General features: G+C 61.4%; 46 protein-coding genes and 2 pseudogenes (2 of these 48 only partly in view). 17 read left to right on the top strand and 31 right to left on the bottom strand.

The features are described 5' to 3' along the window. From KGA89_RS30715 to KGA89_RS30730, 4 genes and pseudogenes are all read left to right on the top strand, one after another. A pseudogene (locus KGA89_RS30715) lies at window positions 1–239 on the top strand (methyl-accepting chemotaxis protein); its annotated part reaches 691 nt to the left of the window's first position; the annotation flags it as partial. A 198-nt stretch (window positions 240–437) separates the two neighbouring features. Continuing rightward, a complete protein-coding gene (locus KGA89_RS30720) occupies window positions 438–1,142 on the top strand; it encodes a methyl-accepting chemotaxis protein (RefSeq protein ID WP_371856174.1) in 705 nt (234 codons plus the stop codon). Window positions 1,143–1,291: 149 nt separating this feature from the next. After that, window positions 1,292–2,338, top strand: a pseudogene (locus KGA89_RS30725) (methyl-accepting chemotaxis protein); the annotation flags it as partial. Beyond that, window positions 2,333–3,196: a methyl-accepting chemotaxis protein gene (locus KGA89_RS30730; protein ID WP_373557686.1), complete on the top strand. Its 864-nt coding sequence runs from the start codon at window positions 2,333–2,335 to the stop codon at window positions 3,194–3,196. The pseudogene KGA89_RS30725 and the gene KGA89_RS30730, both read left to right, overlap by 6 nt. Before the next feature lie 1,296 nt (window positions 3,197–4,492). Here the strand turns inward: KGA89_RS30730 and KGA89_RS07315 are convergent. Next, the gene (locus KGA89_RS07315; protein ID WP_155252640.1) at window positions 4,493–4,693 is read right to left on the bottom strand and encodes a nucleoid-structuring protein H-NS; all 201 of its coding nucleotides are present in this window, start codon (window positions 4,691–4,693) and stop codon (window positions 4,493–4,495) included. A 443-nt stretch (window positions 4,694–5,136) separates the two neighbouring features. Between KGA89_RS07315 and KGA89_RS07320 the strand changes: the two genes are divergently transcribed. Then, the gene (locus tag KGA89_RS07320) at window positions 5,137–5,478 is read left to right on the top strand and encodes a DUF6124 family protein (protein WP_013692083.1); all 342 of its coding nucleotides are present in this window, start codon (window positions 5,137–5,139) and stop codon (window positions 5,476–5,478) included. A gap of 89 nt (window positions 5,479–5,567) precedes the next feature. On the opposite strand, the gene mdoH is transcribed toward KGA89_RS07320, so the two are convergent. The 17 genes from mdoH to hutC form a co-directional block, all read right to left on the bottom strand. Beyond that, a complete protein-coding gene (mdoH, locus tag KGA89_RS07325; protein WP_223471069.1) occupies window positions 5,568–8,138 on the bottom strand; it encodes a glucans biosynthesis glucosyltransferase MdoH in 2,571 nt (856 codons plus the stop codon). Beyond that, entirely contained in the window at window positions 8,131–9,870 is a 1,740-nt protein-coding gene (locus KGA89_RS07330; RefSeq protein WP_263292899.1) for a glucan biosynthesis protein G, read from the bottom strand. Before KGA89_RS07330 ends, mdoH begins: the two co-directional genes overlap by 8 nt. Before the next feature lie 350 nt (window positions 9,871–10,220). Then, complete coding sequence (gene dtd / locus KGA89_RS07335) at window positions 10,221–10,658, bottom strand: D-aminoacyl-tRNA deacylase (protein ID WP_223471073.1); 438 nt, start codon at window positions 10,656–10,658, stop codon at window positions 10,221–10,223. Beyond that, the gene (gene pip, locus KGA89_RS07340) at window positions 10,655–11,626 is read right to left on the bottom strand and encodes a prolyl aminopeptidase (RefSeq protein WP_003196909.1); all 972 of its coding nucleotides are present in this window, start codon (window positions 11,624–11,626) and stop codon (window positions 10,655–10,657) included. Before pip ends, dtd begins: the two co-directional genes overlap by 4 nt. Before the next feature lie 105 nt (window positions 11,627–11,731). Further along, window positions 11,732–12,646: an alpha/beta hydrolase gene (locus tag KGA89_RS07345; RefSeq protein WP_223471074.1), complete on the bottom strand. Its 915-nt coding sequence runs from the start codon at window positions 12,644–12,646 to the stop codon at window positions 11,732–11,734. 66 nt (window positions 12,647–12,712) lie between these two features. Beyond that, window positions 12,713–13,660: a choline ABC transporter substrate-binding protein gene (locus KGA89_RS07350; protein ID WP_223471075.1), complete on the bottom strand. Its 948-nt coding sequence runs from the start codon at window positions 13,658–13,660 to the stop codon at window positions 12,713–12,715. Window positions 13,661–13,958: 298 nt separating this feature from the next. Then, window positions 13,959–14,762: an N-formylglutamate deformylase gene (gene hutG / locus KGA89_RS07355; protein ID WP_223471076.1), complete on the bottom strand. Its 804-nt coding sequence runs from the start codon at window positions 14,760–14,762 to the stop codon at window positions 13,959–13,961. An 11-nt stretch (window positions 14,763–14,773) separates the two neighbouring features. Then, on the bottom strand, window positions 14,774–15,976 hold the full coding sequence (gene hutI, locus KGA89_RS07360; RefSeq protein ID WP_223471077.1) for an imidazolonepropionase: 1,203 nt from the start codon (window positions 15,974–15,976) through the stop codon (window positions 14,774–14,776). Window positions 15,977–16,085: 109 nt separating this feature from the next. Next, a complete protein-coding gene (hutH, locus tag KGA89_RS07365; protein ID WP_003196898.1) occupies window positions 16,086–17,618 on the bottom strand; it encodes a histidine ammonia-lyase in 1,533 nt (510 codons plus the stop codon). Window positions 17,619–17,747: 129 nt separating this feature from the next. Further along, window positions 17,748–19,271, bottom strand: a complete 1,524-nt coding sequence (gene hutH / locus KGA89_RS07370) for a histidine ammonia-lyase (protein ID WP_223471078.1) — start codon at window positions 19,269–19,271, stop codon at window positions 17,748–17,750. Window positions 19,272–19,441: 170 nt separating this feature from the next. Then, window positions 19,442–20,272: a glycine betaine/L-proline ABC transporter ATP-binding protein gene (locus KGA89_RS07375; protein ID WP_003196894.1), complete on the bottom strand. Its 831-nt coding sequence runs from the start codon at window positions 20,270–20,272 to the stop codon at window positions 19,442–19,444. After that, a complete protein-coding gene (locus KGA89_RS07380; protein WP_003196893.1) occupies window positions 20,269–21,120 on the bottom strand; it encodes an ABC transporter permease in 852 nt (283 codons plus the stop codon). The genes KGA89_RS07375 and KGA89_RS07380 overlap by 4 nt, the downstream gene beginning before the upstream one ends. A 71-nt stretch (window positions 21,121–21,191) precedes the next feature. Continuing rightward, window positions 21,192–22,160 (bottom strand): ABC transporter substrate-binding protein, encoded by a 969-nt coding sequence (locus KGA89_RS07385; RefSeq protein WP_223471079.1) that lies wholly within the window; start codon window positions 22,158–22,160, stop codon window positions 21,192–21,194. A 70-nt stretch (window positions 22,161–22,230) separates the two neighbouring features. Then, a complete protein-coding gene (locus KGA89_RS07390; RefSeq protein WP_223471080.1) occupies window positions 22,231–23,697 on the bottom strand; it encodes a purine-cytosine permease family protein in 1,467 nt (488 codons plus the stop codon). Between the two features lie 148 nt (window positions 23,698–23,845). Continuing rightward, a complete protein-coding gene (gene hutU, locus KGA89_RS07395; protein WP_003196887.1) occupies window positions 23,846–25,534 on the bottom strand; it encodes a urocanate hydratase in 1,689 nt (562 codons plus the stop codon). Between the two features lie 397 nt (window positions 25,535–25,931). Continuing rightward, entirely contained in the window at window positions 25,932–26,501 is a 570-nt protein-coding gene (locus KGA89_RS07400) for a HutD family protein (RefSeq protein ID WP_003196884.1), read from the bottom strand. Further along, window positions 26,498–27,208: a histidine utilization repressor gene (gene hutC / locus KGA89_RS07405; protein WP_170845945.1), complete on the bottom strand. Its 711-nt coding sequence runs from the start codon at window positions 27,206–27,208 to the stop codon at window positions 26,498–26,500. Before hutC ends, KGA89_RS07400 begins: the two co-directional genes overlap by 4 nt. 143 nt (window positions 27,209–27,351) lie before the next feature. Here hutC and KGA89_RS07410 point away from each other — a divergent pair, with 143 nt between their 5' ends. Continuing rightward, window positions 27,352–28,716: a formimidoylglutamate deiminase gene (locus KGA89_RS07410; RefSeq protein WP_223471082.1), complete on the top strand. Its 1,365-nt coding sequence runs from the start codon at window positions 27,352–27,354 to the stop codon at window positions 28,714–28,716. A gap of 120 nt (window positions 28,717–28,836) precedes the next feature. Here KGA89_RS07410 and KGA89_RS07415 read toward each other — a convergent pair whose 3' ends face one another. Further along, window positions 28,837–29,406: a lipocalin family protein gene (locus KGA89_RS07415; protein WP_027911769.1), complete on the bottom strand. Its 570-nt coding sequence runs from the start codon at window positions 29,404–29,406 to the stop codon at window positions 28,837–28,839. 31 nt (window positions 29,407–29,437) lie between these two features. Continuing rightward, complete coding sequence (locus KGA89_RS07420) at window positions 29,438–29,692, bottom strand: hypothetical protein (protein ID WP_003196877.1); 255 nt, start codon at window positions 29,690–29,692, stop codon at window positions 29,438–29,440. A 282-nt stretch (window positions 29,693–29,974) separates the two neighbouring features. On the opposite strand from KGA89_RS07420, the gene KGA89_RS07425 reads away from it, so the two are divergent. Further along, window positions 29,975–31,867: a methyl-accepting chemotaxis protein gene (locus tag KGA89_RS07425; protein ID WP_013692077.1), complete on the top strand. Its 1,893-nt coding sequence runs from the start codon at window positions 29,975–29,977 to the stop codon at window positions 31,865–31,867. 132 nt (window positions 31,868–31,999) lie between these two features. Here KGA89_RS07425 and KGA89_RS07430 read toward each other — a convergent pair whose 3' ends face one another. The 5 genes from KGA89_RS07430 to KGA89_RS07450 form a co-directional block, all read right to left on the bottom strand. After that, window positions 32,000–32,596, bottom strand: coding sequence for a DUF924 family protein (locus KGA89_RS07430; protein WP_003196874.1), 597 nt, complete (start codon window positions 32,594–32,596; stop codon window positions 32,000–32,002). 3 nt (window positions 32,597–32,599) lie between these two features. Then, window positions 32,600–33,610 carry a class 1 fructose-bisphosphatase gene (locus tag KGA89_RS07435; RefSeq protein ID WP_223471083.1) on the bottom strand — a complete coding sequence of 337 codons (1,011 nt, stop codon included), beginning with the start codon at window positions 33,608–33,610 and terminating at the stop codon, window positions 32,600–32,602. 234 nt (window positions 33,611–33,844) lie between these two features. Beyond that, on the bottom strand, window positions 33,845–35,221 hold the full coding sequence (locus KGA89_RS07440; RefSeq protein WP_223471084.1) for a DUF3999 domain-containing protein: 1,377 nt from the start codon (window positions 35,219–35,221) through the stop codon (window positions 33,845–33,847). Beyond that, entirely contained in the window at window positions 35,218–38,856 is a 3,639-nt protein-coding gene (locus tag KGA89_RS07445) for a DUF2339 domain-containing protein (RefSeq protein ID WP_223471085.1), read from the bottom strand. The genes KGA89_RS07440 and KGA89_RS07445 overlap by 4 nt, the downstream gene beginning before the upstream one ends. A gap of 318 nt (window positions 38,857–39,174) precedes the next feature. Further along, complete coding sequence (locus KGA89_RS07450; RefSeq protein WP_003196867.1) at window positions 39,175–41,625, bottom strand: glycogen/starch/alpha-glucan phosphorylase; 2,451 nt, start codon at window positions 41,623–41,625, stop codon at window positions 39,175–39,177. A 253-nt stretch (window positions 41,626–41,878) separates the two neighbouring features. Between KGA89_RS07450 and KGA89_RS07455 the strand changes: the two genes are divergently transcribed. Continuing rightward, window positions 41,879–42,316, top strand: coding sequence for a YkgJ family cysteine cluster protein (locus tag KGA89_RS07455; RefSeq protein ID WP_003196865.1), 438 nt, complete (start codon window positions 41,879–41,881; stop codon window positions 42,314–42,316). A gap of 206 nt (window positions 42,317–42,522) precedes the next feature. On the opposite strand, the gene typA is transcribed toward KGA89_RS07455, so the two are convergent. Together typA and thiI are read right to left on the bottom strand one after the other, a co-directional pair. Continuing rightward, window positions 42,523–44,343 (bottom strand): translational GTPase TypA, encoded by a 1,821-nt coding sequence (gene typA / locus KGA89_RS07460; RefSeq protein ID WP_003186725.1) that lies wholly within the window; start codon window positions 44,341–44,343, stop codon window positions 42,523–42,525. Window positions 44,344–44,481: 138 nt separating this feature from the next. Beyond that, on the bottom strand, window positions 44,482–45,936 hold the full coding sequence (gene thiI / locus KGA89_RS07465; RefSeq protein ID WP_223471086.1) for a tRNA uracil 4-sulfurtransferase ThiI: 1,455 nt from the start codon (window positions 45,934–45,936) through the stop codon (window positions 44,482–44,484). Between the two features lie 328 nt (window positions 45,937–46,264). Here thiI and glnA point away from each other — a divergent pair, with 328 nt between their 5' ends. From glnA to ntrC, 6 genes are all read left to right on the top strand, one after another. Then, window positions 46,265–47,671: a type I glutamate--ammonia ligase gene (gene glnA / locus KGA89_RS07470; RefSeq protein WP_003196860.1), complete on the top strand. Its 1,407-nt coding sequence runs from the start codon at window positions 46,265–46,267 to the stop codon at window positions 47,669–47,671. A gap of 120 nt (window positions 47,672–47,791) precedes the next feature. Then, window positions 47,792–48,355, top strand: coding sequence for a chorismate mutase (locus KGA89_RS07475; protein ID WP_223471087.1), 564 nt, complete (start codon window positions 47,792–47,794; stop codon window positions 48,353–48,355). A gap of 147 nt (window positions 48,356–48,502) precedes the next feature. Then, window positions 48,503–49,018, top strand: a complete 516-nt coding sequence (locus KGA89_RS07480; RefSeq protein WP_027911776.1) for a DUF4124 domain-containing protein — start codon at window positions 48,503–48,505, stop codon at window positions 49,016–49,018. Further along, window positions 49,015–49,638, top strand: coding sequence for a DUF4124 domain-containing protein (locus KGA89_RS07485; RefSeq protein WP_223471088.1), 624 nt, complete (start codon window positions 49,015–49,017; stop codon window positions 49,636–49,638). Before KGA89_RS07480 ends, KGA89_RS07485 begins: the two co-directional genes overlap by 4 nt. Window positions 49,639–49,891: 253 nt before the next feature. After that, window positions 49,892–50,977, top strand: coding sequence for a nitrogen regulation protein NR(II) (glnL, locus tag KGA89_RS07490; RefSeq protein ID WP_053117539.1), 1,086 nt, complete (start codon window positions 49,892–49,894; stop codon window positions 50,975–50,977). Then, window positions 50,974–52,410: a nitrogen regulation protein NR(I) gene (gene ntrC, locus KGA89_RS07495; RefSeq protein ID WP_013692071.1), complete on the top strand. Its 1,437-nt coding sequence runs from the start codon at window positions 50,974–50,976 to the stop codon at window positions 52,408–52,410. The genes glnL and ntrC overlap by 4 nt, the downstream gene beginning before the upstream one ends. A 541-nt stretch (window positions 52,411–52,951) precedes the next feature. On the opposite strand, the gene KGA89_RS07500 is transcribed toward ntrC, so the two are convergent. Further along, entirely contained in the window at window positions 52,952–53,392 is a 441-nt protein-coding gene (locus tag KGA89_RS07500) for a hypothetical protein (protein ID WP_013692070.1), read from the bottom strand. On the opposite strand from KGA89_RS07500, the gene trmL reads away from it, so the two are divergent. Next, window positions 53,391–53,846: a tRNA (uridine(34)/cytosine(34)/5-carboxymethylaminomethyluridine(34)-2'-O)-methyltransferase TrmL gene (gene trmL / locus KGA89_RS07505; protein WP_003196848.1), complete on the top strand. Its 456-nt coding sequence runs from the start codon at window positions 53,391–53,393 to the stop codon at window positions 53,844–53,846. The genes KGA89_RS07500 and trmL overlap by 2 nt on opposite strands. Window positions 53,847–54,023: 177 nt before the next feature. On the opposite strand, the gene secB is transcribed toward trmL, so the two are convergent. From secB to KGA89_RS07520, 3 genes are read right to left on the bottom strand one after another with little or no spacing between them, the layout of a single operon-like run. Then, a complete protein-coding gene (gene secB / locus KGA89_RS07510) occupies window positions 54,024–54,506 on the bottom strand; it encodes a protein-export chaperone SecB (RefSeq protein ID WP_057449148.1) in 483 nt (160 codons plus the stop codon). Between the two features lie 41 nt (window positions 54,507–54,547). Continuing rightward, window positions 54,548–54,802 (bottom strand): glutaredoxin 3, encoded by a 255-nt coding sequence (grxC, locus tag KGA89_RS07515; protein ID WP_003196844.1) that lies wholly within the window; start codon window positions 54,800–54,802, stop codon window positions 54,548–54,550. 1 nt (window position 54,803) lies between these two features. After that, a complete protein-coding gene (locus KGA89_RS07520) occupies window positions 54,804–55,217 on the bottom strand; it encodes a rhodanese-like domain-containing protein (RefSeq protein WP_003196840.1) in 414 nt (137 codons plus the stop codon). Window positions 55,218–55,369: 152 nt separating this feature from the next. Between KGA89_RS07520 and gpmI the strand changes: the two genes are divergently transcribed. Next, window positions 55,370–56,899: a 2,3-bisphosphoglycerate-independent phosphoglycerate mutase gene (gene gpmI / locus KGA89_RS07525; protein WP_013692069.1), complete on the top strand. Its 1,530-nt coding sequence runs from the start codon at window positions 55,370–55,372 to the stop codon at window positions 56,897–56,899. A 241-nt stretch (window positions 56,900–57,140) separates the two neighbouring features. Beyond that, window positions 57,141–57,671: the beginning of a murein hydrolase activator EnvC family protein gene (locus KGA89_RS07530; RefSeq protein WP_223471089.1), read on the top strand. It continues 762 nt past the right edge of the window; the window shows 531 of its 1,293 coding nt (coding positions 1–531); its start codon is at window positions 57,141–57,143; its stop codon lies beyond the right edge, outside the window.

Raw genomic sequence — 57,671 nt, forward strand, 5'->3', positions numbered from 1 at the left:
AAGATACCCGTTTGGACGCCCTGAATAATCAATTGACGACTTCGCAGATCGAGAAACGCGACCAGGAAACGGCTCAAGCGAAAGAAACGCTGATCATCGTCACCATCCTGGCACTGGCATTTGGCCTGCTGGCTGCCTGGATCATCACCCGGCAGATCGTCGCACCACTGCAACAGACCCTGGTGGCCCTCGAACGTGTCGCCTCCGGCGACTTGAGCCATAACCTGGTGGTCACCCGCCGCGACGACATGGGTCAACTGCAAGGCAGCCTGCAGCGAATGGTGATCAGCCTGCGGCAACTGATCGGGGGTATCAGCGACGGCGTCACGCAAATCGCCAGCGCCGCCGAACAGCTCTCGGCCGTCACCGAGCAGACCAGCGCCGGGGTCAACAGCCAGAAAGTGGAAACCGATCAGGTCGCCACTGCGATGCACGAAATGACCGCCACCGTGCAGGAAGTGGCGCGCAATGCCGAGGAAGCCTCCGAAGCGGCAGTTGCCGCTGACCAGCAGGCTCGCGAAGGCGAAAAAGTGGTCGGCGAAGCCATCGCCCAGATCGAACGCCTGTCCAAGGAAGTGGGCAACTCCACCGAAGCCATGGGCCACCTCAAGCGCGAGAGCGACAAGATCGGCAGCGTGCTGGACGTGATCAAGTCCGTGGCCCAGCAAACCAACCTGCTGGCCCTCAATGCCGCCATCGAGGCAGCCCGGGCCGGTGAAGCCGGGCGTGGGTTTGCGGTAGTCGCCGATGAAGTCCGCAGCCTGGCCCAGCGTACCCAGAAGTCCACCGAAGAAATCGAAGAGCTGATCCTGGGCCTGCAATCGGGCACCGAACAGGTCGCGACCACCCTGGACAACAGCCGCAACCTGACCGACAGCAGCGTCGAGCTGACCCGCCGTGCCGGTGGTTCTCTGGAAAACATCACCCGTACGGTCTCGGCGATCCAGTCGATGAACCAACAGATCGCCGCTGCGGCCGAGCAGCAGAGCGCCGTGGCCGAAGAGATCAACCGCAGCGTCGTGAACGTTCGCGATGTCTCCGAACAAACCGCTTCCTCCAGCGAAGAAACCGCCGCCTCCAGCGCCGAACTGGCACGGTTGGGGGTTCATTTGCAGACACTGGTAGGTCGCTTCAAGGTCTAACCAGAGGGCAGGTATAAAACCCGTGGCCAGAGATTGCTCCCGCTTGGGAGCGACGCGGCCACTACTGTGACATCTATTCTCTACAGATCCCTTCCAACCGGTCGATATAGCTCCCAGCACATAAACTCAGCGCTGCAGGGAGTAACAGCATGTTCCGATGGCTAGGTAATGTAGGCGTTAATCGCAAACTCGGTTTCGGCTTCGGCCTGGTGCTGTTCCTGACCGTGATAATCGCCTTCACGGGCTGGACCGGCCTGGGTAACGTGATCAGCCGTGGCGACAAGCTGGGGTTCATTGCCAGCCTGAACGATTTGACCAAGGACTTGCGCCTGGCACGCATGAACTACGATACCTCGCGGGGCGAGAACGGCCCCCAGCAAGTCAACGACCTGATTGGCAAACTCGACGCCGGGCTGAAGACCGCCCGTCAACTGATCGAGCAACCGGCCGATGTAGCCCTGATCGATAAACAATTGGCCGCCGTGGCCGAGTACAAAAAAGCCTTCGCCGAGATGACGCGCGCTACCGCCAGCCGAGAAGATGCCCGCAGCAAACTCGGTGCCAGTGCAGACAATGCCGTGGCTCGCGTCGCTGAAGTAGAGAAGTCGTTGCTGCAAGGCGACAGCGTCGCCCAGTTCAACAGCATCGTGACCCTGAGCAAGGCGGTCCAGCAAGCGCGCTATCAGGTTCGCGGCTACACCTACAGCGGCAAGAGCGAAGCCCAGCAACCGGCCCTTGAGGCCGTCGACAATGCCCTCAAACTTCTCGCACGTTTGCCAGAGCAATTGCCTGAAGAACATGCAGCCAACCTGCAACAGGCCAGCGACTCGATCAATGTCTATCGCTCAGCGGTCAGCCAGTTCCGCGACTCCCAGATCGACAACGCCGCGGCACTCAAGCGCATGGCAGATCAAGGCGACGTATTGATCGATGCCAGCCAAAAACTGACCGTCTCCCAGACCGCCGTGCGCGACCGTGACGCAACCGAGGCCAAGACCTTCCTGGTAGCGGCTGCCGTGCTCGCTTTGCTGTTCGGTGTCGTCGCTGCCCTGGTCATCACCCGGCAGATCGTCGGCCCTCTGGGCCAGACCCTCAAGATCGCCGAACGTGTGGCGGCAGGTGACCTGACTCACAACCTCACCTCCGAGCGCCGCGACGAACTGGGCCAGCTACAGCGCGCCATGCAGAACATGACCGTGGGTCTACGGCAATTGATCGGTGGCATCAGCGACGGCGTCACGCAGATCGCCAGCGCCGCCGAACAGCTCTCGTCCGTCACCGAGCAGACCAGCGCCGGGGTCAACAGCCAGAAAGCGGAAACCGACCAGGTCGCCACCGCCATGCACGAAATGACCGCCACGGTGCAGGAAGTGGCAAGCAACGCCGAAGAGGCTTCCGAAGCGGCCGCCGCCGCCGATGCCCAGGCACGCGAGGGCGATAAAGTCGTCGGCGAAGCGATTGCCCAGATCGAGCGCCTGGCACTCGAAGTGGGTAATTCCACCACCGCCATGGGCGAGCTGAAGCGAGAAAGCGACAAGATCGGCAGTGTGCTGGATGTGATCAAGTCCGTCGCCCAGCAAACCAACCTGCTGGCCCTCAACGCCGCCATCGAGGCAGCCCGGGCCGGTGAAGCCGGGCGTGGGTTTGCGGTAGTCGCCGATGAAGTCCGCAGCCTGGCCCAGCGTACCCAGAAGTCCACCGAAGAAATCGAAGAGCTGATCCTTGGCCTGCAATCGGGTACTGAACAGGTCGCGGCGACCCTGGACAACAGCCGCAGCCTGACTGACAGCAGCGTCGAGCTGACCCGTCGCGCCGGCGGGTCGTTGGAAAACATCACCCGTACCGTCTCGGCGATCCAGGCGATGAACCAGCAGATCGCCGCTGCGGCGGAGCAGCAGAGTGCTGTGGCGGAGGAGATCAACCGTAGCGTGCTGAATGTGCGTGATGTGTCAGAGCAAACGGCGTCGTCCAGTGAAGAGACTGCCGCTTCGAGCGCTGAATTGGCGCGGTTGGGGGTGCATTTGCAGACGTTGGTGGGGCGGTTCCGGGTTTGATTTGGGTATTGGTGTCGTGTGTATATCCGTTATTTAGGTAACGGCTGCTGACGGTTCCGCTCTTACAGCGGGTCACTTTCGAAAAGCCCGGAAGCCGGCCCAGTCGAAAGTAACCAAAGCGCTTTTGCCCCACCACGCGGTGCCTCGCCTAGGCTCGGCATGCCTGCGTTCGGCCATCGTGGTTAACGGGGCACCCGAGATCAACGTCCACCACGAGGCGGCCTAACAGCCGACCTGGCTCTCCCGGTCGTACACCCGTTAGATCTGTGGGAGCAAAGCTTGCTCGCGATAGCGGTCTGTCAGGCAACATCAATACTGACTGCCCCACCGCCTTCGCGAGCAAGCTCGCTCCCACATAGGTTTTTGGTCGTTTATAAAATCAGCGTCCACCGCCGATCCCTGTGGGGAGCAAAGCTTGCTCGCGAAAGCGGCGGGTCAGCTTGCCTGGATGTTGGATGTGCCGGCCTCTTCGCGGGCAAGCCCGCTCTCACACTGGATCTTCAGTGGGCAAGAAACTTGTGTTCGGCACAGTTCCCTCTGTGGGAGCAAAGCTTGCTCGCGATAGCGGTGGGTCAGCTTGTATTGATGTTGGATCTGCCTGCCTCTTCGCGGGCAAGCCCGCTCCCACACTGGATCTTCAGTGGGCAAGAAATTTATGTTCGGCACAGTTCCCTCTGTGGGAGCAAAGCTTGCTCGCGATAGCGGTGGGTCTGCTTGCATCAATGCTGAATGTGCCGCCGCCTTCGCGAGCAAGCCCGCTCCCACATAGGTTTTTGGTCGTTTATAAGATCAGTGTCCACCGCCGATCCCTGTGGGAGCCGAGCTTGCTCGCGATGGCGGTGGGTCTGCTTGCATCAATGCTGAATGTGCTGCCGCTTTCGCGAGCAAGCTCGCTCCCACATAGGTTTTTGGTCGTTTATAAGATCAGTGTCCACCGCCGATCCCTGTGGGAGCCGAGCTTGCTCGCGATGGCGGTGGTCTGCTTGCATCAATGCTGAATGTGCCGCCACCTTCGCGAGCAAGCTCGCTCCCACATAGGTTTTTGGTCGTTTATAAAATCAGCGTCCACCGCCGATCCCTGTGGGAGCCGAGCTTGCTCGCGATGGCGGTGGGTCTGCTTGCATCCATGCTGAATGTGCTGCCGCCTTCGCGAGCAAGCTCGCTCCAACAATGGGATCGGAGTACGACCGGAAGAAATAGGCCGGCTGCAAGGCCGCCTCGCGAGCAAGCTTTGCTCCCACAGGTCCGGCTCAAACAGATCTGATGGGTGTACGACCGGGAGAGCCAGGTCGGCTACTAGGCCGCCTCGCGGTGGACGTTGATCTCGGGTGCCCCGTTAACCACGATGGCCGAACGCAGGCATTGTGGAGTGGGCATCCCGGCATGGATGCCGGGATAGCCGCGCTGGGCCATGGATGGCCCTTCGCGGCGGGCCCACGGAGCAATGCCGGAGTGAGGGCACACCGAGCCTAGGCGAGGTGCCGAGTGGTGGGGCATGAGCGTTTTGCTTACTTTTGCGCTTCTCAAAAGTGAGCCGCTGTAAGAGCGGAACCGTAAGCAGCCGTTACCTAAATAACGGATATACATACAAAAATACCTGAGCCCCACAATCCGTCATCCCAAGGCTACGGAGCCTTGCGCCATTGCCTACAACTACGCCAGAATCCGCCGGCTTGTGCGCCTTGGCCCTGGGCTCTAACGTTTGCGGGTCGCTGTCAGTTCAGCGATCGGGTTTAGCAGCCTGGACAATCCTAGACGTACGCTCTCCACATGCGTGAGCAGGCTTCAGCACCTGCGCATCTATGTCATGGCGGTTGTGCGTGGGAGACCTTCGGGTCTGCCGGGTTCTAGGGTCCCGGTCTGCTAACCCGCGTACAGTCGCCACCCATTCTCGTTTAGCAGCGATATCTGGCGGCTCCATTACCCTAGGAGCGTCAACCATGCACAAGGTCACACCCAATCCACCAGAACCAGAAACCGACCCCAAGAAACTCCAGGAAGCCACCGACCGCGCGCTCGATTACTACCTGAAGCCCAAACAACCCAACCCCGAAGATAAACAGCCGCCGGGCCAGCTCTTCACCGTCGTCGACGGCATCGACACCGAAAGCCTGTTGGCCAACCTCAGCGAAAACCTGGCCTCAGCCAATGCCATGGTCAGCGACCTTGCATTCGACCTGAAAGGCTCGCGACGCCATATTGCCCTTGGTATTCAACAACTGATCGAGCTGAGTGGTTTGTTGGCGAATCGGGTACTGGACAACGTCAATACACAGTCCTGACCTCGCCGCGGATAGCGTTCAAATACTGAAATAGCGCCCAACAAAAAGCCCCGCTTCCTTCCAGAAGCGGGGCTTTTTGCGTATCAGTATCAGGCCACTTGAGGCTGTGCGCTCAACGGCTGAAGCGGTAACAACGGAGCATGAGGATCAGCGTTGATCGATTCGCGCCACGCCGCCAGCCACTCGGGATGACCCTCGCTCCAGACCTGCTCATGCAGGCGGGACAGGGCCACAGGGTCGCTCAGCAGAGCCAGTCGCTCGGCGTTGCTGAGACCGGCAGGGCCGGCCTTCAAGGCGTGACGAACACGTTCGACCCGCAGCCATTCGATCGGCTCGGCCTTGCCGTGACGCGAGGTTGCCAACGCATACGCCAAGGCGTTCTGTTGCGGATCGACCACCGCCCGGATGAAACCGTCTTTGAGCGCATGCCAACGGTTTTCATGGGTGTACTGATCCGTCGACAGCAGTTCCTGTGGCGGTGCGTATTCCTCAGGGATCAGGAACAGGCTTTCATCACGGGACTTCAAGCCCAGGCCCACGCGGCTGGAAATCACCGATACCGGAATCGACAGCATCAGCGAACCGACAATCGGCACCAGCCACCACAGGAAGCTCGGGTTCAGCCAGATCACCAGCAAGGCCCAGAAGAAGCCCAGCAAGGTTTGCGGACCGTGGCGCTTGACCGCTTCGCTCCACGGCGTGGAGTCGTCGTCACGTTGTGGCGAGTTCCAGGTTGCAGCCCAGCCCAGGAATGCGGCGAGCACGAAACGGGTGTGGAAAATCATCCGCACTGGCGCCAGCAGCATGGAGAACAACATCTCCAGGAGCATCGACAGCGTCACCTTGAACTTGCCACCGAACTCCTTAGCACCCTTGGCCCAGATCAGCACGATACTCAGCAGCTTGGGCAGGAACAGCAGCACGATGGTGGTGGAGAACAGGGCGATGGCCTTTTCCGGGTGCCATTGTGGCCACAACGGATAGAGCTGGCGCGGCTCGAGGAAGTACTGCGGCTCCATCAACGTGTTCACCGCCAGCAGCGCCGTGGAGAGCACCAGGAAGAAGAACCACAGTGGCGCCGACAGGTAGGACATCACGCCGGTCAGGAACACCGCACGGTGCACCGGGTGCATGCCCTTGACCAGGAACAGCCGGAAGTTCATCAGGTTACCGTGGCACCAGCGACGGTCACGCTTGAGTTCGTCCAGCAGGTTCGGCGGCAGCTCTTCGTAGCTGCCCGGCAAGTCATAGGCAATCCACACGCCCCAACCGGCACGACGCATCAGCGCAGCTTCGACGAAGTCGTGGGACAGGATGGCACCGGCGAACGCGCCTTTACCGGGCAGCGGCGCCAGGGCGCAGTGCTCGATGAACGGTTTCATGCGAATGATCGCGTTGTGGCCCCAGTAGTGGGATTCACCCAACTGCCAGAAGTGCAGGCCGGCGGTGAACAGCGGACCGTATACCCGGGTGGCGAACTGCTGCATGCGCGCATACAGCGTGTCCATGCCCGAGGCCCGTGGCGCGGTCTGGATGATGCCGGCGTCCGGCGTGGCTTCCATCAGGCGCACCAGGCTGGTCAGGCACGTACCGCTCATGACGCTGTCGGCGTCGAGCACGACCATGTACTTGTAGTCGCTGCCCCAACGACGGCAGAAGTCGTCGAGGTTGCCGCTCTTGCGCTTCACGCGACGGCGACGGCGGCGATAGAAGATCTTGCCGAAGCCACCGGCTTCACGGCAGACGTCAAGCCAGGCCTGTTGTTCGGCCACGCAGATATCGGTTTCGTTACTGTCGCTGAGCACGAAGAAGTCGAAGCGATCCAGATCACCGGTGGCGGCCACCGACTCGAAGGTTGCGCGCAAACCGGCGAATACCCGTGGCACGTCTTCGTTGCAGATCGGCATCACCAGCGCTGTGCGGGCGTCCTTGGGAATTGGCTCGTTGCCGGCGCTGGCACCGGAAATGCGGTACTTGTCGTGACCGGTGAGCAATTCGAGAAAGCCCATCAACGCTGTCCAGAAACCTGCCGAGACCCAGCAGAACAGGATCCCGAACAGAATCAGGATGCTGGTTTGCAGCGCATACGGCAGCACTTGCGTGGCGGTCTGCAACAGCGGTTGGTGCAGGACTTCTTCCAGGTCCACGAACGACCAGCCCTGGTACGGCATGATGCCTTTCATGTACCAGCCAGCGACGATGGTCTGGCCGAGCATCAATATCAGCAGGATGTAGCGACGGGTCGAGCCCACGGTACGCCAGCGTGCATGCGGCAGCACGCGCTCATCCTTGGGCGGCTTCGGCGGGTTGGTACGACCGGTCAGGCGCCGCCAGCCACGCACCAGGATATTGGTGCGCCATGGCTCCGGTACGACCTTGGTCCGACGAATCGGCGGCGTGGCTTTCAGGCACACCCGACCGCTGGTGTCGAGCCCCAGCATCTCGGCGTCTTCGAGCTCTTCGGCGGTGCTCAGGGTCAGCCGGCGGCCCACCGAGGCGTGCGCCGCCTCGGCGGGCTCGTCGAAGGTCGAAGACGACAGGCGTTCGTGCAATTCGCTGAAGGACTTGCAGCCCGCCAGTTCGGCGCGCTGCTCGTCGGTCATGGGCAAATGGGCCAGGTACTCGCTGAGCGTCTCTGGCTGTACTGAAGTATTACTCATCGGCTGGCAACTGATAGCTCCAGGTCTCGGTCAAGACTTGTTCAGTCGGTTCCGGTTCCTGCTGGGTTGGGGTCGGTTCAACAGCGGCGTCTGCCGCCTTGACGGCCTTGGCTTCGTCTTTCGCTTTTTCGTTCGCGAGCTCTTTTTCGGTCTGCTGGCGGGCGACTTTGTCGGCCTTGGCCAGGGTCGTGGTCACGGAGTGCGCGGTGGCCGGGGCTTCGACAGGCGTCAATGGACGGACCAGCGCCGCACGCATTTCGGTGGCCTGTTTCGAATCCTTGATCTTCAACCGCAGGGTCAAGCGCCAGCCCTTGGTTTCAGGGTTGTAGCGCACGCTATTCTCGACGATCTCGCCGTTTTCGCCGACGCTTACCTGGCTACGCACATCGGCGTCTTCCGGCAGGGCTTGCAGGGACGGACCTTCGAAATCCACCAGGTAGGCCACGCTGCCGTCCGGCTGACGGATCAGGTTGGACTGTTTCACGTCACCGGTGGAACGCAGGGTCTGCTGGACCCAGGCGCTGTCCGGCGAGTGCAGGCTGGCTTCGTCGAGGGTCCAGTGCAGGCGATAGCTGAAGTCCAGCGGCTGGCCTGGCTCAGGCAGTTTTTCCGGGCTCCAGAAGGCAACGATATTGTCGTTGGTTTCGTCGGCGGTCGGAATCTCTACCAGGTCCACGGAGCCCTTGCCCCAATCGCCTTTCGGTTCGATCCAGGCACTTGGACGCTTGTCGTAGCGGTCGTCCAGGTCTTCGTAATGGCTGAAGTCGCGCCCACGTTGCAACAGGCCGAAACCACGCGGGTTTTCTACCGAGAAGTTGCTCACGGCCAGGTGTTTCGGGTTGTTCAGCGGACGCCAGATCCACTCGCCGTTACCGGCATGGATCGACAGGCCACTGGAGTCGTGCAGTTCGCGACGGTAGTTCAGCACTTTGGACGGTTGGTTGGCGCCGAACAGGTACATGCTGGTCAATGGAGCCACACCCAGCTTGGTCACGCGGTCACGCAGGAACATGCGCGACTTCACGTCGACCACGGTGTCGGTGCCCGGACGCAAGGTCAGGCGATAAGCGCCAGTGGCGCGTGGCGAATCCAGCAGGGCGAAGATCACCAGGTGCTTGTCGGTCGGCTTCGGACGTTGGATCCAGAACTCGCGAAAACGCGGGAATTCTTCACCCGATGGCAACGCGGTGTCGATGGCCATGCCGCGGGCGGACAGACCATAGGTCTGGCCCTTGCCGATGACGCGGAAATAACTCGCGCCCAGCATGGTCATGATCTCGTCCTGCTTGTCAGCCTTGTTGATCGGGTACAACACGCGAAAACCCGCGTAACCCAGCTGTTCAGTGGCCTTGGGATCGAATTTCACATCGTCGAAATCAAAGCGCGACGGGTCGTACTTGATCTCTTCGACGGTGGTCGCGGTGATTTCGTTGATCTTCACCGGTGTGTCGAAATGCATACCCTGGTGATAGAAGGACAGCCTGAACGGTGTCTTCTGGTCGGCCCATTCGGCTTTTTCGGTGCGGAAACGGATTTTTTGATAGTCAGCGAATTTCATTTCGCGGAATTCGTTCGGCAGATTACTGCGCGGGGCTTCGTATTTTTGCCCGGCCAGTTCTTGAGCCTTCGCCGATACATCATCCAGGCTGAATGCCCACAGTTGGCCCGCGCCGAACAGGCACAGCAGGGCCGAGCCCGCTACCAGAGCGTTTCTAAACCGTTTGGCAGTCATTTTTGGTGCATTACAGGGACTAACAATCACGAGCAACCCTCGCCGAAAACTGATCAAAAAACCAACGGCCAGATAAAGTATCTGCACGGTAACGGCACTGAAAAACCGTTCCTGCGGACCACTCTTGCCAAGTTGGCGAGCATTGTTCCGACTCCGATGGGACAAAATGATTCCCCAAACGGTCCAGGACAAGTCTCTACCTAAGTCAAATGGACCAGCGAACGCTGATCCCCCGTAGCGCGCGATTATCTAGTAGCCCGCGTGACAACGCATCAGGGGTAGCAAAGTATTTATCGAGAAAACTCCCAGTTTTGCCTCGAAACAGGCCCGAAAAGATGTTTCAAACGCTTTCAGACCTGTAACAGGAAGGTTACCGGACCATCATTGACCAAATGCACCTGCATGTCGGCGCCGAATCTACCTGATGCCACAGTGCCATGCACCTGTTTTGCCTGGGTGAGCAAATAGTTGAACAACTCTTCTCCCAGGGCCGGGGGTGCGGCTGTCGAAAAACTCGGGCGCAAACCACTTTTGGTGTCGGCAGCCAAGGTGAACTGGGACACCAGCAACAACCCACCACCGACATCCGCCAGGGACAGGTTCATCTTGTCGTCGGCGTCGCTGAATACTCGATAGTTAAGCAGCTTATGCAGGAGTTTGTCGGCGCTGGCCCGGGTATCCCCGGGCTCGACGGCCACCAACACCAGCAAGCCCTGATCCACGGCGCCAACGATCTCGCCTGATACTTCGACCCGCGCGCAGCGAACTCGTTGCAACAGCCCCTTCATGCTTCTTCAGGCGGCAGGTCGAGCAGGCGCCGGGCCATTTGCGCAGCGGCGCGCACCAGTGCGTCGGTGATCCCCGGCTCCGAAGCGGCGTGACCCGCGTCGCGAATCACCTGCAGTTCGCTGTTGGGCCAGTTCTGATGCAGCTCCCAGGCATTGTCCAGCGGGCAGATGACGTCGTAGCGGCCATGCACGATGACGCCCGGCAAATGGGCGATCTTGCCCATGTCGCGAATCAACTGGTTGGGTTCGAGGAAAGCGTTGTTGGTGAAGTAGTGGCATTCGATCCGGGCGATCGACAGCGCCCGCTGCGGCTCGGAGAAGCGATCGACCACCAGTGGGTTCGGACGCAGGGTCGCGGTGCGACCTTCCCAGGTGGACCAGGCCTTGGCCGCGTGCATCTGGGCGATCTGATCGTTGCCGGTCAGGCGCTTGTGGAAGGCGCTGAGCAGGTCGTCGCGCTCGTCCAACGGGATCGGTGCGATGTAGTCCTGCCAATAGTCGGGGAACAGGCGACTGGCGCCGGCCTGGTAGAACCATTCGATTTCCTGCGGCCGGCAGAGAAAGATCCCACGCAGGATCAAGCCGTGTACCCGCTCTGGATGAGTCTGGGCGTAGGCCAGGGCCAGGGTCGAGCCCCAGGAACCGCCAAACAGCACCCACTTCTCGATACCCAGGTGCTTGCGGATGCGCTCCAGGTCTTCGACCAGATCCCAGGTGGTGTTGTTCTCAAGGCTCGCATGGGGGGTGGACCGACCGCAGCCGCGCTGGTCGAAAGTGACGATGCGGTACAGGTTCGGATCGAAGTAGCGGCGGCTCTGTGCATCGCAGCCAGCACCCGGGCCGCCGTGAATGAACACCACCGGCAGGCCTTCCGGGGAACCGCTTTCATCGACATAGAGCGTGTGGGTGTCATCGACAGCCAGATCGTGCCGGGCATGGGGTTTGATCTGCGGGTACAAAGTCTGCATTGCGCGCTCCGTAAGGGGTCGAGTCATCCCTGTAGGGACGTCTATTTAGTCTGCCGTCCGGCATCATAAACCCGAATTACCTTAATGAGCATGTCCCCTGCGCAGTCAAAGCATGTCAGCCAGGTACGCCAGCAGCGTGCGATACAGCCGATCGACCTCCGGCACCTGCCCCCGACCGCGCAGGCAGCCGTGGACCAACCCTTCGCCCATGTACAACACAGAGGCTACCCCTGCGGCGTTCAGCCGCTCGCTATAAAGGACACCGTCGTCGCGCAGCGGGTCCCATTGCGCCACGACAATCAGCGCTGGTGGAAGACCGTCCAGATGATCGGCGAGCAACGGCATGGCGAGGAGGGACGGTTGGGCGCCGTTCAGGTAGAGGGTGTGATAACTGTCCAGATCGCTGCTGCTCAACAGCGGCGCGTCGGCACATTCGCGGCGCGAGGGTAGCGTTGCCAGGCCACCGAGCGCCGGATAGATCAGCACCTGGGCCCGGGGCAGCGCTTGCCCGGCATCACGCAAGGCCAGGCATAACGCAGCGGCGAGATTGCCGCCGGCACTGTCTCCGACCACCAGCCGGCGACGCGGGTCGATGGCAAAGGGCGCGGCTGCCAGATGACGCCACACGGCGAGGCAATCGTCCAACCCGGCTGGAAACGGATGCTCTGGGGCCAGCCGATAATCCACCGCCACCACCAGCGCACCAAGGGCAGCCGCCAGCTCCATGCAGATGAAGTCATGGGAGTCCAGGTCCCCCACCACCCAACCACCGCCGTGCAGATAAAGGATGCACGGCCAGCCGGTGGGTGGCGCGGCGCCCCGTGGGTGATAGGCGCGCGCAGCCACACCGGCCAACTCGAAATCCTCGATGGCCAGTGTTGGCGGGCGTGTCGGGGTGAACGCCCGGCACATTTGGCTGTAGCCCTGGCGCGAACTGGCGAGGCTGTCGTCCGGGCTGGTGAAGCTCAGGGTTCTGTCGATGAAGGCTGACATCTGTTCTGAGAGTGGATATGAGGCCATGAAGAACACCACCTATTGAAATGTGGGAGCCACCACAGATAAATCACCCCGCCACAGCCAGGCAGGTCAATTCTTGAGACTGGCCTGCACCGCCGCCACGCCATCCTTGCCGTCGAAGCTGGTGACTCCGGCCAGCCACTTCTGCACATCCTCGGGATGATCGCGCAACCATTGCCGGGCGACGTCCTGGGGCGTCTTGCGCTCCATGATCGGCACCATCAACTGGCTTTCCTGGGCGGCGGTGAAAGTGAGGTTTTCCAGCAAGCGGTTCACGTTCGGGCAGCGCTGGGCATAGTCCGGCGCGGTGACGGTGGAGACGGTCGCGGCGCCTTCGTTCGGGCCATAGACATCCTCGCTGCCGGTCAGGTAGGTGATGTTCATGTTGATGTTCATCGGGTGTGGGGTCCAGCCGACGAAGACCACGAACTCCTTGCGATTCACCGCCCGTTGCACCGCGGCCAGCATGCCCGCCTCGCCGGATTCGATCAGCTTGAAGTCCTTGAGGCCGAAGTGGTTGGTTTCAATCAGGGTCTTGATGGTGGTGTTGGCACCGCTGCCCGGCTCGATCCCGTAGATCTTGCCGCCCAGTTGATCCTTGAACCGGGCAATGTCGGCGAAGGTCTTGAGCCCCGCCGCCGCCACGTAATCTGGAACAGCCAGGGTGGCCTGGGCGTCGGCCAGGCTCGGCTTGTCCAATACCTTCACTTGGTTGGCCGCCAGAAACGGCGCGATGTTCTTGTCCATCGCCGGCTTCCAGTAGCCCAGGAAAATATCGAGACGCTTATCGCGGATGCCGGCGAAGATGATCTGCTGCACGGCGCTGGTCTGCTTGCTGTCGTAGCCCAGCCCGGTGAGTAACACGTCGGCCATGCCGCTGGTGGCGATCACGTCGGTCCAGTTGACCACGCCCATGCGCACGGTCTGGCACGACGCCGGCTCGGCGGCCATCGCCCCGACGCTCAAGAGGGTGGTACCGCAGAGGATCGACAGACAGCGTTTGAACAGTCTTTTCATCGGGAAGGTCTCGTGCGGCAGCGGATTATTGTAGGTCGGTGTCTTGCTGCACCGTGCCCAAAACATTACGCAGCGCCGAGGGGCTGAAGATGAACTGTGGCGACTCGGTTTTGCACGGTGGCGACAGTTCCCATTCCAAGGAACCAGAGTACATAAACTTGTGGCGAGGGAGACTGTGGGAGCAAGGCTTGCCCGCGATGAAAACAACGCGGTCTCTCTGAAACAGCGCCACCTGTATCGCGAGCAAGCTTTGCTCCCACAGATAAGTCCCCTCGCCACAGGAGTCATGGCTAGATCTTTATTTCTTGTAAGCCTGCTGTCCCCACGCCAGGAAGCCTTCCAGCAGCTCCCTGAGCACCACCTGGGTCGGCGCCGCCAAATCCGCGCGGTAGTTGAACGGTTCGAACTCTTCCATGTAGGTGCTCTGGCACAGTTCCAGTTGCACCGCGTGGATGTCTTCGGCCGGGTTGCCGTAGTGCCGGGTGATGTGTCCGCCCTTGAACCGCCCGTTGAGCACATGAGTGAACTGACCGTGACGGGCGCAGATGGCTTCGAGCTGGCTGGCAGGGGTCGGGTCGCAACTGGCACCGTTGAACGTGCCGAGGTTGAAGTCCGGCAGCTTGCCGTCGAACAGGTGCGGGATCACCGAACGGATCGAATGGGCATCGAACAGCAAGGCATAGCCGAACTCGGCCTTGAGCCGCGCCAGTTCCTGCTGCAGCGCCTGGTGGTAAGGCATCCAGACCTGTTGCAGATACGTCGCCCGCTCCTCGGCCGACGGTTCCAGCCCTTCGCGAAACAGCGGCACGCCATCGAACAGCGTCGCCGGGTACAAACCGGTGGTGGCGCCGACGTACATCGGCTTGTCATCGGAGGGGCGGTTCAGGTCGACGACAAACCGTGAGTACTCGGCGGCCAGGGTGCTGGCGCCCAGCTCGGCGGCGAACTCGTAGAGCCTCGGGATGTGCCAGTCGGTGTCTGGCAGGCTCTGGGCCTCGGGGATCAACCCGGCCTGTACCGCCGGGGTCAGGCGCAGGCCGGCGTGAGGCATGCTGATCAACAGCGGCACGCGTCCTTGCTTGAAATTCAGGACCTTCTCCACAACCATTCTCCTCAATCGATTTCCACGCCGTGATGCACGACGCGTTTTTCCAGATCGCCACCGAGCCAGTACGCCAGGTCGGCCGGGCGGTCGATGTGCCAGGCGACAAAATCCGCGACCTTGCCGGCTTCCAGCGAACCGTGGGTGTCAGCCATGCCCAAGGCCTGGGCCGCATGAATCGTCGCCCCCGCCAGGGCTTCTTCCGGGGTCATCCGGAAACAGGTGCAGGCCATGTTCAACATCAGGCGCAACGACAACGCCGGCGAGGTGCCGGGGTTGAGGTCGCTGGCCACGGCGATTTTCACACCGTGCTTGCGCAGGGCTTCCATGGGCGGCAATTGGGTTTCGCGCAGGAAATAAAACGCGCCCGGCAACAGCACTGCCACGGTGCCGGATTCGGCCATGGCTTTGGCATCGTCCTCGGTCATGAATTCCAGGTGATCGGCCGACAGCGCCTGGTAACGCGCCGCCAGGCTTGAACCGTGCAGCGACGACAACTGCTCGGCGTGCAGCTTCACTGGCAGCCCCAGTTGTTGCGCGGTGATAAACACCCGCTCGACCTGCGCCGGGGAAAACGCCAGGTATTCGCAAAAGGCATCCACCGCATCCACCAGTCCTTCGGCCGCCAGGGCCGGAAGCATCTCGGTGCAGATGTGCTCGATGTAGTCGTCGGCGCGATCCTTGTATTCCGGTGGCAAGGCGTGGGCCGCCAGGCAGGTGCTGCGCACGCTGACCGGCAACTCGGCGCCGAGGCGGCGGATGACCCGCAGGATCTTGCGCTCGCTGGCCAGATCCAGGCCGTAGCCGGATTTGATTTCCACCGTGGTCACGCCGTCGCGCATCAGGTTTCCCAGGCGTTTGGCGGCGCTGGCGAACAGTTCGTCTTCACTGGCGGCGCGGGTGGCGCGCACCGTGCTGGCGATGCCGCCACCGGCTGCGGCGATCTGCGCATAGCTGACGCCTTGCAGGCGCTGCTCGAACTCACCGCTACGGTTGCCGCCAAATACCGTGTGGGTGTGACAGTCGATCAGCCCCGGGGTGACCCAGGCGCCCTTGAGGTCGTTGACCGCCGGGTAGTCACCCGTCGGCAATTCGGCACGCGGGCCGATCCATTGGATGTGCTCGCCCAGGGTAACGATGGCGGCGTCTTCGATGATCGAGTAGACGCCCTGGGCCATGGTGGCGGCGTGGCAGTTTTGCCAGAGGGTTTTCATCCCGGTTTCCTCGTCGCATTCAAAATCGAATCGCGAGCAAGCTCGCTCCCACAAGGGTCAGGGTGTACCCCAAATAAGTGTGGGAGCGAGCTCGCTCGCGATGAGGCCCTTACAGGCTCGGCAACAACTGCGCCGTGACCAATTCGTTCAGGCACCGACTCGCCAGCAATTCACTGGCCGCATTGATGTCCGGCGCAAAGAAGCGATCCTTCTCATAAAACGGCACTTGCGCACGCAGCAGACCCCGGGCCCGCTCCAGCTTCGCGGAGGTCTTCAAACCGCCGCGCAGGTCCAGCCCCTGGCAAGCCGCGAGCCATTCCACCGCGAGGATCCCACGGGTGTTCTCGGCCATTTCCCACAGACGCTTGCCGGCAGCCGGGGCCATGGAAACGTGGTCTTCCTGGTTCGCCGACGTCGGCAGGCTGTCCACCGAATGGGGATGGGACAGCGCCTTGTTTTCACTGGCCAGGGCCGCAGCGGTGACCTGGGCGATCATGAAGCCGGAGTTCACTCCGCCATTGGCGACGAGGAACGGCGGCAGTTGCGACATGTGCTTGTCCATCATCAACGAAATGCGTCGCTCGCTCAGGGAGCCAATCTCGGCAATCGCCAAGGCCATGTTGTCGGCCGCCATCGCCACCGGTTCGGCGTGGAAGTTGCCGCCGGAAATCACGTCGCCCTCGGCGGCGAACACCAGCGGGTTATCCGACACCGCGTTGGCCTCGATCACCAGCACCTCGGCGGCCTGGCGGAACTGGGTCAGGCAGGCGCCCATCACCTGCGGTTGGCAGCGCAGGGAGTACGGGTCCTGGACCTTGTCGCAGTTCTGGTGCGAATCGGAAACTTCGCTGCGCTCGCCCAGCAGATCGCGGTAGGCAGCGGCGGCGTCGATCTGGCCTTTCTGGCCACGGGCGGCATGGATGCGTGCATCGAATGGCGAACGCGAGCCGAGCACCGCTTCCACCGTGAGGCCGCCCAGGGCCAGGGCACCGGCAAACAGGTCTTCGCCTTCGAACAGGCCACGCAGGGCAAACGCGGTGGAGACCTGGGTGCCGTTGAGCAGCGCCAGGCCTTCCTTGGCGGCCAGGGTCAGCGGCGCGAGGCCAGCCACTTTCAGCGCCTCGACGGCCGGCAGCCATTCGCCCTTGTAGCGGGCCTTGCCTTCGCCCAGCAGCACCAGGGACATGTGGGCCAGTGGCGCCAGGTCACCGGACGCACCGACCGAACCCTTGAGCGGAATGTGCGGGTAGACCTCGGCATTGATCAGCGCAATCAGCGCATCGATCACCTGCCGACGGATGCCGGAAAAACCCCGGCTCAGGCTGTTGACCTTGAGCACCATGACCAGCCGCACCAGCGCATCGCTGATCGGCTCGCCCACCCCGGCGGCATGGGACAGCACCAGGGAGCGCTGCAGGTTTTCCAGGTCTTCGCTGGCGATACGGGTCGAGGCCAGCAGGCCGAAACCGGTGTTGATGCCGTAGGCGGTGCGGTTCTCGGCAAGGATCTGCTCAACGCAGGCAACACTGGCTTCGATCTGCGCCGACGCGCTGGCGTCGAGACTCAAGGTCACGGGTTGCTGATAGATGTCACGCAATTGAGCCAGGCTCAATTGGCCGGGAATCAGGTTTAAGGCAGTCATGTATTGCTCCTTTTGAGAGTTTTGTTTTCACCCGCCAGTCGCTCCGGAATGTTCCGTTATCCGTCACCTTCGCTTTTTGGGCGATGCCTTGTGGGCAAGAGGTGCCTTGGCACGCTGGCGCTTTTTTGATCAATTCAAATTCGGTAATACGCGGTGCAACACGTTCGGGTCTTTGAGCAGGCCGGCGGCACTGGCGATGTCCGGCGCCAGCCAGCGGTCCTGGTCATAGGCCGGGACGCGTTCGCGCAGCAGTTTCCAGGCGATATCGGTGCCGGCGCCGAAACGCTGGGCCTTGAGAAACTCAAAGGCCTGGGCGGCCAGCAGGTATTCGATGGCGAGGATCTGCGTGCAGTTTTCCAGCGCCCGGTGCAGCTTCAGGGCCGCGTTGGTGCCCATGCTCAGATGGTCTTCCTGCAACCCGGAGGTGACGAAATTGTCGAGCACCGCCGGTTGCGCCAGTTGCTTGTTTTCCGCGCACAGCGACGCGGCGACGTATTGCACGATCATCATCCCCGAGTTCACCCCGGGGTTGGCCACCAGGAAGGCCGGCAGGCCGCTGACGTGGGGATTGATCAAGCGGTCGAGGCGACGCTCGGCGATGGAGCCGATCTCAGCCATGGCAATCGCCAGCAGATCTGCCGCCAGCGCCACCGACTGGCCGTGGGGATTGGCCTGGGACATGACCCGGAAGTTCTCCGGTGTACCCAGCAGCAGCGGATTATCGGTCACCGCGTTGAGTTCGGTTTCGATCTGTTGCCGGGCGTGGGCCAACTGGTCGCGAGCCGCACCGTGCACCTGGGGAATCGAGCGGATACTCAAGGCGTCCTGGGTGCGAATACCCAGGCTCGCGGCGATGACTTCGCTGCCATCCAGCAGTGCCCGCAAGTTGACGCCGACCTGCTGCATGCCCGGGTGCGGCTTGAGGGCAATGACGTCGGCATCGAACGCGGCAATCTGCCCGCGCTGGGCCTCGAAACTCATGGCGCCGATCACATCGGCCCATTGCACCAACCGCGTCGCATCGGCCAGGGCCAGGCAGCTCAGACCGGTCATGCACGGCGTGCCGTTGACCAGGCACAGACCGTCCTTGGCCCCCAGTTGCACCGGTTGCAAACTCTCTGCGGCCAGGGCCTGTTGCGCCGGGATTATCTGCCCGCGATAGCTGACCTGGCCGACGCCCAGCAGCGCGATGCCGATGTGGGCCATGTGGGTCAGGTAACCCACCGAACCTTGGGACGGCACTTGCGGTGTGATGCCGCGATTGAGCAGGGCCAGCAGCGCTTCGACCACCCGGCGATGGATGCCGGACTTGCCTTGGCTGTAGTTGAGGATAGCGGCGCAGATAATCGCCCGGGTCTGCTCATCGGAAAGCGGCGCACCGACGCCACAGGCATGGCTGAGCAGGGTGTTGCGCGACAGTTGGCTGAGTTGTTCGTCCTTGAGCGAAACATTGCACAAGGCCCCCAGGCCGGTGTTGACGCCATAGGCGCGCTCGCCGCTTGCGACGATGCGCTGGACGATGGCCTGGGCATTGTCGATCCGCGCCCAGGTCTGGGTCGACAGCTCGAGCACAGCGCCGAAGCGCGCGACGGCGACGACCTCCTGCCAGCGCAGCGGGGCGCCGGTGATTACGATTTTTTCAGCCTGGGACATCTTCAACCTCATGCTTGCAACTTGAACATTGATGCAGCTTTGCCGGCCCTATCGCGAGCAAGCTCGCTCCCACAGGGATTTCCTTTGGACACAAAATGTGTGAACAAAGGAGGCCCCCTTGTGGGAGCGAGCTTGCTCGCGATGACGCCAGCCCAGCCACCACAAATCCCTCAAACCACCGCCGCCCGCCGTTGCACAAACCGATCGACATACTCATCCGCCGGCGAGTGCAGGATCTCCCGAGGCGTGCCGACCTGGATCAGCTTGCCGTCCTTGAGGATCGCAATGCGGTTGCCGATGCGCACGGCCTCGTCGAGGTCGTGGGTGATGAACACGATGGTCTTGTGCAGGGTCTTTTGCAGTTCCAGCAACTGGTCCTGCATCTCCGCGCGGATCAGTGGGTCGAGGGCGCTGAAGGCTTCGTCCATGAGGATGATGTCGGTGTCCGCCGCCAAGGCCCGGGCCAGGCCGACACGCTGGCGCATGCCACCGGAGAGCTGGTGCGGGTATTTGTTCTCGTAGCCCTTCAGGCCCACGGTATCGATCCAGTGCAATGCCCGCTCGGCGCACACCTGCTTGCTCTCGCCGCGCACTTTCAAGCCATAGGCGACGTTGTCCAGCACGCTCTTGTGGGGCAGCAGGCCGAAGCTCTGGAACACCATGCTGATCTTGTGCCGGCGAAATTCGCGCAAGGCGTCCATGTCCAGTTGCAGGATGTCTTCGCCGTCCACCAGGATCGCGCCGCTGGTAGGGTCGATCAGCCGGTTGAAATGGCGCACCAACGTGGACTTGCCGGAACCGGACAGGCCCATGATCACGAAAATCTCACCGGTGCCGATGCTCAGCGACAAGTCGTTAACGCCGACCACGCAGCCGGTTTCGGCCAGCACCTGGTCCTTGGTCTTGTTCTGGCGGATCAGCTCCAGGGCCTCCTTGGAGCGATTGCCGAAAATCTTGAAGACATTCTTGACTTCGATCTTGCTGATGGCTGCGTTGCTCATTTGCTCACCTCGTGCCGAGGACGACCATAGGCCTGGGTAATGCGGTCGATGACCACGGCGAGAATCACGATCGCCAGCCCGGCTTCCAGGCCGCGTCCGACGTTGAGGGTCTGGATGCCCACCAGCACGTCTTCACCCAGGCCACGGGCGCCGATCATCGAGGCGATGACCACCATCGACAGGGCCATCATGGTGGTCTGGTTGATCCCGGCCATGATGCTCGGCAGGGCCAGGGGCAGTTGCACGCCGAACAGCTGTTGCCAGCGGTTGGCGCCGAAGGCGTTGATGGCTTCCATCACTTCGCCGTCCACCTGGCGGATGCCAAGGTCAGTCAGGCGAATCAGTGGCGGCGCGGCGTAGATCACCGTGGCGAAAATCGCCGGGACCTTGCCCAGGCCGAACAGCATCAACACCGGAATCAGGTACACGAAGCTCGGCATGGTCTGCATGATGTCCAGCAACGGCATCAGCACCGAACGCAGGCGATTGCTGCGTGCCGAGAGAATGCCCAGCGGAATGCCGATCAACACCGAGATCAGCGTCGCCACCAGCATCAGCGCGAGGGTCTGCATCAGCTTGTCCCACAGGCCCACCGCGCCCACCAGAAACAGCAGGCCGACGATCACCGCCGTGGCGACGACCTTGCGGGTGGCGTGCCAGGCGATGCCACCGACGATAGCCAGCATCAGCCACCAGGGCGCCATGCGCAGCAGGCCTTCGAGATTGACGATGGCCCACAGCAGGGTGTCGGAGATGTGCCGGAACACATCGCCATAGTTGGTCACCAGGGAGTCGACCCAACCGTTGACCCAATCGGCAATGGAGAAGGTAAAGCTTTCGGGAAACATAAGAGACTCTCGATCAAGTGGATGCGGTGAACGTCCCGGCCAGCCCTACGGTTGGCCGGGAAGTATTCGACCTACAGAGCCGCGTCGATTTTCTTGGCAGCGTCTTCGCTTACCCAGGCGTGCCAGACTTCAGGATGTTCCTTCAGGAAGATCTTCGCCAGTTTCGGCGACTCGATTCGTTCCTTGGCCATGCGCCCGAGGTTCTGGTTCAGGATATCGATCGGCAGGTTGACCTTTTCCAGCACCGTCACCAATTCAGGTGCCTCGTCGTGGAAGGTCTTGGACAGGCCGACCTTGATGCTCACGCTTTTATCCACGCCCGGTTTTTCTTCCAGTTTCACCAGGTCCACCTGGCCCATCAGCGGCGTTGGCGACCAGTAGTAGAACAGGATCGGCTCGCCGCGCTTGTAGCTCGACAGCACTGCCGCATCCAGCGCTGGGCCGGTACCTGGACGGAAGTTGGTGTAGGTTTTTTCCAAGCCATAGTTTTTCAGCATTTCGCTGTTGTCCAGCTCGCAGGTCCAGCCGGCCGGGCAGTTATAGAAGCGGCCCTTGGACGGTTCTTCCGGGTCCTTGAACACGGCGGCGTACTGGCCCAGGTCAGCGATGTTCTTCAGGCCTGGTGCCTTGGCTTCGAGCTTGCGCTTGGCGTCGCCTTCCACCACGTAGCGCGGCACGTACCAGCCTTCGATGGCACCCACGACCGGGGCACCGACGCCGACTACCTTGCCGGCCTTCTCGGCCTTGTTCCAGACTTCACTGCGGCCGACCCACTCTTCGGCAAATACCTGGATGTCGTTGCTGCTCAGGGCGTTCTCCATGGTGATGGAATTGCCTGGCAGGCTGTCGGTCTTGCAGTCGTAGCCTTTTTCAAGCACCACTTGCAGGACGTCGGTCAGCAGCATGGCGCTTTCCCAGTTCAGGCCGGCGAACTTCACCGGTTTACCCGACTCGCACCAACCCGCCGCTTGTGTGGCGCCAGCGCTGGCCAGCAGGCCCATGGAAAGCAATGTGGTCAGCAGGGTCTTGTTCGACTTCATTATGTGACGCTCCTAATCAGTTGGATTGGCTTACGGCAGTCAATAGGCATCCAGCCCTGTCAACGTCCCATCAGACCGCTTGAATGCGGCCCGCCCTGCTCGGTTGTGCGTCAACCGTGTCCTGCTCGATTGGCAGGATCAATTGATCGGGTACAGCGCTGTGCCACTTCTTGGCGACGACGTAATACAGCGCCGCCGGAACCACCAGACCGATGATCCAGGAAATATCCACACCGCCCATGGCTGCCACCAGCGGACCGGTATAGAACTTGGTGGCGATAAATGGCAGTTGAACCAGTACGCCGAAGACATAGACGCTGATGCCGAGGGCGTTCCAACGACCGTAGCGACCGTTCGGGTCGGCCAGTGCCGGCACGTCATAGCGCTCGCGGGTGATGCAGTAGTAGTCCACCAGGTTGATCGCGCTCCAAGGCGTAAAGAACGCCAGCAAGAACAGGATGAAGGACTTGAACGCGCCGAGGAACGAGTGCTGGCCGAGCAGCGCGATCAGCGTCGCAGCGCCGACGATGACCAGCACGAAGACCAGACGTTGCAAGCGCGTTACGTTCAGGTGACCACGAAAACCGCTGATGATGGTCGCGATGCACATGAAGCTGCCGTAGGAGTTCAGCGTGGAGATGGTGACCTTGCCGAATGCGATGCTGAAATACAGCAGCGCGGCGGTGGCACCGGTGCCCCCCAGGCCCACGATGTAGGCCACTTCGTGACCGGCGAATTGCCCATTGGCCGAGGCCGCGGCAAACACGCCGAGGATCATCGCCACCTGTGCGCCGATGACTGAACCGGCGCCCGCGGCAAAAAAGGTTTTCACCGAAGAAGTCTTGCTCGGCAGGTAACGCGAATAGTCCGCCACGTAGGGGCCGAAGGCGATCTGCCAGGATGCCGCGAGCGACACCGCAAGCAGGAAACTGCTCCAGCTGAAATGGCGGATTTGCAAGAGTGCGCCAACGTCCGTCTGGCTCATCAGACGAGCGAACAGGTAAACGAAGGCGATCACACCAATGATGCTGGCGACACGGCCAATGAAGTGAATCACCCGATAACCGAGCACCGTGACCAGCACGATGACGCTGGCGAAAATGAGGATGCCGACACTGTCGCTGACGCCAAACAACTGGCCCAGCGCCTGGCCGGAAAGCACGGTTCCCGTTGCGGTGAAACCCAAGTACATCAGGCACACCAGCACGATCGGGATGGCCGCGCCATACACACCAAACTGCACCCGGCTGGAGATCATCTGCGGCAGGCCAAGCTTGGGCCCTTGCGCGGCATGCAACGCCATGACGCCACCGCCGAGCAGTTGGCCGATCAGCAAACCGATCAACGACCAGAACACATCACCGCCAAGCACCACCGCCAATGCGCCGGTGACAATTGCCGTGATTTGCAGGTTGGCCCCCATCCAGAGGGTGAACTGGCTCAACAATCGGCCGTGTCTCTCCGTTTCCGGGATGTAGTCGATCGAACGTTTCTCGATCAACGGCTTGCTGCTTGCACGTGTGCTGGTGACAGCCATGGTTCAACCTCTGTGGATTGTTCTGCAATTCAATTGCGCCGCACTCCTGTGGGAGCGAGCTTGCTCGCGATGAGGGCGTGTCAGTAGACGGAACCGGTACTGATCCACCGCTATCGCGAGCAAGCTCGCTCCCACAGGGGGGCCCGGTTTATTTGCCGGTAATCATCGGCAGGTTCAGCCCCTGTTCCTTGGCGCAATCGATGGCGATCTGGTAACCGGCATCGGCATGACGCATCACGCCCGTGGCCGGATCGTTGTGCAGCACGCGGGCAATGCGCTCGGCCGCTTCGTCGGTACCGTCGCAGACGATCACCATGCCCGAGTGCTGGGAGAAGCCCATGCCGACGCCGCCACCGTGGTGCAGCGAAACCCAGGTCGCGCCACTGGCGGTGTTGAGCAAGGCGTTGAGCAACGGCCAGTCGGAAACCGCATCGGAACCGTCCTGCATGGATTCGGTTTCACGGTTGGGGCTGGCCACGGAACCGGAGTCCAGATGGTCGCGGCCGATCACGATCGGGGCCGACAATTCGCCGCTGCGCACCATCTCGTTGAATGCCAGGCCCAGCTTGGCGCGTTGGCCCAGGCCAACCCAGCAGATACGTGCCGGCAAGCCCTGGAAGCTGATGCGCTCGCGGGCCATGTCCAGCCAGTTGTGCAGGTGGGCGTCGTCAGGGATCAGTTCCTTGACCTTGGCGTCGGTCTTGTAGATGTCCTGCGGATCACCGGACAGCGCAGCCCAGCGGAACGGGCCGATACCGCGGCAGAACAGCGGACGGATATAAGCCGGGACGAAACCAGGGAAGTCGAAGGCATTTTCGACGCCCTCTTCCTGGGCCATCTGGCGGATGTTGTTGCCGTAGTCGAAGGTCGGCACGCCCATTTTCTGGAAGGCCAGCATGGCTTTGACGTGGACGGCCATCGATTGCTTGGCGGCCTTCACCACGGCGGCGGGTTCGGTCTTGGCGCGGGCACGATATTCGTCCCAGGTCCAACCGGCCGGCAGGTAGCCGTTGAGTGGGTCGTGGGCGCTGGTCTGGTCGGTGACCATGTCTGGGCGCACACCACGACGGACCATTTCCGGCAGGATCTCGGCAGCGTTCCCACACAGCGCGATGGAAATCGCCTTGCCTTCGGCAGTGTATTTCTCGATGCGCGCCAGGGCGTCGTCGAGGTCCTTGGCTTGCTCGTCGACGTAGCGGGTTTTCAGGCGGAAATCGATGCTCACCTGTTGGCATTCGATGTTCAGCGAGCACGCACCGGCCAGGGTAGCGGCCAAGGGCTGCGCACCGCCCATGCCGCCCAGGCCGGCGGTCAGGACCCAGCGACCCTTGAGGTTGGAGTCGTAGTGCTGGCGACCGGCCTCGACGAAGGTTTCATAAGTGCCTTGCACGATGCCCTGGCTGCCAATGTAGATCCAGCTGCCGGCGGTCATCTGGCCGTACATGGCCAGGCCCTTGGCGTCGAGTTCGTTGAAGTGCTCCCAACTGGCCCAGTGCGGCACCAGGTTGGAGTTGGCGATCAGCACGCGAGGGGCGTTGCTGTGGGTCTTGAACACGCCCACCGGCTTGCCGGATTGCACCAGCAGGGTTTCGTCGTCGTTCAGGTTGGTCAGGCTTTCGACGATCTTGTCGTAGCACTCCCAGTTGCGCGCCGCGCGGCCAATGCCACCGTAGACCACCAGTTCCTTGGGGTTCTCGGCCACTTCCGGGTCGAGGTTGTTCATCAACATGCGCAGCGGCGCTTCAGTCAGCCAGCTCTTGGCGGTCAGCGTGTTACCGCGAGGGGCACGGATTTCAACGTCACGGTATTTTTCGGGTTTGCGGGTAGCGTCGGTCACAGCAAAAACTCCTCAGCGATCAATCCAGACCAGCCCGGGCAGTGGGCAGCGATTTAGCGAACGTTGCGTTGAATATCGGAGACTCATACGCATACGTCTTTACTTGTATGTACAAGCATATGCAATCAAGCGGCCAACTTGTTGGAGACGATATTCAGAAACCGCTGGCGAATTGGCTGAAAGCCTTGTGATTTAAGGGCTGCTGAGCGGCATGAAATTTTTCAAGAGGGTTTTCGAGGGGGGAAATCGGAGGGTCACAGAAGCGTGGTGTTGCGCCACGCTGGGGCATTCGGTAACAAGTTGGTGCGCAGAAGAAACAGCAGGCAGGCACCTTGTGGCGAGGGTGTTTATCTGTGGGAGCAAGGCTTTCTCCCACAGGGTACTCAAGAAGCTGAAATTAGCGGGCCGTCAGCTCAATCACGCAGCATTGACCGTGAGTGGAGACATCCACCAACCCGGTGTTACTGCTCAGTTGCAAACAGTCGTAGAGGCCCAAATCAACGGCGGACTCACCGACCTTGATAGCCAGTCCCGGGGCGGCACTGAACACCAGTACCGTTTGCGCGTCACTGAAAAACCGCTGCTGGCCGCCCAACCACTGCAACCGCGCGCGGTAACGCTGCGGCGCGTAGATCAGGTTGAAGTCACGAATCGGTCCGCCCAGCAGTGTGCAAAACACATGGCTCTCGCCGCTGAACGTAAAAGGGTCCAGCGGATGCAAAGCCCGCGTGACTTGGCCATCGACGTTCAGTGTCATGCCGCTCCCCTGCAAGACACTGATGACCCGCTCGTAACCGGCGAAGGTGGAGAAGCCGCCCGACTCACCAATGTCGGCAATCGACAGGCGCCAGCCGAAACCTTCCAGGCCGGTGCCGGCATCGCGAGTGATTTCTTCGGTGCTGCCGCCACCGTTTTTCCACGGCATGCGTGGGTAGTCTGCCGCGCGTAAAACCTTCAAATGGCTCATTTATGAAAGCGCCCTTCCAGACTGTGGCGGGACCCCGGATGAATCAAACGGGCGGCGGTCACCGGCTGGCGCCCGGACCAGGTGCGGCGGCGGATCAACAGGCACGGCTCGCCCCTTTCGATCTGCAACAACTTGCATTCACTCGGCTCGGCCAGGATCGCCTCGACCACATGCTCGCCCTCGGTCAGCGGCGCGACCTGGTTCAGATAGGCGTAGGGCGTTTGCACGGTGAAGTCCTGCTTGAGGTAGTCCGGCGCCACCAGCGCGTTGACGAAACGGTCCTCGATTTGCACGGGGATGTCATTCTCGAAATGCACGATCAGCGAATGGAACACTTTCTGGCCTTCGCGCATATCCAGGGCCAGGGCCCGCTCGGAACCGGCCGCCTCTTCTTCCAGGGTAATGACCTTGCAAGTGTGGCGATGGCCACGGGAGGCGATTTCGTCGGCGATGTTATGCACTTCGAACAACGCGGACTGGCTCTTGGGCTCGGCCACGAAGGTACCGACACCCTGCATGCGCACCAACAGGCCGTCGGCGGTCATTTCCCGCAGCGCACGGTTGATGGTCATGCGACTGAAGCCCAGTTGGCTGACCAGTTCGCTTTCCGACGGCACGCGGTAATGCGGCGGCCAGTTTCCACTGTCGATCTGCTGGGTGATCATCTGTTTGACGCGGGCGTACAGGGGTGCCGGACTGTCACCCATGTTTGCGGCCAGCGGCTGTTTGGCAGGCGGAGTCGGCACGGCGGTTCCCTGTTCTGCGGATAAGGTTGCTAGCTTGCCGGAGTTTACCGGCCAGGCAAACGTCTGTATATGTATATACAAATTACGCACGATGAGGTTGAACCATGTCCGCCTTCTTTGCCGAACGCGCGCTGCTGCCTAGTGGATGGGCCCATGATGTACGTCTTGAGGTCGATGCCGAAGGCGTCCTGACCCATATCCAGGCCGGTTCCCACGCAGACGGCGCCGAACGGCTGGGCGGTCCGCTGTTGCCGGGTATGCCGAACCTGCACTCCCATGCCTTCCAACGGGCCATGGCCGGGCTGGCGGAAGTGGCAGGCAATCCCAACGACAGTTTCTGGACCTGGCGCGACTTGATGTACCGCCTCGTCGGAAAAATCAGTCCCGACCAACTCGGCATCATTGCCCGCCAGCTGTACATCGAAATGCTCAAGGCCGGCTACACCTCGGTCGCCGAATTCCACTATGTGCACCACGACATCGATGGCACGCCCTACGCCGACCCGGCGGAGCTGGCCCTGCGCATCAGCCACGCCGCCAGCGCCGCTGGCATCGGCCTGACGCTGCTGCCGGTGCTCTACAGCCACTCCGGTTTTGGCGGCCAGGCGCCCAATGACGGGCAGCGCCGGTTCATCAACAGCACCGAAAACTACTTGAAGCTTCAGTCGCGCTTGCAGCCGATCCTGGCCGGGCAGCCGTCCCAGGCGCTGGGTCTGTGCTTCCACTCGCTGCGTGCCGTGACGCCCGGGCAGATCCAGGATGTGCTGGCCGCCAGTGACCGCGAGTGCCCGGTGCACATTCACATTGCCGAACAGCAGAAGGAAGTCGACGATTGCCTGAGCTGGAGCGGCGCCCGTCCGCTGCAATGGCTGTACGAAAACACCGAAGTCGACCAGCGCTGGTGCCTGGTCCACGCCACCCACGCCAACGCCCAGGAAGTCAGCCTCATGGCCAGGAGCCGGGCGATTGCCGGCCTGTGCCTGACCACCGAAGCCAACCTGGGGGACGGGATTTTCCCGGCCGTGGATTTCCTCGCCCAGGGCGGGCGCCTGGGGATCGGCTCTGACAGCCATGTATCGCTGAGCGTGGTCGAAGAATTGCGCTGGCTGGAATATGGCCAGCGCCTGCGGGATCAACGGCGCAACCGCTTGTATCGGGCGGATCAGCCGATGGTCGGCCGCACCTTGTTCGATGCGGCGCTGGAAGGCGGAGCCCAGGCCCTGGGACAACCGATCGGTACCCTCGAAATCGGCAAGCGCGCCGACTGGCTGGTGCTCGATGGCAGCGACCCGTACCTGGCCACGGCCCAGGGCGACGGCATCCTCAATCGCTGGCTGTTTGCCGGCGGCGATCGCCAGGTGCGCGATGTGATGGTCGGCGGTCGGTGGGTGGTGCGCGATGGGCGGCATGCCGGCGAAGAGCAAAGCGCCCGGGCGTTTACCCAGGTACTGCGCGAACTTTTAGGCTGACCCAATCAACCCTGTGGGAGCGAGCTTGCTCGCGATAGGGCCTTTACCTTCAACATACATGTTGACTGAAAGTCCGCTATCGCGAGCAAGCTCGCTCCCACTTCGGTTTTCGGGTGACAGTCAGTTCGAGGTCTTGGCCATCTGTCGATCCGACGCGCGCCAGATCAGGCGCGTGGTGTCGTAGCCCTGCTGGCGTGCCTTGCTCAGCAGCTCCTCGCGCACGACGCTATTGACGGTCGGTGTACGGGACAGCAGCCACATGTAGCGACGGCTTGGGTCGCCGACGATGGCGGTCTTGTAGTCATCGCTGACGTACAACACCCAGTATTGCCCTTTCGCCACGCCCGGCACGATCCGCGAAAACCAGTTGTCGAACTCGACCCAGAGCTTGTCGGTCTTGCCCGGCACCTGTGGCGTGGCGGTGCCCCTGGCTTCTTCCCACTGCCAGTCCGAGGTCAGGCAGCGATTGAGCACTCCCACGTTGCCGTCTGGCTTGAGGGTGTAGTGAGCTTCCGATTGCGCGCAATTGCGCTGGAAATACATGGGCAGGCGGGCCAACTCATACCAGGTCCCTTGGTAGCGCTTGAGATTGACGCTGTTGACCGTCTTGGGTGCCAGCGGATCTTCGCCAGAAGTGGCACAGCCAGCCAAAATCAGGCCAGCCAAAAGCACAAAAACTAACCGCATCATTATTTTTCTCCCGCAGGCCTCTGGCCTCGGTTTACTTCAGGCCTTGGCCGGAAAACATCAACACTTTGTCACCGGCGTACTGCACGCTGATAAAGCTTTTCTGGTCGCCCCAGGTGCAGCTGGACATGCCGAGCGCGCCTGAACAATCGGTCGGTTTCCCCAGTAACGTTTCGACTTCGGACTTGGGCATGCCAGCCGACAGCTTCGAGTAGTTTTCCTGGTTGACCTTGCTGCATGCAGTCAATACGACACACACAAACAACAAGGCGATAGATCGCAGCGACATGGTGTAACTCCTGGAACGGAAGGGGGGTGGCAGGTGCCAACCAGAAGCTTAGAAGAGAAAACCCCTATCTGGTTCCCCTACACCCCCGGTATTTATTGGGTCTGGGCAGGTGTTTCATCGGTGAAACACTCACTTTGTGACAGCGTCGTGCATTTCGTCGGAATTGAACCGCTACCGCTGATGGGGCGGTCTGGCACGCCGATAAAAAGAAACAGCGCAAACCAATGCGTTATGGCAAATTGACAGCCCGTCCTGACCCGTCCCTCCGCGGTAGTGTTATTAATGACCAGAAACATGAAATTCAGCCATAAAATCCTGCTGGCTGCCGCCCTCGTGGTGGCCGTTGCATTCGCCTGTTTCATCCTGTTCAACGACTATCGTCAACGCCAGAGCTTGAATGCCAGCACCGAAACCTCCATGCAGGAACTCGGCAGCCTGACCAGCCGCAACATCCAGACGTGGGTCGACGGCCGCATCCAGTTGCTGCAATCGCTGGCCCAGCAGATTGCCGTGGACGGCAGCAGTGCCGACAGCCTCAAGCGCGCCGTGGGCCTGCCGGCCTACACCAGCAATTTCCAGCTCAGTTATTTTGGTGGCACCGACGGCGTGATGTTCTCGGTACCGGCCGGCAATCGCGCCGCCGATTACGACCCGCGCGCCCGTGGCTGGTACAAGGCCGCCAACAGCGCACAGCAAACCATCGTCACCGAACCCTACATCGCCGCCTCGTCGGGCAAGCTGGTGATTACCGTCGCCACCCCGGTGCAGCACCAGAACCAGATGATCGGCGTGGCCGGTGCGGACATCGACCTGTCCAGCGTCAGCGCCATCATCAACTCGCTGAACTTCGGCGGCCACGGCCACGCGTTCATCGTCAGTGCCGACGGCAAGATCCTGATCCACCCCGACAGCAAGCGCGTGCTCAAGACCCTGGCCGAGGCCTACCCTAACGGCGCGCCTCAAATCAGCCCGGGCGTGAAAGAAGTCGACCTCGACGGCAAGACCCAATTCATCTCCTTCACCCACGTCAACGGCGTGCCGGGAGCCGACTGGTACGTGGCGCTGGTGCTCGACAAGGACACCGCGCTGGCGATGCTCAGTGAGTTCCGTACGTCGGCGCTGATCGCCATGGTCATCGCCGTGGTATTCATCATCGCCCTGCTCGGCATGTTGATCCGTGTGCTGATGCAACCACTGCTGACCATGGGCCGCGCCATGCACGACATCGCCGAAGGCGAAGGCGACCTGACCCGGCGCCTGGTCATCCACGGCCACGACGAATTCGGCGCGCTGGGGACTTCGTTCAACCGCTTTGTCGAACGCATTCATACCTCGATCCGTGAAGTGGCCTCGGCCACCGGCCAGGTCAACGAAGTCGCCCTGCGCGTGGTCAGCGCGTCCAACTCGTCGATGTTCAATTCCGACCAGCAGGCTTCGCGCACCAGCAGCGTGGCCGCGGCCATCAATCAGCTCGGTGCCGCCGCCCAGGAAATCGCCCAGAACGCAGCCCTCGCCTCGCAACATTCCAGCGATGCGCGCAGCCTGGCTGAAGATGGCCAACAAGTGGTGGATAAAACCATCGCGGCCATGCAGCAGTTGTCGGCCAAGATCAGCGATTCGTGCGGCAACATCGAAACCTTGAACAGCAACACGGTGAACATCGGCCAGATTCTTGAGGTGATTACCAGCATTTCCCAGCAGACCAACCTGCTCGCCCTCAACGCCGCCATCGAAGCGGCCCGCGCCGGTGAAGCCGGGCGCGGCTTCGCGGTGGTGGCCGATGAAGTGCGCAACCTGGCCCACCGCACCCAGGATTCGGCGCAGCAGGTGCAGAAAATGATCGAAGAACTGCAAGTCGGCGCCCGGGAAGCGGTGCTGACCATGACCGACAGCCAGCGCCAGAGCGAAAGCAGCGTCGGCATCGCCAACCAGGCCGGCGAACGCCTGGGCAGCGTGACCCAGCGTATTGGTGAAATCGACGGCATGAACCAGTCCGTGGCCACCGCCACCGAAGAACAGACCGCCGTGGTGGAGTCGATCAACGTCGACATCACCGAGATCAACACCCTGAACCAGGAAGGCGTGGAAAACCTGCAAGCCACCTTGCGGGCCTGTGCCGACCTGGAGCAGCAGGCGGCGCGGTTGAAGCAGTTGGTGGGTAGTTTCCGGATCTAGTGCTTTTGCGGCCTCTTCGCGAGCAGGCTCGCTCCCACATTAGAACTTCAGCGGACGCACATTTTGCGCTCAACGAAAATCCAGTGTGGGAGCGAGCCTGCTCGCGAAGACGGTATCAGCCTCACAGCAAAATCAGAACCTGGACCCAGGCCTGTTCAAGAATTCCACTTCCTCAGCCGTAGACTCGCGCCCCAACACCGCATTGCGATGGGGAAAGCGCCCAAACCGGGCAATGATCTTCTGATGCCGTTCGGCATAATCCAGGTTGTCTTCGAACACCGCCCGTTGCGCCTCCGGTTGTTCTCGCACCAGGTCGATAAACCGCGACACGGCCTCGTTCTGCACCGCGAGGTTTTCGCAGTGTTCGAGCACGAGGTAGATGAATACGCGTTGGATCGGTTTGAGTTGCCGGTCGAAACCCGCAGCCATGCCCTGGGCTACCAGCGCTTGGGCACGCAGGTCGCCGGAGAAGGCTTTGGGGGTGTCGCGAAAGATCATTCGCGGGAGTTGGTCGAGTAGCAGCACCAGGGCCAGCCAACCTTCCGGGCGTTGCGCCCAGTCGGTCAATCCGCCGGCCAGTGCCAGCTCGACCTGATCGCCAAAGCGCTCGTTGGCCTGGCGATCATGGCGTTTGCCGAACCACAGCTTGCCTCTGTCAGCCGATATCTCGTCCGGTGTCTTGGCTGAACCAAACCACCAATCGAGCAACGGCTGCCAGGGCTCGGCCATGATTTACTCCTTGTGGTAGACCGTGGCGCGCGCCACTTCTTCCTTCGAGCCGAGGAACACCGCCACGCGCTGGTGCAGGCCGTCGGGCTTGATATCGAGGATACGCTGATGGCCGTCGGTGGAAGCGCCGCCCGCCTGTTCCACCAGGAACGACATCGGGTTGGCTTCGTACATCAGACGCAGTTTGCCCGGCTTGGACGGCTCACGGCTGTCGCGCGGGTACATGAACAGACCGCCACGGGTCAGGATACGGTGCACATCGGCAACCATCGCGGCGACCCAGCGCATGTTGTAGTTCTTCTTCAGAGGACCTTCTTCGCCCGCCAGCAACTCTTCGACGTAGCGTTTTACCGGAGCTTCCCAGTGACGCTGGTTAGACATGTTGATGGCGAATTCCTGGGTGGTTTCAGGAATGGTGATGTCTTCGTGGGTCAATACGAAGCTGCCCATCTCGCGGTCCAGGGTAAAGCCCTTGACGCCGTCGCCCAGGGTCAGCACCAGCATGGTCTGAGGGCCGTAGATGGCATAACCGGCTGCGACCTGCTCGGTGCCTGGCTGCAGGAAGGCCTTTTCATTCAAGGCTTCGTTCTGGCTCAGGTATTCGTTCGGGCAACGCAGTACCGAGAAGATGGTGCCAACCGGTGCGTTGATGTCGATGTTCGACGAACCGTCCAGTGGGTCGAATACCAGCAGGTAGGCACCCTTGGGGTATTTGCCCGGGATCTGGTAGGCATTGTCCATTTCCTCGGACGCCATGCCGGCTAGGTGACCGCCCCATTCGTTGGCTTCGAGCAGGATTTCGTTGGACAGCACGTCGAGCTTCTTCTGCACTTCGCCCTGCACGTTTTCGGTGCCCATGCTGCCCAGGACACCACCCAGCGCGCCTTTGGAGACGGCGTGGCTGATCTCCTTGCATGCACGCGCCACCACTTCGATCAAAAAGCGCAGATCGGCAGGGGTGTTGTTGCTGCGGGTCTGCTCAATCAAATAGCGACTCAAGGTAACGCGGGACATGGACGGCTCCGAAGAATAGGGGGCGGAAAAACCAGCGCAGTTTAGCGCGAGTCGGGACTTAATTCCTCCTATGAGACGGGGAATGGAGGATTGAGTTCACGGGGTAGCGGTTCGCTTGGGTATTTCTGTTGGTTGAGAGAACGCTATCGCGAGCAAGCTCGCTCCCACAGTTGACCGAGTTGCTGCGACGAACGTGGCCTATTGTGGGAGCGAGCTTGCTCGCGATGAATCACCTCAACTCTTGACCGGCGGCTTGCGCAGCAGGCTGAACGCCATCGCCGCGAGGAACAGCACGCTGAGCAGCAGCACCGCCCACAAGCCGATCTTCTTCCAGTTGGTCTCGACCGTCGCAGGCGTGATTGCCGTGGTCGCAGCCGGGGTCGACGTGGCCGCGCCGTTCACGGTCGCCGTACCCAGCGTTGCCAGGCGCGACGGTTTGTAATCGGGCACCAGCGTGGTCAAGGGCAAGCTGGCCGCTTTCACTGTCGCGCTGCCCAGGGCCAGGCTGTAAGGTCCTTCGCCGCGCGCCAGGAACACCACCTGGGTCGGACGCACGGCAAAGCGCAGGGCCGGGGCTTCGCTGCCCAGACCGCCGCCACGCTCGTCCACGGTCAATTTCAATTGCTGTACGGTCTGGCCGGACAGTTGCAATTGGTTTTGCAACACATCCTGGCCGTTCTGGGTCAGGCGATAGAGCAAGCCACTGCCCAGCGGCTGCCACGGATGGCTGCTTTCACGGCGACCGGCCAAGGTCACCGGCGCCAGGCTGTTGGCCTGGCTCAGCTCGACCTGCACCTGCTCGATGTTCAGCCCCATGGGCAACTGCCAGGTGTATTCACCAGCCTTCACGGTGCTGCCGGCCAATGGCTGCGACCAGGCCAGTGGCAACGGCAAGCTTTCGCGGCTGGCGCTTTGCAACTGGGCCGAGGTCAGGATCGGCGCGGAGGACGGCGAATCCCACAACAACCGCAAGTAACGCGCCGATTGCCCCGGCAAGCTCACTTCATGCTGCTCGACTCGCTCATCGGCAAAGGTCAAGCGCGCCACCTGGCCTTCGCCCCACGACTGCCAGTGTTGCAAGTCGTCACTGGCTTCGATGGTAAACCGCTGGAAACCGTCGCGCTCACTGGTCCAGTCGAGCACCAACTGCTGCAACGGTGCCTTGATCGCGCTGGCATCCAGCAGCCAGCCACGCAGCTCCTCCTCCCCAGCTTCGAGCCGGCTGGAGGGTTGGACTTCCACCAAGGTGCCGTTGGCATTCGATTGCACCCGCACACTGGGCGCGCGCTCATTGTCATCGGCGGCGTTGTACAGCGGGAACCACTTCACGTCGGTGAGGGTGCGGTTTTCCCGGCTCTGGGCCGACTCGCGCACCAGGGCGTAGGCCTGGGCCTGGCCGGCCGCGTTGAAGACCCGCAGATCGCTCAGGTCGGTCTGTCGCGCCTGCAACTGCACGTCCAGCGGCAACGGGAGGCGATACCACGGCCCCTCGCCGCTCAAGGCCATTGGCACCTGATGGGCGAAATCCGTCGGTTGCTCCTGGGCCACGGCCGACAATGCCGCCCATAACCCCACCACGCCCAGCCCGATCCGACTCAACTTGCGACTCAAGACGACACTCCCTCACTGACAGGCATAGGCGGCTCATCCTGCACGACCGTCTCCGGGCGCTTGGGCGGCAGCGGCGCAAAATAGCCCACTACCAACAGCAACACGCCTACACCGATAAACGAAACAATCCGCGCCAGACCGCCACGGTTACTCAATTCGACAAAGAACAGCTTGGCCACGACCACCGCGATCAACGCCGCGCCGATCAGCCACACTTCACGACGGTGGCGCAAATGCCCACCGATCATCAGCCCCAGGGCGATCAGGGTCCAGACAATGGACAACCCGGCCTGCACGAACATCGACTCGAGCAGCGCGTCCAGCTCGTATGGCACCCCCATCCACTGGTGGGCACTGCGCATCACCAGGGCGGTGAAGAACGAGAACAGCGACACACCGGCGATCAACTGAGCGATGTGCCCGACACGATTCCAACGATTCGTCGATTGCTCCACGGCATTGCGGGCCCACACATAGATACCGAACAAGGCGAACAGCAGGCCCAGCTCCAAGGGATTGAGCAACGGCACATAAGGCAGCGGCTCTGAGTTGCCATCGCTGAAGGTGTTGGTCAGCCAGAACCAACCGAGCATCAACAACGCCATCGGCGCCGCCGCGTAGACACGGTACTCGCGCGGTTGGGCCGATACCGGCCACGGCAAGGCACGCGGCGTGGCCATCAGCACCAGGTAAAGGCCTGGCAGGATCGCCCAGGCCAGCCAGCGCCAGGCGTTGTACTGCTCGGAAAGCAACAGCAGGCCGTAACGCAACTCCAGCATCAACACCGCCATCAGCAACCAGCAACCGAGCACATGGGCCGTACTGCGCGCCGGGGCCGGCAGCATCGGCGCCAGGCGCTTGAGAGAAAGGAAATGCACGGCAAATACCGCCAGCCAGGCCAGCCAGCCGAAATTCGCGGCCGGGTGATAGTGGCTGTGTCCTGTTGCCACCAGCACGCAGCCCGCCGCCGGAATCAACAAAGTACACAGCAGCCCCAGCGCCGGCCATTTCAAGCGCTGCGCCAAGACTGTCCACACCGCCACGCTGATCACCGCAACCAGCAGCAGCCAACTGCCCTGCAGGTTTGCCGGGGCAAAGCGCAATACTTCGCTGACCCACGCCAGCGCCCACCAACCGGCGCCCCAGATCAGCAGCAGCTCGGACAGGCGCTGCAAGCTCAAGACCTCGAGTTCCCGCGCCGCGTGCGCCCGTTGCAGGCGCCATGCGCCCACCAGGGCTGCGAGCCCCAGCACCAGCGGCGTCCAGAAGCCGCTGTGGGCCAGCGGTCGCAGATCCTCGGCGTTGAGCGGCCCCAACAGCGCCGGCCCCGCCGTCAGGAACGCCGCACCGCCCAGCAGTTGCAGCAGCAGGCCGAAGACAAAGCTCACGCGCTGTTTCAGGTACAGGCTCAGCCAGATGATCAACAAGCCGCTGGCCGCCCACACACCGCTCGCCGTTTGCCACGGCAGGACGAACAGCACCGCAAGGTTGATCAGCACCAGCCCCGCCAGCAACACCACCGACAAGCCGCGCAGCAACCGGACATCGTTGCGCACCATGTCATCACGTGCCGCCAGCAACATGCCGCCAATCAACGCCAGGCCGATCAGCGAGGCGCTGAGCAAGCCGCTCCAGCCCGCGCTGAACACCGCCGCCGAATCCCCCTCGGCGCCTTGCAAGCGCAGCAGGAACAGCGCGCCGCCAAGCAATTGCACCCCAAATGCGCTGAACAGGAAGCTGCGCGACTGCAGGCGCAGGCCAACATACAGCGTTGCCAATCCAGCCAGGGCCCAGGCAATGGCGGTGCCGTGGGTGAAGAAGAACAGCGGTGCCAGCAGATAGAGGAAACTCAACCCCAGCACAGCCAGCACCGGCAGGCCTCGGCGCTCCCAATTGGCGCTGTGTTCAGGTTCAGCCTTGTGCAGTTGGTAGAAGGTGAACAGCAAGGCGCCGCCGAGCATCAACGCGCCCAGCGCTGAACCATCGAGCAGGCTGCCGTCGCCGATACGCAATTCGCTGACGAACGCCAGTGCCGAGCCCAATTGCAGCAACAAGGCAAAAGCCCGGGCGAATGGGCGCTGCTGGCGCAGGCCCAGCCAGAAGATCCCCGCGCCTTCCACGGCCCACGCCGCTGCGGTCCAGCGGGCGTCGAGCCCCAAGGGGATCGCCAGGCTGGCAAAAATCACCCCCAGGGCAAGGCAGGTCTCCGCCAGCAACAGGGCGCGACCGCCCATCAATACCCGCGCCAGGCCCATGTAGATCATGCCCAGGGCCAGGGCGCTGAACGCAGCGGCGAACTCGAAATGCTGCACCAACGCGAACTGCAAGCCGAAGCCCACCAGCGGCGGGCCGAACAGCATGGTGCCATCCACGTAATCGCCCTTGCGCGCCGACCAGTGCAACAGCGCATCGCGGCTGGCGTCTTCGGGAGCATCGCTCATTTCCAGCAACTTGCGCCTGGTGAACAGCAAGCCAATCGTCAGGTAGATAAGGAAGAACAGGATCAGGAAAGGCTCGGTGCTCCAGAGCAATTCCGGTGTGTAGGAACGCATGCCCCAGGCGAAACCGATGCCGAAGGTGCCGACAAAACCGATCAGGTTGAGCAGGCGCCAGGCCTTGAACCAGGCAATCGCGAGGATGCCGGCGTTGAGCAGGATGAAATAGCTGAACAGCGCGACGTGATTGCCACTGCCGGTGGAGGTCAGGATCGGCGCGGCAAACCCGCCCAACGCCGCAGCCGCGGCCAAGCCCAAGGCGTTCTGGGTAATCGCCAGGATTGCCGAGAACACCGTCACCGCGACCAGCAAGCCCAGGGCCGCCTTGGAGTCGAGCAACGGATGCAGGCGCATGGCCGCGAACACTGTCAGGTACAGCACCGCGATCCCGGTGCCCTGGAGCATAAGCGCATAGTTGCTGTTGCGTTGGCGCAACCACCAGCCCAGGCCCAACAGGCCCAACGCGCTGGCCGCAACGCCGGCGTAACGCAACTCGATCGGCACCACCATGCCTTCGGTGGCATAGCGCAGCAAAAACGCCAGGCCGAGGAACAACAGCACCACGCCGACCCGCAGCACCGTGTTGCCGCCGAACAGCCAGTTGCGCGCACCAATCACGGCGCGGTCGAACAGATTCGGGTCACGGGAGGCCGCGGGTTTCGAAACCCTCGGTTCCAAGGGCATCGGCTCCAGGGGCAGCGGTGCGAAGTCGCGCTCGGCACGCCGACTGGAAGTGGTTGGCGCGGGTTTCCAAACGTCATCGGGCAACGGTTGGCTGGCCTGGGTGGCCATCGCGGGAACGGGTTCGAGGTCTGGCGGCAATTCCCAGACAAGCTCTGGCTCGGTGCGCGTCTCGGGCTTCGCAGCCTGGGGCACGACAACCTCGGGCGCTGGCGCCGAATCACTCGATTCGGCCACCTTGCCGCGCTCGAGAACCGTCAGACGGGCTTCCAACGTGAGCAAGCTCTGCTGGGCCTCTTGCAACAAGATCTGTTGCTTGGCCGCCTGGATACCCAGGCGCCCCAATCGAAACGCCTGGGCGATGCCAAGCCCCACCAGCGCGCCTATCAGCGCATCGGCAAACGACTCGTCCACCACCCAGCCGAGTGCCAGGCCCAACAGCGTCAAGATCCATTGCATGGTCGATATCCCTAAGCGGCCCGTTGCGGGCGTAACCGGGGTGATGCGATGCTTGACTCAGTCTAGTGGAAACCCCCAAACCCTGTGGGAGCGAGCTGTGTGGGAGCAAAGCTTGCTCGCGATCCAGGCGCTGCGGTCCTCAAGAGACCGCGGCGTTTTCATCGCGGGCAAGCCTTGCTCCCACACAGCTCGCTCCCACATTGGATTGTTGGCACTTCCAGTGCTGAGCCCGGCCACACAGCCCGGCGAAACTGGCGCCTAGTATATCGACGAAGCCCAACCGCCGTTGGGCTTCGCTCACATTTCTTACAGCAAATGCTACTCCAGGGCTTTCCAGATGTCGGTCGCGTATTCGCGGATGGTCCGGTCCGAAGAGAACCAGCCCATGCGCGCGGTGTTGAGCACCGCCGAACGCCACCATTGCTTGGAGTCGTGCCAACGCTCTTCGACCTTGGCCTGGGCGTTCCAGTACGAGTCGAAGTCGGCGCAGACCAGGAAGCGGTCGTAGTCCACCAACGAGTCCACGAGCCCGGCGTAGCGCATCGGATCATCCGGCGAGAACACCCCGCCACGAATCGCCTGCAGCACATCATTGAGCCGATGGGACGCGGCGATGTCCGGCGCGGCGCTGAACTCACCGTTTTGCTTGCGGGCCTCCACCTGCTCGGCGGTCAGGCCGAAGATGAACATGTGCTCACCGCCGACGCGCTCATGCATCTCCACGTTGGCGCCGTCCATGGTGCCGATGGTCAGCGCGCCGTTGAGGCCGAACTTCATGTTGCTGGTGCCCGACGCCTCGAAACCGGCCGTGGAGATCTGCTCCGACAGGTCCGCCGCCGGAATGATGCTTTCGGCCAGGCTGACGTTGTAGTTGGGCAGGAACACCACTTTGAGCAAGCCACGTACGGTCGGGTCGTTGTTCACCACCCGGGCGATGTCGTTGGTCAGCTTGATGATGAGCTTGGCCTGGTGATAACTGGCGGCGGCCTTGCCGGCGAAGATCTTCACCCGCGGCACCCAGTCCACTTCCGGCTCGGCGCGGATCGCCTGGTACAGCGCCACGGTGTGCATCAGGTTGAGCAACTGACGCTTGTACTCGTGGATTCGCTTGACCTGCACGTCGAACATCGCCGCCGGGTTCACGGCGATCCCCAGCCGCTCGTGGATCAAGTAAGCAAGGGCCTTCTTGCTGTGCAGGCGCTGCTCGGCGAACTGCTTGCGAAACGCCGGCTTGTCGGCAAACGGTTCCAGTTCGATCAAGCGCTCCTCGGGGTTGTCGAGCACGCTTGGACCGAGGGCATCGACCATCATCGAGGTCAATTCGGAGTTGGCCTGGAACAACCAGCGGCGGAAGGTGATGCCGTTGGTCTTGTTGTTGATCCGATCCGGATAGAGCTTGTGCAGCTCGGAAAACACCGTGCTGCGCATCAGTTGGGTATGCAACCCGGACACGCCGTTGACGCTATGGGAACCGAGGAACGCCAGGTTACCCATGCGCACCCGGCGGCCGTTGTCCTCTTCGATCAGCGAAACCGAGCGCAGCACATCGAAATCGTGCACGCCCTTGGCCCGTAGCGAATCGATGTGCTGGGCATTGATCAGATAAATGATCTGCATGTGCCGGGGCAACATGCGCTCCATCAGCCCCACCGGCCAGGTTTCCAGGGCTTCGGGCAGCAGCGTGTGGTTGGTGTAGGACAGCGTGTCCTGGGTGATCTGCCAGGCCGCGTCCCAAGCCACGTCGTAAACGTCCACCAGTTGCCGCATCAGCTCGGCCACGGCAATGGACGGGTGAGTGTCGTTGAGCTGGATCGCCGCATGGTCGCCCAGGGTCAGCACCGAGGTGTGCATGTTGCGATGACGGCGCAGCAGGTCTTGGAGCGAGGCGGCCACGAAGAAGTATTCCTGGCGCAGGCGCAGTTCCTGGCCAGCCTCGGTGCTGTCGGCCGGGTACAGCACGCGGGAAATACTTTCGGCCCGGGCCACTTCCGCTACCGCACCCAAGTGGTCGCCGGCATTGAAGCGTTCCAGGTGAAGGTCTTCCACGGCTCGGGCGCGCCACAGGCGCAGGGTATTGACGCTGGCACCGCGCCAGCCTACCACCGGCGTGTCATAGGCAATCGCCCGCACGGTTTCGGCCGGGGACCAGACTTGCCGGGTTTTACCCGCCTCATCGGTGACGGTCTCGACGCTGCCGCCAAAGCCGATCGGGTAGACCACTTCCGGCCGCTCGAACTCCCACGGATTGCCGAAGTCCAGCCAGTGCTCGGTCTGCTCCTGCTGCCAGCCATCGACAATCGCCTGGCGGAACAGGCCGTGTTCATAACGGATGCCATAGCCATGGCCGGCGATGCCCAGGGTCGACATGCTTTCCATGAAACACGCGGCCAAGCGGCCAAGACCGCCGTTGCCCAATGCTGCATCCGGCTCGAGCAGACGAATGCGCTCCAGGTCCACGCCCAGCTCGGTCAGGGCCTCGCGCGCCGTGTCCAGCAGGCCGAGGTTGCTCAGGCTGTCGTAGAGCAAGCGACCGATGAGGAATTCCAGGGAGAGGTAATAGACGCGCTTCTGGCCCTTGCGGTAGATCTGTCGCGTGTGGTCCATCCAGTGATCGACCATGTGGTCGCGGGCGGCGAGGGCGATAGCTTCGAACCAGTCGTGATCAAACGCATGATCCGGGTCCTTGCCAACGGCATAAGTGAGTTTGGTCAACACGGCGTCGCGAAATGCGGCAACTTCAGCTTCGCGAACAAGTGGTTCTTGAGTCATTGATAAGACCTCGAACGAGCATGGAATTGTCTGAGCCTAGACGGTCTGACAGACGGTACAGGCTCTTGGTTCGGTGGATTTCCCCGAGTGTCGGAGAATCGTCGCCATGGAATTGCCGGATGCCCGAATGAATGCAGGGGCCGTGCCGATCCGGGCGGGTTTGGCCGGGTTGAAAAAAAACTGGCGGATGGTCGTTCAAAATTTCACCAGTCCCGGTATGATCGCGCGCCCTGATGCATGCTGGTAAACCGTGATGATGAAGCCCAACCTGATCGCCGCCGCGGAGATCGATCGACTCGATACCTGGGCCAAGTACTCCGCCCCGATGTGCGGTTCCTGTGTGTCGAGCTGCTGCACGCTACCGGTGGAGGTCAAGATCAAGGACCTGATCCGCATTGGCATCGTCGATGAGTTCGAACTGGGCGACCCGCCGAAGAACATCGCCAAGCGCCTGCAAAAGGAAGGGATCGTCGAGCGCTACAACCAGAAGTCCGAGATCTTCACGCTCCAGCGCATGAGCAACAACGATTGCCTCTATCTGGACCGCAAGAGCCGGTTGTGCACCATTTACGAGAAACGCCCGGACACCTGCCGCAACCATCCGCGGGTTGGACCACGGCCAGGCTATTGCGCCTACAAGCCCAAGGAAGTGGAGCGCGAGCGTAATCCGCGGACGCTGGACAAATTTTGATCGACTGATGGTTCAGCTGTGTCTGAACCACCGTTATCGCGAGCAAGCTCGCTCCCACACGAGGTCTGTATCCACTGAAGATCCACTGTGGGAGCGAGCCTGCTCGCGATAGGGCCCTGACAAGCGACACATAAACCCCAGGCATAAAAAAACGCCCCCGATCTCACGACCGGGGGCGTTTTTTTAGCTGCTAACTAAGTCGAAACTCAGTTGCCGCTTTTCTTGGCAGCGCGGGTACGCTCGCTTTCACCAAGGATTTTCTTACGCAGGCGAATCGACTTAGGCGTCACTTCACACAGTTCGTCTTCCTGCACGAACTCCAGCGCTTGCTCCAGGGTGAACTTGACCGGCGGAACCAGGGCGATGGTTTCGTCCTTGCCCGAAGCACGCATGTTGTCGAGCTTCTTGCCTTTGGTTGGGTTCACGCCCAGGTCGTTGTCGCGGCTGTTCAAGCCAACGATTTGACCTTCGTAGATATCCTGGCCGTGCTCGACGAACAGCTTGCCGCGCGCTTGCAGGGTTTCCAGCGAGTAGGTCAGTGCCTTGCCGGTCGCAACCGATACCAGGACACCGTTCTGACGGCCGGACATGTCGCCGGACTTCATCACGTCGTAACGATCGAAGATCGAAGTCAGGATGCCGCCACCGGAGGTCAGGGTCAGGAACTCGTTACGGAAACCGATCAGGCCACGAGCCGGGATGTTGTACTCAAGGCGCACACGGCCCTTGCCATCCGGAACCATGTTGGTCAGGTCGCCTTTACGCAGGCCCATTTGCTCCATGATCGCGCCCTGGGATTCTTCCGGCAGGTCGATGGTCACGTTTTCGTACGGTTCGTGCTTGACGCCATCAACCATGCGGATGATCACTTCAGGACGGCCCACGCCCATTTCGAAGCCTTCGCGACGCATGGTTTCGATCAGTACCGAGAGGTGCAGCTCACCACGGCCGGAGACCTTGAACTTGTCGGCCGAGTCGCCTTCTTCAACGCGCAGGGCAACGTTGTAGAGCAGCTCTTTGTCCAGGCGTTCCTTGATGTTACGGCTGGTCACGAACTTGCCTTCTTTACCGCAGAATGGCGAGTCGTTGACCTGGAAGGTCATGGAAACGGTAGGCTCGTCGACGGTCAACGGCTTCATCGCTTCGACGTTCAGTGGGTCGCACAGGGTGTCGGAGATGAACAGTTGCTCGAAGCCGCTGATGCAGACGATGTCGCCGGCAGCTGCTTCTTCAACGTCGATACGGTGCAGGCCGTGGTGACCCATCAGCTTGAGGATACGACCGTTGCGCTTCTTGCCGTCGGCGTCGATGGCAACCACCGGGGTGTTCGGCTTGATGCGACCACGGGCGATACGGCCAACACCGATAACACCCAGGAAGCTGTTGTAGTCCAGTGCCGAGATCTGCATCTGGAACGGACCGTCACGGTCGACTTTCGGCGCCGGTACGTCGTCGACGATCGACTGGTACAGCGGGGTCATGTCTTCAGCCATGGCGGTGTGGTCCAGACCGGCAATGCCGTTCAGGGCCGAGGCGTAGACGACTTTGAAGTCCAGCTGTTCTTCGGTGGCACCCAGGTTGTCGAACAGGTCGAAGATCTGGTCCAGAACCCAGTCCGGACGCGCGCCTGGACGGTCAACCTTGTTGATGACCACGATCGGACGCAGGCCGGCTTCGAAAGCCTTCTTGGTCACGAAGCGGGTTTGCGGCATAGGGCCGTCCTGGGCATCAACCAGCAGCAGCACGGAGTCAACCATCGACATCACGCGCTCTACTTCACCACCGAAGTCGGCGTGGCCCGGGGTGTCCACGATGTTGATGTGGTAGCCATTCCAGTTGATGGCGGTGTTTTTCGCCAGGATGGTAATACCGCGCTCTTTTTCCTGGTCGTTGGAGTCCATCACGCGCTCGTCGTTGAGCTCGTTGCGCTCCAGGGTGCCGGATTGACGCAAGAGTTTGTCTACCAGGGTGGTCTTACCATGGTCAACGTGAGCAATGATGGCGATGTTGCGTAGATTTTCGATCACTTGTGTATCTCGATCAGAGGATTCGGTGTGCTGACAGGTCGTGGCAGCGATTTACGTTGAGTCCGACAAGGCCGTTACAGCCTGTCGGCGGCGTCGGGGGGCCGGTGACGCAGGCCACAGGCAAACAGCCCCGGGCACTTAGCTCGGTCGATAAACGCGCACATTGGCATGCCCCTCACTGAGCAAATGGTGGGCATGCAGGCGACTCATCACGCCTTTGTCGCAATACAGCAGGTACTGGCGAGTAGGGTCCAGTTCCTTGAAACGCGCGTTCACTGCATAGAACGGCATCGTTTTTACCTCGATGCCGACGATACTCAGCGGGTCGTCTTCAGCGTCGTCCGGGTGACGGATGTCGATGATGATCTGACCGGCCAGCGCTTCGCCGACTTCTTCAATCTGAATGTCCTGGCCCAACTCATCGATGACTCGATCGATTGGCACCAGCCTGGCGTTTTCGAGCGCACGCTCGAGCACCGCCATGTCGAATTCTTTCTCTTCGTGTTCCACCCGCCCGCGCTTGGCCGCCGTCTTCGGATTGACCGAGATGACGCCGCAGTATTCCGGCATGTGCCGGGCAAACTCGGCGGTGCCGATTTCATTGGCCTGGTCGATGATGTCCTGCTTGTGGCTGGCAATCAGCGGCCGCAAGACCAGTTTCTCGGTCACGCAGTCGATCACCGACAGGTTCGGCAGCGTCTGGCTCGACACCTGGGAGATCGCCTCGCCGGTCACCAGCGCATCGATTTGCAGGCGGTCGGCAATTCGTGAAGCGGCGCGCAACATCATACGCTTCAAAATGACGCCCATATGACTGTTATCGACTTTGCCGAGAATCTCGCCCAGGACTTCTTCGAACGGCACACTCACAAATAACACGCGTTGGGAGCTGCCGTACTTCTTCCAGATGAAGTGCGCCACTTCCATCACGCCAAGTTCATGGGCACGCCCACCGAGGTTGAAGAAGCAGAAATGGCTCATCAAGCCGCGACGCATGATCTGGTAGGCGGCCACCGTGGAGTCGAAACCGCCGGACATCAGCACCAGAGTCTGCTCCAGCGAACCCAGCGGGTAACCGCCGATGCTGTTGTGCTGGCTGTGGATCACGAACAACCGCTGGTCGCGAATTTCGATGCGCACTTCGATCTGCGGGTCTTTCAGCGAAATACCGGCCGCGCCGCACTGTCGACGCAACTGGCTGCCGACATACTTCTCCACATCCATCGAACTGAACGGGTGCTTGCCGGCACGCTTGCAGCGCACCGAAAAAATCTTGCCGGCCAGGGCATCACCATAATGGAGCATGCACTTGGCGAGGATGTCATCGAAATCCCCCAGCGGGTATTCATCGACTTGCAGGAAATGCGCGATGCCCGGCATGCAGCTCAGGCGCTCGGTCATTTCCTTCAGGACCTTGGGTTCGCTGACACGGGTTTCCAGCTCGAGGTTGTCCCACACGCCGTTCACCACCACGGCCGGGTCCAGGTCTCGGAGCACGGCACGGATGTTCTTGGCCAACTGGCGGATGAAACGCATCCGTACCGGGCGGCTCTTGATGGTGATCTCGGGGAAGACTTTTACGATTAGTTTCATGAAAACAGCGCGCGAACGGCCAGCCGAAAAAGGGGGGCGCGGATTATAGCGGAAATTGCTCAAGGTTTAACCAGTTTATGTGCAGATGGTTTTGCATGCACCAAAACAGGTCATTATCGATTGACGACGCCACATTGCAGTGCGTTATTGTCTGACAATCTTTGATTTACACCTTTAAAAGCGTGGATTTGGTGCAAAAAACCCATGCTGGGGCACTGGCATGCAATTTGCTCCCTTGTGAGGCAGGTTGCCATGGCAGAGTATTCGCGCCGGCATCACCCATATCTAAGGGCACTCCACTACCCGCCCGAAGCCACCCGGAGGACATATGTCGAAGTCGGTTCAACTCATCAAAGATCATGACGTCAAGTGGATTGATCTGCGCTTCACTGACACCAAAGGTACTCAACATCACGTGACCATGCCGGCCCGTGATGCGCTGGACGACGAATTCTTTGAAATCGGGAAAATGTTCGACGGTTCCTCCATCTCCGGCTGGAAAGGCATCGAAGCCTCCGACATGATCCTGATGCCGGACGACGAAACTGCCGTCCTGGACCCGTTCACCGAAGAGCCGACCCTGATCCTGGTCTGCGACATCATCGAACCTTCGACCATGCAAGGCTATGACCGCGACCCGCGCGCCATCGCCCACCGCGCCGAGGAATACCTGAAGTCCACCGGTATCGGCGACACCGCTTTCTTCGGTCCTGAGCCTGAGTTCTTCATCTTCGACTCGGTCAAATTCAAGTCCGATATCTCCGGCTCCATGTTCAAGATCTTCTCCGAACAAGGTTCGTGGATGTCCGACCAGGACGTGGAAGGCGGCAACAAAGGCCACCGTCCAGGCATCAAGGGCGGCTACTTCCCGGTTCCACCGTTCGACCACGACCACGAGATCCGTACCTCCATGTGCAACGCACTGGAAGAGATGGGCCAGACCGTCGAAGTTCACCACCACGAAGTGGCAACTGCCGGCCAGAACGAAATCGGCGTGAAGTTCAACACGCTGGTCAAGAAGGCTGACGAAGTCCAGACCCTGAAGTACTGCGTACACAACGTTGCCGACGCCTACGGTCGCACCGCGACCTTCATGCCGAAGCCACTGTACGGCGACAACGGTTCGGGCATGCACGTTCACATGTCGATCTCCAAAGACGGCAAGAACACCTTCGCAGGCGAAGGCTATGCCGGCCTGTCGGACACCGCCCTGTACTTCATCGGCGGTATCATCAAGCACGGTAAGGCCCTGAACGGCTTCACCAACCCGTCGACCAACTCCTACAAGCGTCTGGTACCAGGCTTCGAAGCCCCGGTCATGCTGGCCTACTCGGCTCGCAACCGTTCCGCCTCGATCCGTATTCCTTACGTGAACAGCCCTAAAGCCCGCCGTATCGAAGCACGCTTCCCGGATCCGGCTGCCAACCCGTACCTGGCCTTCGCTGCACTGATGATGGCCGGTCTGGACGGTATCCAGAACAAGATCCACCCTGGCGATGCCGCTGACAAAAACCTGTATGACCTGCCGCCTGAAGAGGCCAAGGAAATTCCACAGGTGTGTGGCAGCCTGAAAGAAGCCCTGGAAGAGCTGGACAAGGGCCGTGCCTTCCTGACCAAGGGCGGCGTATTCAGCGATGACTTCATCGACGCTTACATCGCACTGAAAAGCGAAGAAGAAATCAAGGTTCGCACCTTCGTACACCCACTGGAATACGAGCTGTACTACAGCTGCTGATCCAGTAAACGCCGCCACGCACGGCGTGAATAAAGAGAGGCCTCCTTCGGGAGGCCTTTTTTATGGGCGCAGGTTACGTGCATGATGCCTCGTCGCCCCCCATAGAAGACGAGACTGCCCATGACTTTGCGCTTCAAGCTCTGCCTTGCCCTGTCTGCCGCACTGCTGGCCTCCACCGCCGAAGCCGCCTCGGCTCCCGCCCCTGAGGCCCTTACCCCGCTGCTTAACGCCATTGGCGAACGCCTGGCCCTTGGCGATCAAGTGGCGTTGAGCAAATGGGACAGCCATAAACCGGTAGAAGACCGTCAGCGCGAGCGTGAAGTCATTGCCGCCGCCGTTGCCCAGGCACCGGCCTACAAGCTGAGTGGCGAAACCGTGGAGGCGTTTTTCGCCGCCCAGATAGAAGCCAACAAAATGGTGCAGTACATCAACCTGTCCGACTGGGCCCTGGAAGGCAAGGCCCCGGACCTCCCACGTCCGGACCTGGCGGGACAGATCCGCCCGCAACTCGATCGACTGCAAAAACGCCTGCTGCAACAACTGGCCGATTTCGCCCCCTACCGCACCGACCCGCAGTGCCCGCAATGGCTGGCCCGAGCCACCCACCACAACAAGCAGCACCCGGTGCACCGCCTCGCCCTGATCCGAGCGACCGGAGAGCTGTGTATCTCCACAAAATCCTGAGGCACCCCACCTCCCCTTGTGGGAGCGAGCCTGCTCGCTATGAGGCCGCGAGCCCGCTCCCACAGGGGTTATGTGCAACAACTTGGGTCAATCACCCTCCCTGACCTATGCTGCAACCCATCACTTTTAGTTTTCGGTCGATTTTCCATGGGTCGTGGTTTTCCAATCATCCTGTTGTTGTTGGCACTGCCCGCCGCCGCGCAGATCTACAAGTACACCGACGCCGACGGCAACACCGCCTACAGCAACCAGCCGCCCCAAGGCGTACCAGCCCAGACGGTGGAGTTGCCGCCGCTCAACAGTATCGAACGCCAATCCCCAGCCAGCCCAAACACACCACCAGCCCCCGCCAACAGCGACGAGCCGCGCAATGCCTACGAAACATTGGAACTGACGGACATCCCCACCGACGAGGCCCTGCGCGCCAACAATGGCACCTTCACCGTTGGCGTCCGAGCGCAACCGCGCCTGCAGAGCCCGCATCTGTTCCAGCTATTGCTGGACGGCCAACCCTACGGCCAGCCGTCCAACGTGCCACGCCTGCAATTGGTGAACATAGATCGGGGCGAGCACAGCCTGGCGGTTCAAGTCATCGACGGGGACACCCTCGTGCAACAAAGCAAGACCGTCACGTTCACCGTGCAGCGGGTGCACCAGCCATGATCCGCTGGCTGCTCGCGCTTAACCTGGCGCTGGCGGCGCTGCCTGGGGTGGCGCAGGTCTACACCTACATCGATGCCCAGGGTAATCGCGTCTTCACCGATCAGCCGCGCCCCGGCAATGCGAAGAAAGTCCAACTGCCACCCGGCAACCGGATGCCGACGCCGCCCCCGGGCACAACCTCGGCGCCCATGCCCGAAGCCCGGCCCGAGCCCCTGTTTCATTACGAAATGCTCCGGCTGTTGATACCTGAGCCGGACGCGACGATACGCAGCACCGCAGGCGAACTGATCGTCAGCGTCACCAGCGAACCCGGCCTGAAAAAAGGCCACCGCTATCGCCTGTTGCTCGACGGCCAGCCAACAGGCGCGCCGGGGCCGAGCCCGGTGTTTGCCTTGAGCAACATCGATCGAGGCACCCATCAACTGGCGGTAGAAATCCTCGATGAGCAGGACCGCATCGTCGAACGCACCGCCAACCAGCCCTTCCATATGCAACGCATGTCCCTGGCGCAAAAGCGCCGCATCAAACCCTGCGCCGCGACCGATTACGGTCAACGCCCCGAGTGCCCCCTCGCCGAAAAGCCTGAAGAAGAAAAAAGCAGCATCCTGCCGTTCTTCTGATGCCGCTCAGGTTGGCGCACTATATTGGTGCAAACCATTGCACGCTACTCAGTTTCCAAACCCATTTTGGTTCGAAAGTACCCGAAAAAGCTGGCAGAACGCCACGCAACTGGGCGAAAAACACCCTTTTGAGGCTCTAAACGCTTCTTTTCGGAGCCTTGGTTTGGTTTTTGCATTTTCCTTGTAACAGCGCATTAATCGCGCGCGCAATTTGGGACCGGTCCCGAGTTGCTACGCTCCAAAAGAGGTCCTGATGACCATTAGCGACGCACTACACCGCTTGCTGCTCGACAACCTCACCACCGCGACCATCCTGCTCGACGCCGAACTGCGCCTCGAGTACATGAACCCGGCGGCCGAGATGCTCCTGGCCGTCAGTGGCCAGCGCAGCCACGGGCAGTTCATCAGCGAGTTGTTCACCGAGTCCGCCGAAGCACTCAACTCCTTGCGCCAGGCGGTGGAACAGGCCCATCCGTTCACCAAGCGCGAAGCGATGCTGACCGCGCTGACCGGCCAGACCCTGACCGTGGACTACGCGGTTACGCCGATCCTGAACAACGGCGCCACCCTGCTGTTGCTGGAAGTCCACCCGCGTGATCGCTTGCTGCGTATCACCAAGGAAGAAGCGCAATTGTCCAAGCAGGAAACCAGCAAGATGCTGGTGCGCGGCCTGGCCCACGAGATCAAGAACCCCCTCGGCGGGATTCGTGGCGCGGCGCAGTTGCTCGCCCGCGAACTGCCGGAAGAAAGCCTCAAGGACTATACCAACGTCATCATTGAAGAAGCCGACCGCCTGCGGAACCTGGTGGACCGCATGCTCGGCTCGAACAAGCTGCCGTCGCTGGCGATGTGCAACGTCCATGAGGTGCTGGAGCGCGTCAGCAGCCTGGTGGAAGCCGAAAGCCAAGGCTGCATCACGTTGGTGCGCGACTATGACCCGAGCATTCCCGATGTCTTGATCGACCGCGAGCAGATGATCCAGGCCGTGCTGAACATTGTGCGCAACGCGATGCAAGCCATCAGCAGCCAGAACGAGCTACGCCTGGGGCGCATCAGCCTGCGTACCCGCGCCATGCGCCAGTTCACCATCGGCCATGTGCGCCATCGCCTGGTGACCAAGATCGAAATCATCGACAACGGCCCGGGCATCCCTGCCGAGCTGCAGGAAACCATCTTTTTTCCCATGGTCAGCGGCCGTCCGGACGGTACCGGGCTGGGCCTGGCCATTACCCAGAACATCATCAGTCAGCATCAGGGCTTGATCGAGTGTGAAAGCCACCCCGGCCACACCACCTTCTCGATCTTCCTGCCACTGGAACAAGGAGCCACATCGACATGAGCCGTAGTGAAACCGTGTGGATCGTCGATGACGACCGTTCTATCCGTTGGGTCCTGGAAAAAGCCTTGCAACAGGAAGGCATGACCACCCAGAGCTTCGACAGCGCCGATGGAGTAATGAGTCGCCTGGCGCGTCAGCAACCGGACGTCATCATCTCCGACATCCGCATGCCTGGCGCCAGCGGCCTGGACCTGCTGGCGCGGATTCGCGAACAGCATCCACGGCTGCCGGTGATCATCATGACCGCCCATTCCGACCTGGACAGCGCCGTGGCGTCCTACCAGGGCGGCGCTTTCGAATACCTGCCCAAGCCATTCGACGTCGATGAAGCAGTGTCGCTGGTCAAGCGCGCCAATCAACATGCCCAGGAACAACAGGGCATGGAGGAGGTGCCAGCCCTGGCCCGCACCCCGGAAATCATCGGTGAAGCGCCGGCGATGCAGGAAGTGTTTCGCGCCATCGGGCGCCTGAGCCACTCCAACATCACCGTGCTGATCAACGGCGAGTCGGGCACCGGTAAAGAATTGGTGGCCCACGCCCTGCACCGTCACAGTCCACGGGCGGCATCGCCGTTCATCGCGCTGAACATGGCCGCGATTCCCAAGGACCTGATGGAGTCCGAGCTGTTCGGCCACGAAAAAGGTGCGTTCACCGGCGCGGCCAACCTGCGGCGCGGGCGCTTCGAGCAAGCCGACGGCGGCACGTTGTTCCTCGATGAAATCGGCGACATGCCGGCGGACACCCAGACGCGCTTGCTGCGCGTACTGGCCGACGGCGAGTTCTATCGGGTGGGCGGGCATACGCCGGTCAAGGTGGACGTGCGCATCATCGCCGCGACCCACCAGAACCTGGAAACCCTGGTTCACGCCGGCAAATTCCGTGAGGACTTGTTCCACCGCCTGAACGTGATCCGCATTCATATCCCGCGCCTGGCGGACCGTCGCGAAGACATCCCGACCCTGGCCAGGCACTTCCTCAGCCGCGCGGCCCAGGAACTGGCGGTCGAGCCCAAGCTGCTCAAGAGCGAAACCGAGGAATACCTCAAGAACCTGCCGTGGCCGGGCAACGTGCGTCAGCTGGAGAACACCTGCCGCTGGATCACGGTAATGGCTTCAGGTCGCGAAGTGCACATCAGCGACCTGCCACCAGAGCTGTTGAGCCTGCCGCAGGATTCGGCCCCGGTGACCAACTGGGAGCAAGCCCTGCGCCAGTGGGCCGACCAGGCCCTGTCCCGTGGCCAGTCGAGCCTGCTGGACAGCGCCGTGCCGAGTTTCGAGCGAATCATGATCGAAACCGCCCTCAAGCACACCGCCGGCCGCCGCCGCGACGCCGCGGTGCTGCTGGGTTGGGGCCGCAATACCTTGACCCGCAAGATCAAGGAATTGGGGATGAAGGTCGACGGTGGGGATGATGATGACGGGGATGAGGGCTGATCGGGCTTTAACCCTTCGCTGATCTTGAAGGCCAATCGCGAGCAAGCTCGCTCCCACAATGGTTCTGCATCAGGCACAAAATTTGTGTTCACCGCAGATCCCCTGTGGGAGCGAGCTTGCTCCGGGCGGCGATCCGACGATGCTGTTTAAAGGACTGTGTGCACCGCATCAATGCACTGCGAACCGCAATTGCGCATGCACAACGAGCCAAAACCAATCGATCCAGTTCGAAAAAAACCGCACAAACAAAAACAAAAGCCCCGGAATACGGGGCTTTCAGCATCGCCAGCAGTGTTTTTGTGACAAGCCATTCAAAACTGGCACGCCCCCTGCAATAACTCAATCACTACCCAGTTTCGGGGACCTTGGTACAGGCAGGCCGGGGATTCCCCTCTTTTATACCGGGCTCATCGAGCCCACTGTTTTGGGGGCCTTGATACAGGCAGGTCAAGGTTTCCCTTCTTTACACCAGGGCTGGACCTTCGCGGTAAGCCCTCCCGTTTTGGGGACCTTGGTACAGGCAGGCCGGGGATTCCCTCTTTTATTGCTCCTGGAGACGGACCTCCAGCCGCCAGCGGTCATCGACCTCGCTGGAGGTCCACGCCCCGCGCAACGGACGCGCCGCCACCAGCGTCAGCAACAACCCCTTGTCACTCAACCGCACCCGCCAGTTCACGTCCTTGCCGTTGAGCTTTAACTGGCCGTTCTGCGATCGCCCTTGCGCTTCGAACAACAGCGCCACCGAGCCGTCGATGACTTCCCCGTGCAGCTTGGGTTCGGTGTTGAACCAGGCCACCACCCCACCGTCAATCACCTCGACCTGCTGAAGCACGCTCGGTTCGGGCGTGGTCAGGCGTCCGATCATCAATCCGACCATCATGCCGAAGATCGCCAACGAGCCCATCACCCGAGGCATTAGCTTCGAACGTCGGTCGGTTTGCAGCGTAGAATGCCGCTCATCTTCATCTGCGGAGCCGTGCATGTTTCACGTCATCCTTTTTCAACCGGAAATTCCGCCGAATACCGGCAATGTCATCAGGTTGTGCGCCAACAGCGGCTGCCACCTGCATTTGATCGAACCGCTGGGCTTCGACATGGACGACAAGCGCCTGCGCCGTGCCGGTCTCGACTATCACGAGTATGCCACCTTGCAGCGTCACGCCGACCTTGCCAGCTGTCTGGAAAGCCTCGGGCATCCGCGCCTGTTCGCCTTTACCACCAAGGGTTCGCGGCCGTTCCATGACGCCAGCTTCGTCGCCGGTGATGCGTTCCTGTTCGGCCCGGAAAGCCGTGGCCTGCCGGCCGAGGTGCTGGACGCCCTGCCCGCCGACCAGCGCCTGCGCCTGCCGATGCGCGAAGGCTGCCGCAGCCTGAACCTGTCCAATACCGTGGCGGTGGCGGTTTATGAGGCGTGGCGGCAGAACGGCTTCGCCTGAGCCCTGCCTGTCAGCCAGAAACACCTGTGGGAGCGAGCCTGTGGGAGCCGAGCTTGCTCGCGATGAGGTCGACACGGTTCAACTGCAAAACCGCGTCATCGTTCATCGCGAGCAAGCTCGGCTCCCACAGGGCTCGCTCCCACAAGTTTTGTGCCTTGCGAACAGAAGCGACGCCGCTTACTGAACGGTCGCGCCGCCTTCTTGCTGCATGCGCTGCAGTTCTTGCGCATACAGGGCATCGAAGTTCACCGGGGCCAGCATCAGGGCCGGGAACGAACCGCGGGTCACCAGGCTGTCCAGGGTTTCGCGGGCGTAAGGGAACAGGATATTCGGGCAGAACGCACCGAGGGTGTGGCTCATCGAAGCGGCATCCAGGTTCCTGATCAGGAAGATCCCGGCCTGTTGCACTTCGGCGATGAACGCCACTTCGTCACCGTTTTTCACGGTAACCGACAGGGTCAGCACCACTTCGTGGAAGTCGTCTTCCAGGGCTTTCTGGCGAGTGTTCAGGTCCAGGCCTACGCTCGGCTCCCACTGCTGGCGAAAGATCGCCGGGCTTTTCGGGGCCTCGAAGGACAGGTCACGTACATAAATGCGCTGCAAGGAGAATTGCGGTGCGGTTTCTTCTTCGCTGGCAGCTGTGTTCTGTTGGTCAGTCATCGCAGATCCTTCTTACTTTCAGGTTCTTGTCAGTGGGAAATTCAGGCCTTGAGCAGTGCGTCGAGCTTGCCGGCGCGCTCCAGGGCGAACAGATCATCGCAACCGCCCACGTGGGTGCTGCCGATCCAGATCTGCGGCACGGACGTGCGCCCGGCCTTCTGGGCCATTTGGGCGCGCAGTTGCGGCTTGCCGTCGACCTTGATCTCTTCGAAGGCCACGCCTTTGTTCTGGAGCAGGAACTTGGCTCGGGAACAATAGGGGCAGTAATCGCTGGAATAGACAACGACGTGGGACATTTCACTTCACCAGGGGCAGATTGTCGGCTTTCCAGCTCGCAACACCGCCGGACAGCTTGGCGGCGGTGAAACCGGATTTCATCAGCTCGCGGGCGTGGGTGCCGGCGTGCTGGCCTTGGGCATCTACCAGGATCAGTGTCTTGGCCTTGTGTTTTTCCAGCTCGCCGATGCGGGCGATCAGTTTGTCCTGGGGAATATTCACCGCCCCGACAATGTGGCCGGCGGCGTAATCCTTGCTCGGGCGGATGTCCACCACCACGCCGGCATCCTTGTTGACCAGCGCCGTCAGCTCGGCGGTACTGAGGCTGCGACCGCCACCCTGCATCGTATGGGCTACCAGCAACGCCAGCAGTACGACGAAGATACCGACGAGAATGTAGTGGTTAGTGGCAAATTCAATCAGGTGAGCAACCATCGAAGGAGGTTCCAGGGCGTTAAAATGTCGGCCAGTATACACAGCACACAAGGCCGGCCAAACCCCGCCCGGCGGTGACGCCGTCGGAACTTACCTTTAAACTGCCCGTCCCTTTTCCATCGTCTTCTTTTAACCCGCCACGAGTGGATTCCATGACTACCACGCCTAAACCTTTGGTCCTGATGATTCTCGACGGCTTCGGTCACAGTGAAAGCCACGAATCCAACGCCGTGTATTCGGCCAACAAGCCTGTGCTGGACCGTTTGTGGGCCACCGTGCCCAACGGCCTGATCTCCGGCAGCGGCATGGACGTCGGCCTGCCGGACGGGCAGATGGGCAACTCCGAAGTCGGCCACATGAACCTCGGCGCAGGCCGCGTGGTGTATCAGGACTTCACCCGCGTGACCAAATCGATCCGCGACGGTGAGTTCTTCGAAAACCCGACCATCTGCGCCGCCGTGGATAAAGCCGTGGCCGCCGGCAAGGCCGTGCACTTCATGGGCCTGCTGTCCGACGGTGGCGTGCACAGCCACCAGGACCACCTGATCGCCATGGCCGAACTGGCCTTCAAGCGCGGCGCCGAGCAGATCTACCTGCACGCGTTCCTCGATGGCCGCGACACGCCACCGAAAAGTGCCACGTCGTCGATCGAACTCCTGGACGCAGCATTCCAGGCACTCGGCAAGGGGCGCATCGCCAGCCTCATCGGCCGCTATTACGCCATGGACCGTGACAACCGCTGGGACCGCGTGTCCCAGGCCTACAACCTGATCGTCGACGGCAGCGCCGAATTCAATGCCGCCACCGCCCAGGAAGGCCTGCAAGCCGCCTACGAGCGTGGTGAAAGCGACGAATTCGTCAAGGCCACCACCATCGGCGAACCGGTCAAGGTCGAGGACGGCGATGCCGTGGTGTTCATGAACTTCCGCGCCGACCGCGCTCGCGAACTGACCCGCGTGTTTGTCGAAGACGACTTCAAGGAATTCGAACGCGCTCGCCAGCCGAAACTGGCCGGCTTCGTGATGCTGACCCAATACGCCGCCAGCATCCCCGCGCCATCGGCCTTCGCCGCCGGCAGCCTGGAAAACGTGCTGGGCGACTACCTGGCGAAGAATGGCAAGACCCAACTGCGCATCGCCGAGACCGAAAAGTACGCCCACGTGACGTTCTTTTTCTCCGGCGGCCGTGAAGAACCCTTCCCGGGCGAAGAACGCATCCTGATCCCCTCGCCCAAAGTCGCCACCTACGACCTGCAACCGGAGATGAGCGCGCCGGAAGTGACCGACCGCATCGTCGAGGCCATTGAAAACCAGCGTTACGACGTGATCGTGGTCAACTACGCCAACGGTGACATGGTGGGCCACAGCGGCGTGTTCGAGGCGGCGGTCAAGGCCGTGGAGTGCCTGGACACCTGCGTTGGCCGCATCGTCGAGGCCCTGGAAAAGGTCGGCGGCGAAGCACTGATCACGGCCGACCACGGCAACGTCGAGCAGATGTCCGACGAATCCACCGGCCAGGCCCACACCGCCCACACTACCGAGCCGGTGCCGTTCATCTATGTCGGCAAGCGCAACTTCAAGGTCCGTGACGGTGGCGTGCTGGCTGACGTGGCACCGACCATGCTGATGTTGCTGGGCATGGAGAAGCCGGCGGAGATGACCGGGACGTCGATCCTGGTCTGATTGATCCATCAATCACCGCAAACCCTGTGGGAGCAAAGCTTGCTCGCGATAGCAATCTGACAATCTACATTTTCGCTGGATGTGCTGACGTCATCGCGAGCAGGCTTTGCTCACACAGGGGTTTGGCGGGAAATAAGTGCCCTGCACCGCTCCAGTTATCACACAGCCCCAAATGGGCGTTTTTTTTGCAGCGTGGGGCGGGCATACTAGGCCGTCCCTTTCCCTGGTGTCGCCCGCCTCTATGCTTCGCGTCCTGATAGCCCTCGCTCTGACTTGCCTGCTCCAACCGGCCTTTGCCGACGAGCGCGCGCAAACCCAACAACAGTTGGAAGCCACGCGCCAGGACATTGCCGAGCTGAAAAAACTGCTGGGCAAGTTGCAGGAAGAGAAATCCAGCGTGCAGAAAGACCTGCGCGGCACCGAGACCGAGATGGGCAATCTGGAGAAACAGGTCGACGCCCTGCAAAAAGAGCTGAAGAAAAGCGAATCCGAGCTGCAACGACTCGATGGAGAGAAAAAAAAACTCCAGAGCGCGCGCACTGAACAGCAAAAGCTGATCGCCATCCAGGCCCGGGCCGCCTACCAGAACGGTCGCCAGGAATACCTCAAGCTGCTGCTCAACCAGCAGAATCCCGAGAAATTCGCCCGCACCCTGACTTATTACGATTACCTGAGCCAGGCCCGCCTGGAACAGCTCAAGAACTTCAACGAAACCCTGCGCCAACTGGCCAATGTCGAAAAAGACATCGAACTGCAGCAAGCCCAGTTGCTG

It is taken from the genome of Pseudomonas sp. A-RE-22, assembly GCF_019956035.1.
In the GTDB taxonomy this organism is placed as follows: domain Bacteria; phylum Pseudomonadota; class Gammaproteobacteria; order Pseudomonadales; family Pseudomonadaceae; genus Aquipseudomonas; species Aquipseudomonas brassicacearum.

Coding starts and splice junctions, on each gene's coding strand:
- KGA89_RS30720 (WP_371856174.1), top strand. CDS start 438: ATGACCGCCACCGTGCAGGAAGTGGCGCGCAATGCCGAGGAAGCCTCC.
- KGA89_RS30730 (WP_373557686.1), top strand. CDS start 2,333: ATGACCGTGGGTCTACGGCAATTGATCGGTGGCATCAGCGACGGCGTC.
- KGA89_RS07315 (WP_155252640.1), bottom strand. CDS start 4,693: ATGCCCCACCACTCGGCACCTCGCCTAGGCTCGGTGTGCCCTCACTCC.
- KGA89_RS07320 (WP_013692083.1), top strand. CDS start 5,137: ATGCACAAGGTCACACCCAATCCACCAGAACCAGAAACCGACCCCAAG.
- mdoH (WP_223471069.1), bottom strand. CDS start 8,138: ATGAGTAATACTTCAGTACAGCCAGAGACGCTCAGCGAGTACCTGGCC.
- KGA89_RS07330 (WP_263292899.1), bottom strand. CDS start 9,870: ATGACTGCCAAACGGTTTAGAAACGCTCTGGTAGCGGGCTCGGCCCTG.
- dtd (WP_223471073.1), bottom strand. CDS start 10,658: ATGAAGGGGCTGTTGCAACGAGTTCGCTGCGCGCGGGTCGAAGTATCA.
- pip (WP_003196909.1), bottom strand. CDS start 11,626: ATGCAGACTTTGTACCCGCAGATCAAACCCCATGCCCGGCACGATCTG.
- KGA89_RS07345 (WP_223471074.1), bottom strand. CDS start 12,646: ATGGCCTCATATCCACTCTCAGAACAGATGTCAGCCTTCATCGACAGA.
- KGA89_RS07350 (WP_223471075.1), bottom strand. CDS start 13,660: ATGAAAAGACTGTTCAAACGCTGTCTGTCGATCCTCTGCGGTACCACC.
- hutI (WP_223471077.1), bottom strand. CDS start 15,976: ATGAAAACCCTCTGGCAAAACTGCCACGCCGCCACCATGGCCCAGGGC.
- hutH (WP_003196898.1), bottom strand. CDS start 17,618: ATGACTGCCTTAAACCTGATTCCCGGCCAATTGAGCCTGGCTCAATTG.
- hutH (WP_223471078.1), bottom strand. CDS start 19,271: ATGTCCCAGGCTGAAAAAATCGTAATCACCGGCGCCCCGCTGCGCTGG.
- KGA89_RS07375 (WP_003196894.1), bottom strand. CDS start 20,272: ATGAGCAACGCAGCCATCAGCAAGATCGAAGTCAAGAATGTCTTCAAG.
- KGA89_RS07380 (WP_003196893.1), bottom strand. CDS start 21,120: ATGTTTCCCGAAAGCTTTACCTTCTCCATTGCCGATTGGGTCAACGGT.
- KGA89_RS07385 (WP_223471079.1), bottom strand. CDS start 22,160: ATGAAGTCGAACAAGACCCTGCTGACCACATTGCTTTCCATGGGCCTG.
- KGA89_RS07390 (WP_223471080.1), bottom strand. CDS start 23,697: ATGGCTGTCACCAGCACACGTGCAAGCAGCAAGCCGTTGATCGAGAAA.
- KGA89_RS07400 (WP_003196884.1), bottom strand. CDS start 26,501: ATGAGCCATTTGAAGGTTTTACGCGCGGCAGACTACCCACGCATGCCG.
- hutC (WP_170845945.1), bottom strand. CDS start 27,208: ATGGGTGACAGTCCGGCACCCCTGTACGCCCGCGTCAAACAGATGATC.
- KGA89_RS07410 (WP_223471082.1), top strand. CDS start 27,352: ATGTCCGCCTTCTTTGCCGAACGCGCGCTGCTGCCTAGTGGATGGGCC.
- KGA89_RS07415 (WP_027911769.1), bottom strand. CDS start 29,406: ATGATGCGGTTAGTTTTTGTGCTTTTGGCTGGCCTGATTTTGGCTGGC.
- KGA89_RS07420 (WP_003196877.1), bottom strand. CDS start 29,692: ATGTCGCTGCGATCTATCGCCTTGTTGTTTGTGTGTGTCGTATTGACT.
- KGA89_RS07425 (WP_013692077.1), top strand. CDS start 29,975: ATGACCAGAAACATGAAATTCAGCCATAAAATCCTGCTGGCTGCCGCC.
- KGA89_RS07430 (WP_003196874.1), bottom strand. CDS start 32,596: ATGGCCGAGCCCTGGCAGCCGTTGCTCGATTGGTGGTTTGGTTCAGCC.
- KGA89_RS07435 (WP_223471083.1), bottom strand. CDS start 33,610: ATGTCCCGCGTTACCTTGAGTCGCTATTTGATTGAGCAGACCCGCAGC.
- KGA89_RS07445 (WP_223471085.1), bottom strand. CDS start 38,856: ATGCAATGGATCTTGACGCTGTTGGGCCTGGCACTCGGCTGGGTGGTG.
- KGA89_RS07450 (WP_003196867.1), bottom strand. CDS start 41,625: ATGACTCAAGAACCACTTGTTCGCGAAGCTGAAGTTGCCGCATTTCGC.
- KGA89_RS07455 (WP_003196865.1), top strand. CDS start 41,879: ATGATGAAGCCCAACCTGATCGCCGCCGCGGAGATCGATCGACTCGAT.
- thiI (WP_223471086.1), bottom strand. CDS start 45,936: ATGAAACTAATCGTAAAAGTCTTCCCCGAGATCACCATCAAGAGCCGC.
- glnA (WP_003196860.1), top strand. CDS start 46,265: ATGTCGAAGTCGGTTCAACTCATCAAAGATCATGACGTCAAGTGGATT.
- KGA89_RS07475 (WP_223471087.1), top strand. CDS start 47,792: ATGACTTTGCGCTTCAAGCTCTGCCTTGCCCTGTCTGCCGCACTGCTG.
- KGA89_RS07480 (WP_027911776.1), top strand. CDS start 48,503: ATGGGTCGTGGTTTTCCAATCATCCTGTTGTTGTTGGCACTGCCCGCC.
- KGA89_RS07485 (WP_223471088.1), top strand. CDS start 49,015: ATGATCCGCTGGCTGCTCGCGCTTAACCTGGCGCTGGCGGCGCTGCCT.
- glnL (WP_053117539.1), top strand. CDS start 49,892: ATGACCATTAGCGACGCACTACACCGCTTGCTGCTCGACAACCTCACC.
- ntrC (WP_013692071.1), top strand. CDS start 50,974: ATGAGCCGTAGTGAAACCGTGTGGATCGTCGATGACGACCGTTCTATC.
- trmL (WP_003196848.1), top strand. CDS start 53,391: ATGTTTCACGTCATCCTTTTTCAACCGGAAATTCCGCCGAATACCGGC.
- KGA89_RS07500 (WP_013692070.1), bottom strand. CDS start 53,392: ATGCACGGCTCCGCAGATGAAGATGAGCGGCATTCTACGCTGCAAACC.
- secB (WP_057449148.1), bottom strand. CDS start 54,506: ATGACTGACCAACAGAACACAGCTGCCAGCGAAGAAGAAACCGCACCG.
- grxC (WP_003196844.1), bottom strand. CDS start 54,802: ATGTCCCACGTCGTTGTCTATTCCAGCGATTACTGCCCCTATTGTTCC.
- KGA89_RS07520 (WP_003196840.1), bottom strand. CDS start 55,217: ATGGTTGCTCACCTGATTGAATTTGCCACTAACCACTACATTCTCGTC.
- gpmI (WP_013692069.1), top strand. CDS start 55,370: ATGACTACCACGCCTAAACCTTTGGTCCTGATGATTCTCGACGGCTTC.